The organism is Pectobacterium wasabiae CFBP 3304 (assembly GCF_001742185.1).
Lineage (GTDB): Bacteria > Pseudomonadota > Gammaproteobacteria > Enterobacterales > Enterobacteriaceae > Pectobacterium > Pectobacterium wasabiae.
On sequence record NZ_CP015750.1, the window covers coordinates 115343 to 173013 of the forward strand.

General features: G+C 51.6%; 48 protein-coding genes and 1 pseudogene (1 of these 49 cut by a window edge). 25 read left to right on the forward strand and 24 right to left on the reverse strand.

The features are described from left to right. The first annotated feature begins 99 nt into the window (after window positions 1–99). A complete protein-coding gene (locus tag A7983_RS00600) occupies window positions 100–2154 on the forward strand; it encodes a toxin-antitoxin system YwqK family antitoxin (RefSeq protein ID WP_005969759.1) in 2055 nt (684 codons plus the stop codon). A 19-nt stretch (window positions 2155–2173) separates the two neighbouring features. Further along, window positions 2174–2506 (forward strand): EmrE family multidrug efflux SMR transporter, encoded by a 333-nt coding sequence (locus A7983_RS00605; RefSeq protein ID WP_005969762.1) that lies wholly within the window; start codon window positions 2174–2176, stop codon window positions 2504–2506. Window positions 2507–2768: 262 nt separating this feature from the next. Here the strand turns inward: A7983_RS00605 and A7983_RS00610 are convergent, their stop codons facing one another. Continuing rightward, entirely contained in the window at window positions 2769–3401 is a 633-nt protein-coding gene (locus A7983_RS00610) for a TetR/AcrR family transcriptional regulator (RefSeq protein ID WP_005969764.1), read from the reverse strand. A gap of 87 nt (window positions 3402–3488) precedes the next feature. Between A7983_RS00610 and A7983_RS00615 the strand changes: the two genes are divergently transcribed. Continuing rightward, entirely contained in the window at window positions 3489–4142 is a 654-nt protein-coding gene (locus A7983_RS00615; RefSeq protein WP_005969765.1) for an HXXEE domain-containing protein, read from the forward strand. Window positions 4143–4381: 239 nt separating this feature from the next. On the opposite strand, the gene A7983_RS00620 is transcribed toward A7983_RS00615, so the two are convergent. Further along, the gene (locus tag A7983_RS00620; protein WP_005969767.1) at window positions 4382–5047 is read right to left on the reverse strand and encodes an HXXEE domain-containing protein; all 666 of its coding nucleotides are present in this window, start codon (window positions 5045–5047) and stop codon (window positions 4382–4384) included. 107 nt (window positions 5048–5154) lie between these two features. Next, window positions 5155–5916: an SDR family oxidoreductase gene (locus A7983_RS00625; RefSeq protein ID WP_005969768.1), complete on the reverse strand. Its 762-nt coding sequence runs from the start codon at window positions 5914–5916 to the stop codon at window positions 5155–5157. Window positions 5917–6053: 137 nt separating this feature from the next. Here A7983_RS00625 and A7983_RS00630 point away from each other — a divergent pair, with 137 nt between their 5' ends. Continuing rightward, a complete protein-coding gene (locus tag A7983_RS00630) occupies window positions 6054–6737 on the forward strand; it encodes a TetR/AcrR family transcriptional regulator (RefSeq protein ID WP_005969769.1) in 684 nt (227 codons plus the stop codon). A gap of 295 nt (window positions 6738–7032) precedes the next feature. Here the strand turns inward: A7983_RS00630 and A7983_RS00635 are convergent, their stop codons facing one another. After that, the gene (locus tag A7983_RS00635) at window positions 7033–8121 is read right to left on the reverse strand and encodes an NADH:flavin oxidoreductase/NADH oxidase (RefSeq protein ID WP_005969770.1); all 1089 of its coding nucleotides are present in this window, start codon (window positions 8119–8121) and stop codon (window positions 7033–7035) included. A gap of 51 nt (window positions 8122–8172) precedes the next feature. On the opposite strand from A7983_RS00635, the gene A7983_RS00640 reads away from it, so the two are divergent. From A7983_RS00640 to A7983_RS00660, 5 genes are all read left to right on the forward strand, one after another. Beyond that, on the forward strand, window positions 8173–8514 hold the full coding sequence (locus A7983_RS00640) for an ArsR/SmtB family transcription factor (RefSeq protein WP_005969772.1): 342 nt from the start codon (window positions 8173–8175) through the stop codon (window positions 8512–8514). 80 nt (window positions 8515–8594) lie between these two features. Beyond that, a complete protein-coding gene (locus A7983_RS00645; RefSeq protein ID WP_005969773.1) occupies window positions 8595–9116 on the forward strand; it encodes a 1,2-dihydroxy-3-keto-5-methylthiopentene dioxygenase in 522 nt (173 codons plus the stop codon). 214 nt (window positions 9117–9330) lie between these two features. Continuing rightward, window positions 9331–9891: a hypothetical protein gene (locus tag A7983_RS00650; RefSeq protein WP_005969774.1), complete on the forward strand. Its 561-nt coding sequence runs from the start codon at window positions 9331–9333 to the stop codon at window positions 9889–9891. Window position 9892: 1 nt separating this feature from the next. Then, window positions 9893–10183: a hypothetical protein gene (locus tag A7983_RS00655; protein WP_005969775.1), complete on the forward strand. Its 291-nt coding sequence runs from the start codon at window positions 9893–9895 to the stop codon at window positions 10181–10183. Between the two features lie 166 nt (window positions 10184–10349). Next, entirely contained in the window at window positions 10350–10811 is a 462-nt protein-coding gene (locus A7983_RS00660; protein ID WP_005969776.1) for a YehS family protein, read from the forward strand. A gap of 87 nt (window positions 10812–10898) precedes the next feature. Here the strand turns inward: A7983_RS00660 and A7983_RS00665 are convergent, their stop codons facing one another. The 8 genes and pseudogenes from A7983_RS00665 to A7983_RS00705 all read right to left on the reverse strand — a co-directional run bounded on the left by A7983_RS00665 (window position 10899) and on the right by A7983_RS00705 (window position 24696). Next, window positions 10899–11831, reverse strand: a complete 933-nt coding sequence (locus tag A7983_RS00665; RefSeq protein WP_005969778.1) for an Rpn family recombination-promoting nuclease/putative transposase — start codon at window positions 11829–11831, stop codon at window positions 10899–10901. A 155-nt stretch (window positions 11832–11986) separates the two neighbouring features. Then, window positions 11987–12820, reverse strand: a complete 834-nt coding sequence (cobA, locus tag A7983_RS00670; RefSeq protein WP_005969780.1) for a uroporphyrinogen-III C-methyltransferase — start codon at window positions 12818–12820, stop codon at window positions 11987–11989. Between the two features lie 25 nt (window positions 12821–12845). Next, window positions 12846–15554, reverse strand: coding sequence for a nitrate reductase (locus tag A7983_RS00675; protein ID WP_005969782.1), 2709 nt, complete (start codon window positions 15552–15554; stop codon window positions 12846–12848). Then, a complete protein-coding gene (gene nirB / locus A7983_RS00680; RefSeq protein WP_081503808.1) occupies window positions 15551–19738 on the reverse strand; it encodes a nitrite reductase large subunit NirB in 4188 nt (1395 codons plus the stop codon). The genes A7983_RS00675 and nirB overlap by 4 nt, the downstream gene beginning before the upstream one ends. 19 nt (window positions 19739–19757) lie before the next feature. Beyond that, complete coding sequence (locus A7983_RS00685; protein ID WP_005969786.1) at window positions 19758–20552, reverse strand: ABC transporter ATP-binding protein; 795 nt, start codon at window positions 20550–20552, stop codon at window positions 19758–19760. A 10-nt stretch (window positions 20553–20562) separates the two neighbouring features. After that, the gene (ntrB, locus tag A7983_RS00690) at window positions 20563–21477 is read right to left on the reverse strand and encodes a nitrate ABC transporter permease (protein WP_005969787.1); all 915 of its coding nucleotides are present in this window, start codon (window positions 21475–21477) and stop codon (window positions 20563–20565) included. Between the two features lie 12 nt (window positions 21478–21489). Continuing rightward, window positions 21490–22748: pseudogene (locus tag A7983_RS00695) on the reverse strand (ABC transporter substrate-binding protein). Between the two features lie 658 nt (window positions 22749–23406). Beyond that, a complete protein-coding gene (locus A7983_RS00705; RefSeq protein ID WP_005969791.1) occupies window positions 23407–24696 on the reverse strand; it encodes a nitrate regulatory protein in 1290 nt (429 codons plus the stop codon). A 251-nt stretch (window positions 24697–24947) separates the two neighbouring features. Here A7983_RS00705 and A7983_RS00710 point away from each other — a divergent pair, with 251 nt between their 5' ends. The 4 genes from A7983_RS00710 to A7983_RS00725 all read left to right on the forward strand — a co-directional run bounded on the left by A7983_RS00710 (window position 24948) and on the right by A7983_RS00725 (window position 28089). Next, complete coding sequence (locus tag A7983_RS00710) at window positions 24948–26519, forward strand: phage tail protein (RefSeq protein WP_005969793.1); 1572 nt, start codon at window positions 24948–24950, stop codon at window positions 26517–26519. Next, a complete protein-coding gene (locus A7983_RS00715; protein WP_005969795.1) occupies window positions 26519–27136 on the forward strand; it encodes a tail fiber assembly protein in 618 nt (205 codons plus the stop codon). Before A7983_RS00710 ends, A7983_RS00715 begins: the two co-directional genes overlap by 1 nt. Window positions 27137–27393: 257 nt before the next feature. Then, the gene (locus tag A7983_RS00720) at window positions 27394–27759 is read left to right on the forward strand and encodes a YidH family protein (RefSeq protein ID WP_005969796.1); all 366 of its coding nucleotides are present in this window, start codon (window positions 27394–27396) and stop codon (window positions 27757–27759) included. 3 nt (window positions 27760–27762) lie between these two features. Beyond that, window positions 27763–28089 (forward strand): DUF202 domain-containing protein, encoded by a 327-nt coding sequence (locus tag A7983_RS00725; RefSeq protein WP_005969797.1) that lies wholly within the window; start codon window positions 27763–27765, stop codon window positions 28087–28089. A gap of 53 nt (window positions 28090–28142) precedes the next feature. Here A7983_RS00725 and fdhE read toward each other — a convergent pair whose 3' ends face one another. From fdhE to hutW, 7 genes are all read right to left on the reverse strand, one after another. Further along, entirely contained in the window at window positions 28143–29072 is a 930-nt protein-coding gene (gene fdhE / locus A7983_RS00730) for a formate dehydrogenase accessory protein FdhE (RefSeq protein WP_005969798.1), read from the reverse strand. 253 nt (window positions 29073–29325) lie between these two features. Then, window positions 29326–30771, reverse strand: a complete 1446-nt coding sequence (locus tag A7983_RS00735) for an aminotransferase-like domain-containing protein (RefSeq protein WP_005969800.1) — start codon at window positions 30769–30771, stop codon at window positions 29326–29328. A 108-nt stretch (window positions 30772–30879) separates the two neighbouring features. Further along, entirely contained in the window at window positions 30880–31602 is a 723-nt protein-coding gene (locus A7983_RS00740; protein ID WP_005969801.1) for a glutamine amidotransferase, read from the reverse strand. 221 nt (window positions 31603–31823) lie between these two features. Next, window positions 31824–32300 carry a YlaC family protein gene (locus tag A7983_RS00745; protein ID WP_235778010.1) on the reverse strand — a complete coding sequence of 159 codons (477 nt, stop codon included), beginning with the start codon at window positions 32298–32300 and terminating at the stop codon, window positions 31824–31826. A gap of 181 nt (window positions 32301–32481) precedes the next feature. Continuing rightward, window positions 32482–33111 (reverse strand): NAD(P)H-binding protein, encoded by a 630-nt coding sequence (locus tag A7983_RS00750; RefSeq protein ID WP_005969805.1) that lies wholly within the window; start codon window positions 33109–33111, stop codon window positions 32482–32484. Further along, a complete protein-coding gene (gene hutX, locus A7983_RS00755) occupies window positions 33108–33608 on the reverse strand; it encodes a heme utilization cystosolic carrier protein HutX (RefSeq protein ID WP_005969806.1) in 501 nt (166 codons plus the stop codon). Before hutX ends, A7983_RS00750 begins: the two co-directional genes overlap by 4 nt. Window positions 33609–33622: 14 nt before the next feature. Beyond that, window positions 33623–34936: a heme anaerobic degradation radical SAM methyltransferase ChuW/HutW gene (hutW, locus tag A7983_RS00760; protein WP_005969807.1), complete on the reverse strand. Its 1314-nt coding sequence runs from the start codon at window positions 34934–34936 to the stop codon at window positions 33623–33625. Between the two features lie 408 nt (window positions 34937–35344). Here hutW and A7983_RS00765 point away from each other — a divergent pair, with 408 nt between their 5' ends. Further along, entirely contained in the window at window positions 35345–37528 is a 2184-nt protein-coding gene (locus A7983_RS00765) for a TonB-dependent receptor plug domain-containing protein (protein ID WP_005969808.1), read from the forward strand. Between the two features lie 11 nt (window positions 37529–37539). Then, window positions 37540–38361, forward strand: coding sequence for a heme/hemin ABC transporter substrate-binding protein (locus A7983_RS00770; RefSeq protein WP_039478202.1), 822 nt, complete (start codon window positions 37540–37542; stop codon window positions 38359–38361). A 166-nt stretch (window positions 38362–38527) separates the two neighbouring features. On the opposite strand, the gene A7983_RS00775 is transcribed toward A7983_RS00770, so the two are convergent. Then, window positions 38528–40120 carry an ABC-F family ATPase gene (locus A7983_RS00775; protein ID WP_005969812.1) on the reverse strand — a complete coding sequence of 531 codons (1593 nt, stop codon included), beginning with the start codon at window positions 40118–40120 and terminating at the stop codon, window positions 38528–38530. Between the two features lie 117 nt (window positions 40121–40237). On the opposite strand from A7983_RS00775, the gene A7983_RS00780 reads away from it, so the two are divergent. The 10 genes from A7983_RS00780 (at window position 40238) to treC (ending at window position 53154) form a co-directional block, all read left to right on the forward strand. Next, window positions 40238–41134, forward strand: a complete 897-nt coding sequence (locus A7983_RS00780) for a PhzF family phenazine biosynthesis protein (protein ID WP_005969813.1) — start codon at window positions 40238–40240, stop codon at window positions 41132–41134. Between the two features lie 19 nt (window positions 41135–41153). Next, window positions 41154–41699 carry a GNAT family N-acetyltransferase gene (locus tag A7983_RS00785; protein WP_005969815.1) on the forward strand — a complete coding sequence of 182 codons (546 nt, stop codon included), beginning with the start codon at window positions 41154–41156 and terminating at the stop codon, window positions 41697–41699. Window positions 41700–42730: 1031 nt separating this feature from the next. Beyond that, window positions 42731–44122, forward strand: coding sequence for a glycosyltransferase (locus tag A7983_RS24215; protein WP_005969817.1), 1392 nt, complete (start codon window positions 42731–42733; stop codon window positions 44120–44122). Further along, the gene (locus A7983_RS24220; protein WP_005969819.1) at window positions 44115–45392 is read left to right on the forward strand and encodes a glycosyltransferase family 2 protein; all 1278 of its coding nucleotides are present in this window, start codon (window positions 44115–44117) and stop codon (window positions 45390–45392) included. Before A7983_RS24215 ends, A7983_RS24220 begins: the two co-directional genes overlap by 8 nt. Continuing rightward, window positions 45392–46837 carry a radical SAM protein gene (locus A7983_RS00800; protein ID WP_005969821.1) on the forward strand — a complete coding sequence of 482 codons (1446 nt, stop codon included), beginning with the start codon at window positions 45392–45394 and terminating at the stop codon, window positions 46835–46837. The genes A7983_RS24220 and A7983_RS00800 overlap by 1 nt, the downstream gene beginning before the upstream one ends. Window positions 46838–46842: 5 nt before the next feature. After that, a complete protein-coding gene (locus tag A7983_RS00805) occupies window positions 46843–47649 on the forward strand; it encodes a hypothetical protein (RefSeq protein WP_005969823.1) in 807 nt (268 codons plus the stop codon). Between the two features lie 105 nt (window positions 47650–47754). Then, window positions 47755–48918 carry an MFS transporter gene (locus A7983_RS00810; protein WP_005969824.1) on the forward strand — a complete coding sequence of 388 codons (1164 nt, stop codon included), beginning with the start codon at window positions 47755–47757 and terminating at the stop codon, window positions 48916–48918. Window positions 48919–49006: 88 nt separating this feature from the next. Then, window positions 49007–49804 carry a hypothetical protein gene (locus tag A7983_RS00815; RefSeq protein ID WP_005969825.1) on the forward strand — a complete coding sequence of 266 codons (798 nt, stop codon included), beginning with the start codon at window positions 49007–49009 and terminating at the stop codon, window positions 49802–49804. Window positions 49805–49984: 180 nt separating this feature from the next. Then, window positions 49985–51403, forward strand: a complete 1419-nt coding sequence (gene treB / locus A7983_RS00820; protein ID WP_005969826.1) for a PTS trehalose transporter subunit IIBC — start codon at window positions 49985–49987, stop codon at window positions 51401–51403. A 65-nt stretch (window positions 51404–51468) separates the two neighbouring features. Beyond that, entirely contained in the window at window positions 51469–53154 is a 1686-nt protein-coding gene (gene treC / locus A7983_RS00825; protein WP_005969827.1) for an alpha,alpha-phosphotrehalase, read from the forward strand. A gap of 162 nt (window positions 53155–53316) precedes the next feature. On the opposite strand, the gene elaB is transcribed toward treC, so the two are convergent. The 4 genes from elaB to nuoL all read right to left on the reverse strand — a co-directional run. Next, entirely contained in the window at window positions 53317–53628 is a 312-nt protein-coding gene (gene elaB, locus A7983_RS00830) for a stress response protein ElaB (RefSeq protein WP_005969828.1), read from the reverse strand. A 223-nt stretch (window positions 53629–53851) separates the two neighbouring features. Continuing rightward, entirely contained in the window at window positions 53852–55309 is a 1458-nt protein-coding gene (nuoN, locus tag A7983_RS00835; RefSeq protein ID WP_005969829.1) for an NADH-quinone oxidoreductase subunit NuoN, read from the reverse strand. Between the two features lie 6 nt (window positions 55310–55315). Then, on the reverse strand, window positions 55316–56851 hold the full coding sequence (nuoM, locus tag A7983_RS00840; protein WP_005969830.1) for an NADH-quinone oxidoreductase subunit M: 1536 nt from the start codon (window positions 56849–56851) through the stop codon (window positions 55316–55318). 100 nt (window positions 56852–56951) lie between these two features. Beyond that, window positions 56952–57671, reverse strand: the 3' portion of a protein-coding gene (gene nuoL, locus A7983_RS00845) for an NADH-quinone oxidoreductase subunit L (protein WP_005969831.1). 1131 nt of this gene lie beyond the right edge of the window; the window shows 720 of its 1851 coding nt (coding positions 1132–1851); its start codon lies off the right edge, out of view — the gene reads right to left on this strand; its stop codon occupies window positions 56952–56954.

Below are 57671 nucleotides of genomic sequence, written 5' to 3' on the forward strand. Positions count from 1 at the left end.
TTGATAAACAACCCACACAGAATAGATTCAACGAAATATTAACCGTTAGAAACATTTCATGTAACCTAAGCGCTCTTTTTCAAAGGAGCAGGTCAGGGAATGAACGTCGTAAAGTTACTGTTTGGCATCCTACTATTGAATATGGCTATAGGGACCAGCACGGCTATCGCAGCACCAGACGACACTCCTCCCCCTTTTTACGCAGGTAAAACGTTGGCGCATCCGATCATTTCGGGCGCACGCAACAGCAGTGCCCTTCTGGTTTTCATTCAGGAAAACCAGGGGGTCAATGGCTATTACTGTTTCTGTAGCGAAGAGGATCACAGTGTCGATCACCTTCCCCACCTGCTCGGTACTTTCCCCGATTCCACCATAGAATCCGTGTTTTATGCAGACGTGGACAAGGCTGGTCAAATCACGCTGGTATTGAGTAAAAGTCACGGTAAGTTCGCCCTGCACAGTTGGCGTTATCTTGAAGACGGCAGCTATATTCCGCTGCTGAGTTTACAACCGGTTCTGGATAAGCTGGTGCGCGAGAATAAAGATCTCAATTCAACGCTGGTAAAACGCGCGCTCAGCCAGCTTCCGCCTTATGACTACAGCGCGCAGTACCCGACGTTCGATAATCACGATTTCGATAACATCGACTTTACCCAAGGTAAACTTGTCGGCTGGTATTTTGAGGATGGCATACCGTCCCATGCGGCGAAACAGCCCGCAGACAACGTCTACGCCTATAAAAAGACCTTCGCGGAAAAAGACGGTTTATTTCTCACCGCAACATTCAGCCGTGAGTCAGACAGCGCCACAGCCGGATTTCGCGTAACCGCCATCAGTTGGCAAGCTGACCCGACTAAACTCCGCGGCAGCGAGAATGGGCCTTATGTCTATTACTCGGAGCAATATGGCTTAGTTAAAGGTTTTTTCCAACATGGTATTCCTGACGGGAAATGGGTCACCATCGGTGAAGGCTTCGGCAGTTCAGGGAGCTATATAGCGGGACAACAGCAAGGCCAGTGGACCATCAGTGACGAGCAAGAAACGGCCACTGGCTTGATGAAAAACGATAAGCGTGAAGGCCGCTGGGAGATAACCGATGGTGTGAATGGCAATACACCAGAGCTAAGTGGCTTCGATACTTACCTCAATGGTCAGCGTCATGGCCCCAGCGAGCGCCGCTTGGCGGGTGTGCTGCGCACGAAAGGCGATTATATTGATGACCAGCCTGAAGGCATGTGGATCACCGAAAACGGCGAAGGCCCGTTTGTGAAAGGCGTGGCTAACGGGATGTGGAAGCTAAACACGGCTAACGGCGAGATCCAACAGGTCGAACTGATCGCTGGCGTAAAGCAGGGAGAACTGCGCTGGAGTGATAAAAAAGGCAATCTGACACAAATCATTCATTATAAAGATAATCTTCCTCACGGTGTGTATCAGAAGTTCAACGCTGCCGGAAAAATGGTTTATCAGGCTGACTATGTGATGGGAACGCTGAACGGCCGCGAAATCGAATATTACGACGATGGCACCACTTTGCGCGCCGATCGCGGCTACCGCAATGGCGAACTCGACGGCTTGTATCTCTATAATTTCCCTGACGGAAAACCAAAGTCCATATCGACCTATGACCACGGTGATGAAGTTGGGCTAATGCAGGAATTCACCGCTGCTGGTGTCAAAATTATCGAGCGTAATTACTGCCCTCTGTCGATGGGTCGTCGCGGCTACTGCGGCAAACAGCAAACCTTCAACCCTGACGGCACGCCGCTCACCGAAGCCGATTATCTGTTTAACCACCAGCAAACCAATAATACCTGGTATGCCAACGGCCAGCGTCAGGATGAAACGCGTATCGGCACCGATGACAGCTACACCCAAATCAGCTATTACCCTAACGGTCAGATGCAATGCATTAGCCGCGCTCAGGGTTTCAAACCGTTGGTGGTCGATGGTAAAGAGTACAAAGATTATCAGGGCGCGTTGCGTCAGGGCGAAAGCGCCTGTTATTACCCCGATGGCAAAGTCAAAAGCAGCGGGGTCTGGAAAGACGGCAGGCTGACCACAAAATGTGAAACACGTTTCGATGAGAACGGAAAACAGACCGCCCCCGGCCCTAACGGTTGTGTATTTCCAAAATGGGAATATGAACGCTGATCTTTATGGATAGACTGCTATGAATACTTATATTCTTCTTGGCTTGGCCATCGTTGCAGAAGTGATTGGTACAACGATGATGAAATACTCTGAAGGGTTTAGCCGCTTATGGCCCTCCGTGGGGACAATCTCCTGCTACGCCGCCGCGTTCTATCTGCTTTCGCAGACACTGGCACACATCCCTACTGGCGTGGCGTATGCCATCTGGTCAGGCGCAGGAATTGTGCTGATCAGTTTGCTGGGCTGGTTAGTCAGCGGACAGAAACTGGATCTGCCAGCCATACTGGGTATGGGGCTGATTTGCGCGGGTGTGCTGGTGATTAATATCTTTTCAAAAGTGGCGCCGCATTGAGTGAGGTTATAGGGAGGCTGGTGCTTCCCATTACGCACTGGCCGGATAAAGATAAGCCCCAACGCCTGCTCGTGGAGATGTAGTCGCCGGGGTTGATCGATAGCTCAGAAGTCTTGTTCAGCGGCACCTCAGATTTAAGATCTCGTCAGGGATTGTCTGGTTTGAGCGAGGGGTGGAAGTCAAAGAGCAACGCCGGCAAGTAATAAAAACCTGGGGGTATTTAGCCCAAATTAGTTTACTATTTGGGCTTAGTAACATTCGGCTATTGATGCAGATACAGACCGTTCAGTACCGTTTTAAGATGCTCGTGAGCTAATGTTTCACGATTAATCATTTTATGTTCCACATCAGCTACCATCTCCCCAATCATGGCAACGGTGAACATTGGCCCCAGTATTGAGAGTGCGTGAGCACGAGAATCTCCTGGCCTGACTTCCCCCCGGTTCTGCGCCTTTTCGATAACACTTTGCACCGAACCAAGGGTTGGCGATAGCACCTCATCGAACCAAATCTGCCCAATATCCGGGAATCGCTTACTTTCTCTGAGAATCATTACGGCCATTGCTGGTGCGGGACTGGTGCTGACAGAGGACACAATACTTGAAAGCAAAAGCTTTAAAAAATCGGGAAAAGCTCCCTCGTAATCATCAATAGTTTTACGCAGTTTCTGGAAATTTGATTCTGTCACCTTCTGCACCACAGCTCGGAAAAGCTTTTCTTTCGTACCGAAGTAAAGAAAAACCGTTCCTTTCGCTACACCAGCCTGTCGTGCAACAGCATCGAGCTTTGTTGCTTCATAGCCCTTGCTCAGAAAGCTTTCAATAGCAACATCAATGATTTCACCGGGTCTTGCCTCTTTACGGCGAGCTCTGACTGGTTTAGTAATTTTTTCCATTTTTACCCTTTTTACGGTGTTCGAATTGACAATAGGTTCATTATACCCATAATTAATGACCCAGAAGTCATTAATTATGGTGTCCTTATGGATTTCTATCGTCGTCATTGGTATCAGCTTGGTTTGGTGTTTAGTCTGGTCGTCCTGGTCTGGCTTGTTGCATCATGGAACGAGATTGGGTGGTTACACCGACTCTCCGCTCTGAATTTTATTGCACTTATGCTACATCAATTTGAAGAATACAGGTGGCCGGGGGGCTTCCCGGCAGTAATGAATATTGGATTATCCAATAGTGAATACCCGGACCGATACCCTCTGAATCAGCACAATACACTGGTCACTAACGTGTTTCTTGCATATCCATTCTATCTACTGCCTATTTTCTTCCCAGAGTATGCATGGATTGGTATTCCACCGATTCTATTTGGCCTGAGCCAGTTTGGTATACACGGCATCCGGGTAAATCGGGCAATGAAAACGCTATATAATCCAGGTCTTGCGGCCGTCATTCTGGGCCATATTCCCTTTGGGCTCGCCTATATATGGTACGGGCAAACGCATGGACTTATCTCTGGTTTTGATTGGATATGGGGTCTTATGTATACCGCTGCATTTGCTCTTCTATTCAGGAAATATACTTTCCAATGGTCACCGGATATAAACTCTAAATATCCATTCTCAGAGATAGAATTAAAACGTTCTGGTATCTATGACAGGTTGATTTCACGTAAAAAAATCTAGCCTTTTAGCCGTTAATTCTGAGGTCGCATTTGCGGCTTCAGAATTTTTATCATTTTTCTTGTCAATTTAGTATCTAACCTGCTCGGACTCCCCTCGGTAAGTCACGGCATATCAAGATGATGATGTCGCAGATAGCGACATCCGGCAAATCAGAAGGCCTGAATTCCTTTTCAAGTCCGTCGAATCAGTCATGGGCAAGTAGCCCATGACTGGATTTTTTACTCGCTATTGCTCGGCTGTCATCTATCAGCCTTACGTATGGAATCTGCCTTACGTTTCGCGTTGCCGTTGAAACCGTAGAGCATCGAATCAGAAAAGGCATAATTGGTGTTTCTATTCTTCAAAAGAAAAACCGGGATCAGCCAGAGAACAAAGATGGATAGAAAGCTTCCGAAGAAGCCTATGATATAATCACTCGTGTGGGCCAGATGGTTAGTGTGTACATACCAAATGTAATACAGCCCAACAGGCCAGGCGATGAAGATAACAGACGCCATTCCCGGATTGTAAATACTCTTAAGCTTGATGTTGTTGGTAAATACGTGATTAATGGTCTGCACCATTGCTTGCCCTATCTGGATTAGCCCCAGCCAGATCAAGTCAGGGAAAAAGATTGGAATGATGTAGAACGGATACGTTATGAAAACGTTGTCGATCATGACCAGGTTCGCATTCAATGGATAACGGTCAAAATCCTTCTTTTCACCGAAAGTGACATTTCCGAGTGATGGGAAGCCTCCGGGAATACCATATTCTTCGAACTGGTGTACGAGGAACCCCATGTAGCTGAGAGTCAGGATAACTTGTATGGGGCTCAGAATATCTTTTTGCAGTGCAAGGAAATAAGCGAGTCCAACAAATATGATCCCACCAAAAAAACACCAGTATTTGCGATAAAATTCCATTCCTATCCTCCTTCAAGACACTATGCCTTCTTTCGAACGTGCGTCACCGCTCACTGGTGAACGCATGCAAGCCGTTGCAACTGTTAGCTACGGCTCACAGTTCGATATCAGTGATTCAGGTTATTAAAGATCGCAAAACGTTGATTAAAATCGCCGTTTTGTTCCGCAAAGCGTGTTCCTTGAACGCGTTCAACCAATATTTCTCCATTAGGAGCATCACCCGCTGTTAGAAGCGCCATGACTTCTTCAACGAAGTCATCAAGGGGCATCGCGTGCGGATCGGCGAGCTGATGTTCACTAATCAGTTCCGTTTGAACATAGGGAGGAACGAGCTCAAGCACCTCTATAGGGTAATTCTTCAACTGGACGCGCAGCGATTGCAGCCAGGAATGCAGGAACGCTTTACTCGCACAGTAAGTCGGGAAGTTTGAGCGCGGAACAAATCCCAGCCCAGACGTCGTGGTGATAATCGTACTTTGCTGCTGCCCGGCGAGCTGCGGCAAGAAAACAGCAGTAGCGTTTATCACGCTAACAACGTTGGTATCTATAATTTCACGCGTCACAGAGAGACTGGCTTTACCGGGTACAAGCGATTGCTCACGAGAAATACCGGCATTGTTGATCAAAACATTTAGGCCCGGCTCCTCTTCGCGAAGTCGCAGGGCTAGATCCTCAATTGCATCAACGTCACGAACGTCGAGTGCAATGCCACGCATGTTTGAATGGGCCGCGGTGATTTCGTCGAGCTTGTCTTGCCGTCTCCCCAAGATAATTACACGGTTGCCACGGTCGTGAAAAGCTTCTGCCAGGCCTCGACCGATGCCGCTGGTGCCTCCAGTAATCAGAATAGTGTTACCACTCATGTTCATATTCAATATCTCCTATAGTGCTATGTGCATTGCGTAATTAAAGGTAGGCTGCTGAATATCATAACCTACAATAAGTACTGGCAGTACTTATGATATGTTTCAATGCTGTTTATAGTCAATCTATCGTGGGATCACTAATGGATGATAAGAAAGTCAGCCGCCGCTCAATCGGTGCTAAACAGAACCCCCAAGCCGCTGCCGCTATTCTTGACACGGCTGCGCAAATTTTGTTGGAGGAAGGTATAAAGGGACTTACGACCGATGCCATTGCTCGCAAAGCTCGGTCAAGCAAAGCAACCCTCTATCGCTGGTGGCCAACGCGTGGGACGCTATTGCTTGCTATTTACATGCGTATGAAAGGTGACCACAGTTACTCTGACACGGGGTCTTTAATTGGTGACGTCGTGTCAGCGCTTCAACGGCTATTCACCTTTTGGCAAGGCGATGGCAGGGTTTTTGCTCTACTTATTGCTGAAGCGCAAACCGACAAATCGCTCATACCCGCTCTCCATACCTTTCGTGAGCAGAAGGTAGAAGAGTGGTGGCCTGCGATCGAGCGCGCTCTTGCTCGCGGAGAGTTGAGAGAAGGATTAAATCCTCGTGCCTTACCTGAATCCATCATTGCCCATGCTTGGTTTCATTTAATGAGCGGTCGTCTTGATACTGACACAAATCAGTTGGCCGCAGACATTGTGCACCCATTCGTTTATCCGCACTTCTACGAGAATCAAACCCAGATCCAGGGCTGCGAATCCTCCCTCGTTGACAGCAGCAACGTCGAATCTGATGCTTCCGCTGCCTCTGGCAGCGACGCAACGTAGAGCGGTAGTGAACCAAATTCAATGTTGTCGAACGCGTGCCCTGCTCCAAGAACGATACAATAAAGAGTACACGGGCACGCTACACGCTTAGAAATAGTTCTGAAAAACAAATGTATTAGCTCAAATTTGAGCTGATACATCAGGAACACGTCATTGATGGTTCGGAAGGCAGGTATGGCAACGAAGGAACTGCGTTAGCGGCGTAATTCCCACTAAAACCAGAGTGATGAGGGTGCCAACGATTGGGCACCCTCAGTCAGACATACATCAATGTCACAAAGATATTGATCGGTGATTAATAACGTTCCAGCCAGTGAGCATACGGCGTTGGCAGCGTCCACGAGGCGCGATCGATGCCCAGTTCGCGTGCGGCCTGATAGCTCCAGTGCGGGTTCGCCAAATGCGCTTTCCCCACCATCACTAAATCCAACTGACCCGATGCCACGGCCTGCTCAGCCAATTCCGGTGTCCCGAAGCCCCAAGCGGAGGACACAGGAAGATCGGCCTGCTCACGCACCTGCTGAGCAATCGGCCCCATAAAGGCCGGTCCCCACGGAATAGTCGCTTCCGGCGTAGAGAAGCCGATGCTGACACTCAGCATATCCAACCCTGCGGCTTTGAAACGGCGCGTCAGTTCGATGGATTCTTGCAGCGTTTCTTCATCGCGTCCGTCAAATTCAATCACGCCGAAACGGGCAGTCAGCGGCAGGTGCTGTGGCCAAACGTCGCGAACCGCAGCCAGCGTTTCCAGCAGGAAACGGCTACGGTTGTCAAAACTGCCGCCGTACTGATCGTTGCGTTTGTTAGAGTGAACAGAGAAGAAACTCTGCGCCAGATAGCCGTGTGCAAAGTGCAGTTCCAGCCATTCAAACCCGGCTTCCAGCGCACGGCGAGCGGCAGCGACAAAGTCATCACGAACGCGGGCGATATCTTCCAGCGTCATTTCCTGCGGCTGCTTGGGCAAATTCGCACCGAAAGGCGTAGCAGAAGGGGCAATCGTCTGCCAACCGCGCGAGTCACCCGCAGGGATATGATCATCGCCTTCCCAAGGAACGTTGGCACTGGCTTTACGTCCGGCGTGCGCAATCTGAATACCCGGCACAGAGCCCGCATCCTTAATAGATTTGGCGACCTTGGCAAACGCTTGTGCCTGCTCATCATTCCAAATTCCGGTACAGCGCGGAGAAATGCGGCCTTCAGGTGCCACAGCCGTCGCTTCCACGATAACCAACCCCGCACCACCACGTGCCAGCGATGCATAATGCACCTGATGCCATTCGTTGATCAGGCCATCGTTCGCGGAATAAGTACACATTGGCGGAACGGCGATACGGTTACGTAGCGTAATGTCTTTCAGTTTGAAGGGTTGAAACAGTGCGGACATAACATTTCCTACCTTGTCTGGTTACTTCGATAATTCGATATTAATCGAACAATGGATTTTAGACAACCCTATCGCTATAATTCATCTATGAGACCTTTTAAGCACCCGTCCCCTGAAGAATTTACTCTTGAGCGCGTCCTGTACGCCTTGAGCGATCCGTTGCGCCTAGCCATTGTGCGTTGTCTATCCGTACAAGAAGAAGCAACGTGTAGCGAACTCGACGGCGGTCGCCCGAAATCCAGCGTGTCGCACCATTTTCGCGTGTTGCGCGATTCGGGTCTGCTGCATACCAGCAACAGCGGCACCACGCACATCAACCGGCTGCGCCGCAGTGAAATGCAACAGCGCTTCCCCGGCCTGCTTGACGCGATCCTGGCTCAATCGGCGGAATAAGTTATAAAAAAAAGCATCTTGCTTTTTATCCCTATAAAAGGAATGGTTAAGACTCTTCTATACCTAAGGGAAAAGCAGACATGACAACACTCTCGATTTACCACCGTCCGCACATCACACAGCCTACTCAGCAACTCACCGCGTTTAATGACATTGCCGCACTGCTTGCCAGCGCCGGAATTCAGCTAGAACACTGGCAAACCGAAGCGCCTCCACTCGATGCCAGCAGCGAAACCATTTTGACGCAGTATCATGCCGATATTGAGCGGCTTAAACAGCAAGAAGGCTACACCTCCGCCGATGTGATCAGCCTGACGCCAGACCACGCAGAGAGAAAGGCACTACGGGATAAATTCCTTCAGGAACATACCCATAGCGAAGATGAAGTGCGCTTTTTTGTACGTGGTAGCGGTGCGTTCTTCGTGCCGATTGGCGAGCAGGTTTTCCAACTGACCTGTGAAGCAGGCGATCTCTTACGCGTCCCCGCCAACACACCGCACTGGTTTGACTGTGGTGAATTTCCTGATTTTGTTGCGATCCGTATTTTTACCAATCCAGAAGGCTGGGTTGGGCACTTTACCGGGCGAGAGACGTTTCACTAATCAGCGGAAATATCTTCTACCATCAGATTACCTCGTGGCTCAGAGCAGGAAAAACCGGGGCGCGCCATCGCAAAATGGCCGTCGGCATCATCGCGCCGAATGATCTATATCCAGATTATTCTCATGTACCAATAATCCCATTTTATCTAGAAAAGAAGAATAATTCTGATTTGCTGTTTTTCCTTTCCCTTTACTGAGAAAAGGAGTTCTTCCAATGCTGAGACGCAGCGGCCCAGATTGGGTCAGACTTTATCCGGGTAGTGCCTCTATCCAAGATCTTCGTTCACCTTTTCGCACATCGGTGGAGAGATTTATTGCTGCACTTCAAGCTTCTAACGCACAGGTGACGATATCCGCCACTCTTCGTCCTCCCGAACGCGCCTATCTGATGCACTGGTCCTGGATGATTGCACAAGGAAGGGCACAAGCAGAAAGCGCTACACCTATGGTTGGCGTAAATATTCAGTGGGTTCATCCAACTCCTGCCGAGAGTGTCCGAGCCGCCGCCGCAATGGTCAATGCTTACGGCATGAGCAGACTGAATGTGGCACCGGCGCTACGCAGCCGCCACACGGAAGGGCATGCAATTGATATGGACATCAGTTGGCGAGGTGAACTCACAATCCAAGACAGCGGAGGCAACAACATCAACATCAGAACACAGCCTGCCACAGGTATGAATACGGAATTACATCGTGTTGGAGCAAGCTACGGCGTCATAAAGTTTCATGGCGGAGAGAGAGATAGGCCCCATTGGTCAATTGATGGAAGGTAAAATGAAAAAATTAGTGTTTGCGTGGACAACAGCGTTGCTTCTTTCTGGCTGTGTACTGGCGAAACACGCCGATACTTTACCCGATGACGTTAAAATATTTCTGGATAATGCTGACACCTGCCAACACTTTGCTGGTGAATGGGACAGTTCACTATCGGAAGAGCGACAGAAGGAAATAGAACGCTCCGTGGATCAATATTGCGGTACCGCGCAGAAACAACAGTCGGTATTGCAGAAAAAATACAAGGGCAACAAAACCATCGAGAAGAAACTCGCAGCCTATCAATTCTAAGCGACAGATTCTCTGCCTCTAACAACGTCAATGACGACGGCAAGGCATGATACCCACTTTCGGAACAAAAATTCATCATAACGGTAGCGATCGCATCTGCATTTCTCCGTAGTTCCCTTTATACTGTGCGTTTTGTACCAAGACGAACGGCGAGACCCTATCAGTAATGATGAACAACGATGTCCTGCGCAGCGTGCGCTATATGCTGAATTTCAATAATGACCACCTGCTGAAGATTCTGACGCTGGTGGAGATGACCGTTCCTCCCCAGCAGTTGGCGAGCTACGTCAAAAAAGAGGGAGAAGAAGGCTATCAGCCTTGCCCGGACATCGTGATGAGCTATTTCCTGAACGGGTTGATTCTGCAAAAACGCGGTCAAGATGAGAACCAGCCTGCACCACAGTTTGAACGCAAGATGACGAATAACATTATCCTGAAAAAGCTGCGTGTCGCCTTTTCACTAAAAACGGATGATATTCAGGCGATCCTAATGGCACAAAATTTTCGCATTTCAGTGCCGGAAGTCACCGCGATGATGCGCGCCCCTGACCACAAAAATTATCGCACCTGCGGCGATCAGGTGATCCGCTACTTTCTGAAAGGGCTGACCGCGCGAGTCAAAGGCTAAAAGTGCCCCGTTAACAAAAGACGTGAGCGTTGCCTATCGACCTTTTCTCGTAAAAGCCACTGACAACGCTCCGTTTTTAGTACGGTATCAATGTTGAGTTTCATGCAGGACAGCAGTTACCAGTTGCTCCAACTCTTCTGTCTCAAGCTGAGTAACCTGTTGCACGCTGTTCTTATCCATCCCCGTTAGCAATAAATTACGGGCAATCTGTTTGGCGCTATTTTTCATGCCTTGTGCTAATCCTTGCTGAATACCGCGTTGGACTCCCTCATCGAATCCCATTTTTTTCAATTGTTCTGCAATCGTCATAATGTCCTCCTGACCGGTTGATAGCGGTGCAGCTAGTGCGTCAATGAAATCTACGGGTTTGGATGTGTTTCCCGCTTGTGCAATATAAAATAACAGCGCTCGACGCTGGGTCAGCGGCACCGACCAGCGTTCAAATAGTAACCCAATCTCACGCGCCAACTCCAGCATATCACGGGTACGAATGTGCTTCTGTACCAGTTCCAGTAACGCCATACGCCGGTGCGTGCGAATCTCATCGTCCAGCATGACGGTTAAATCCACCAGTGGGAAGGGTTGTTCATACAGCGTTTGTGCCAATACAGGATCGGCAAAACTGTCCAACCACCGCAGACTATAAGGATAAGGCTTCGACCTACCATGGTAAAACAGCAGCGGCACCACCAATGGTAAGCGATCGTGTCCCTGATCCAGATGTTGCTGCATGGCGGCCAGGCAATAGCGCAGCAGCCGGAAAGCCATCTGCTTTTCTGGGCGACTTTGGTGTTCAATCACACAGTAAATATACCCTTTGCCTGCGGTCGTACGCAGTGAGTACAACACGTCCGATATCCGCGCACGCAGCTTTTCATCGATAAACGACGCCGACTCCAGTTGCAGCGTGCTGAAATCACATCGCTCACGGATTTCATTCGGCAGATGAATGGTCAGAAAATCCCGTGCGACGGCGATGTCGCTTAGAAACTGTTTGAAAATCGCATCATGCGATGGCATCTCGTCCCCTTCCCTGTCAGACACTGGATAAAAATTCAGTGGGAGAGTAACGGGGACGCGATAAGAAAGCAGAAAAGAGCGTAGAAAGTGGAAAGCGCCCCGAAGAAAAATCTGTTTATGTCGAGGCGCTGAGTGCAGACAGGGGGCCGTTTCCGTCAGGCGGCCTCATGCTTTTCCATCGTCAGCAGCGCAGGCGTCGCTTCAACATGCAGCGCCGGGTGACGACAGAAGCGGACGACATCGCCGACCACCAGCAGGCTCGGCGACTGTGGCTGATAGCGCGCCAATAATGCCGGTAAGGTCGCCAGCGTCGCGGTTAGTAATCGCTGATCGGGTTGAGTACCGCGTTCGATAATCGCAACAGGCGTCTGTGCTGACAGCCCGTGTTCAATCAAGCGCTGGCACAGTCGACTGCTGTGGCTCAGCCCCATATAAAACACCAGCGTTTGCTGGCTGTCCGCCAACGTCGACCAGTCCAGTTGCGGCTCGCCGTCGCGCGAATGACCGGTCACGAAACGCACCGACTGTGCACAAGCACGGTGCGTTAGCGGAAGTCCCACGGCCGCCGCACAACCTGTCGCGGCGGTAATGCCCGGCACCACATGACAGACGATCCCCGCCTGCTGGGCATAATCCATCTCTTCGCCGCCGCGCCCAAAAATAAACGGGTCGCCGCCTTTAAGACGGATCACCCGCTGCCCAGCCTGCGCCAGCTCAACCAACAGTTGATTAATTTTTTCCTGTGACAGTCGATGACAGCCGCGCGTTTTACCCACGTCGATACACAGCGCCAACTCTGGCACCAGATCCATAATCTCCGCCGATACCAGCCGATCGTAGACCACTACATCCGCCTGCTGGATTGCCCGCAGCGCCTTCAGCGTCAGCAGTTCTGCATCACCCGGCCCTGCGCCCACCAGCCAGATTTCACCGCCGAGTACGGGCTGACGCCGCTGACCTTGTGCCAATATTGATTGTGTTGTCATCATGTCACACCTCATTACGCCGTGGCGCTCAACCTGCTTTTTTCAATTCATTGACCGTTATCGGCACATGCTGACTCAATAACGCCTTCAGTTCGGGGATACAGGAACCGCAGTTAGTGCCGCATTTCAGCGTGCCGCCTAATGCCGCCACGCTGTGGCACCCTTTGCGAATCGCGCCAACAATGATCGCCTCGCCAACGCTATAGCAACTGCAAATCGTTGCGCCTTGCTTCACTTGTCCCTGCGGTGCCTGACCCGCTAGCAGCGCGTGACGCTCGTGCGCTAGCTGCGGTGGCGTGATAAACGCCTGACGCACCGCATCGCTGTCGATGCGCAGCGCCTGTGCACTGACATAGCAGGCCAGCACTACGTGCCCCTCTCGCCAGCCAACCAGATGAAATACGCCGTTACCCTGCGCGATCTGGCACTGCATGTTTTCCAATCCATAATGCTCAATCAGCCATGCCTGCCAGTCGTTTACCGGCGTGTGGTCGGCAAACAGATACTGCGTCACGCCCTCATGAGGGATCTTGCTCCAATAGGTCGCAGGTGGCGGCAAAACATCATGTTCTGTGGGTAATGTTAATAGCGATGAAACGGGTTCATCGGCAAAAAACAGCGTGGCCTGCCAGGCGGTATGCCACGGCTGGATACGTACCCGACTGTGCTTGCTTTCCGGCTGGCCGGAATAGGGATCGGTAATCGGGGCAACTAAACTGTCGGCTCGTGCCTGAGCGCTGAACTGTTGATTCCAGTGCATCGGCACGAACACGCTGCCGCGCACCTGCCCGACGTCGAGACGCGCCCGCGCCAGCATCCAGCCGTGCACCGACGACAGACGCACCAGATCGCCCGCCTGAATATCATGCGTCTGCGCATCCTGTGGGTGCAGCTCGCAATAAGGTTCGCTGATATGACGCATCAGACGGACGGCTTTACCAGTACGCGTCATGGTGTGCCACTGATCGCGAATGCGCCCGGTGTTCAATACCAGTGGATACGCTGCGCTCCACGAGCTTTGTGGCAGCGACGGCGTTACCGCCACCAGACGCGCTTTTCCGTCCACATGCCAGAATCGTCCATCGTCACCCAGTCGCGCACGCCCGTGCGGGAACGCGGCATTCACCGGCCACTGTATCGGTTCCAACTGCTGCCACTGCTGATTGCTGAGCGTTGCCAGCCCGCTGATATCAAACGCACGGCTGCCGTTATTTTCAAACCCCGACAGAGCCGCATGTTCGCGGAAAATCTCTGCGGGATGCTGATAAGTGAACGCGTCGGCAAATCCCATGCGCTGTGCCACCTGACTCAACATCCACCAGTCGGCTTTGGCTTCTCCCGGCGCAGGCAGAAAGGCACGCTGGCGAGACAACCGGCGTTCGGAATTGGTCACCGTACCGTCTTTTTCCCCCCAGCCTAACGCAGGGAGTAAGATATCGGCGGTTTCTGCGGTATCGGTATGACGCATCACCTCGGAGACAATTACCAGCGGGCAGCGCTCCAGCGCCTGTTTCACGCGGTCGGCATCCGGCATCGATACCACCGGATTGGTGCCCATAATCCACACGGCTTTAATGTCGCCGCGTTCAACCGCACGGAACAGATCCACCGCATTCAGACCGGGCTGTGTCGCTACGTTATCGCTCCGCCAAAAACGTCCCACGCGATCGATATCCTGCGGCGTAAACCCCATATGGCTGGCAAGCTGATTAGCCAGTCCGCCGACTTCCCGACCGCCCATAGCATTTGGCTGTCCGGTTATCGAAAAGGGACCACTACCAGGTAAACCGATTTTGCCGCTCAGCAGATGAACATTGATAATCGCATTACATTTATCGCTGCCGGAAGACGACTGATTGACGCCCTGAGAATAGAGCGTAACCACCTTCTCGCTGGTGCTGAATAAGTGATAGAAACACGCGATATCGGCCTCATCCAATTGACAGAAATCTGCCACCTGCGCCACCGACCATGCTTGCGCTGACAGTAGTGCTTCCTGCACGCCGGAAAAGCGTCCAGCCAATGCGGCGAGATCGATACGCGAGTCCTGTGCAATCCAATGCAGCAGGCCGTTAAACAGCCCGGCATCGCTGCCGGGTTGCAGCGGCAAATGCAGATCGGCAATATCACAGGTTGCGGTGCGTCGCGGGTCGATCACCACCACCTGCATCTGCGGCCGCTGCCGTTTCGCCTGCACCAACCGCTGATACACCACCGGATGTGCCCAGGCAGTATTCGAGCCCACCAGCACCACCACATCCGCCTGTTCAATATCTTCATAATTACAGGGAACGGCATCCGCCCCTAATCCGCGCTTGTAGCCAACCACCGCCGACGCCATACACAGGCGTGAGTTGGTGTCCATATTGGCGATGCCAATAAAACCCTTCATCAGCTTATTAGCGACGTAATAATCCTCCGTCAACAACTGGCCTGAACCGTAAAAAGCCACCGACTGCGGGCCGTGCTGCTGCATGGTCGCCAGCAGCCGTTCGGCTACCGTATCGAGCGCCAGCTCCCAGCTAACGCGACGCCCTTCCACTAGCGGCCACAGCAATCGGCCTTTTAAATCCAGCGTATCTCCCAGCGCGGAACCTTTGACGCACAGGCGACCAAAGTTCGCCGGGTGTACGGGATCGCCGCTGATCTTTACCGCACCTTGCCCATCGTGTTCTGCCAGCACGCCACAGCCGACGCCACAATACGGGCAGGTTGTCCGACAGACGCGCGCGTTCATGATGCTTTCGCCATAGCATTGTCTACCAGACCGACGCTTTCCGGCACAGCCAGCGGTTGACGGCATACCCAAATTTCGTCGTCTTCCACGCGCACCGGCCAGGCGCGAACATACAACGCACTGTCATCCGTGCTGACGCCATCTCGTAGCTTGAAGCGTTTTTTGTACAGCGGAGAAATCACCACCGGCTCACCCGCGACATCACCGATCAACCCACGCGACAGCACATTCGCCCCGCTGCCCGGTTCGTGGTTTTCTAACGCGTACACCTGCTGCTCGCTGCCCGGCAGGTGGAACAGCGCGATCTGCTGCTGCCCGAGGCGGGCCGCCATGCCGGCATGACGCGGAATGTCACCCAGCGTCGCGACCTGTACCCATTCGGCTTCATGCGCGGCGGGTTTCAGAGCTACCGGTTCTGGCGATATCGCTTTTTCATGCTCCTGCGCTGGACGGATCTGCCCGCGCTCCGGCACCATCACCACCGCTTCATCCGGACTATCGCTGTTCAGGAAGCCACGGAACAACGCCAGACGTTCCGGGCTTTCGAGCGTGGTTTGCCATTCGCACTGGTAGGCCTCCACCACGCGCTGCATCTCTTTATCTAACTCTTCGCCGATATTCAGACTGTCTTCCAGAATCACCTGACGCAGATAGTCGATACCGCCTTCCAGATTGTCCATCCAGGTGCTGGTTCGCTGGAGACGATCGCCAGTGCGGATATAAAACATCAAGACCCGATCAATGGTGCGCAACAGGGTTTCGGTATCCAGATCGCTGGCAAACAGATCCGCATGACGCGGTTTCATGCCGCCGTTGCCACACACGTAGAGATTCCAGCCTTTGTCTGTGGCAATCACACCGATATCTTTGCTTTGTGCCTCCGCACATTCGCGGGTACAGCCGGAAACCGCCATTTTGACTTTATGCGGTGAGCGTAGCCCTTTGTAGCGCTGCTCCAGTTGGATTGCCAGCCCGGTGGAATCCTGCACGCCGTAGCGGCACCAGGTCGATCCCACGCAGGATTTCACGGTACGCAGCGATTTACCGTAGGCATGACCGGTTTCAAATCCAGCGTCGATCAGTTCACGCCAGATCGCCGGAAGCTGTTCCAATCGTGCACCAAATAAATCCACCCGCTGCCCGCCAGTGATCTTGGTGTACAGGTTATAGCGCTGCGCCACCTGACCGATAGCGATCAGTCCTGCCGGGGTGATCTCCCCCGCCGGAACACGCGGCACGACGGAATAGGTGCCATCTTTCTGGATGTTGGCAAAGAAACGGTCGTTGGTATCCTGCAACGGCAGATGCTGCGGTTGCAGCAGATAGTCATTCCAGCAGGACGCCAGCATAGAACCCACCAGCGGCTTACACACTTCACAACCTAAACCGTGGCCGTAACGCTCAAGAAGGATGTCGAACGAGCGGATCTCATGCACGCGGATCAGGTGATATAGTTCCTGACGTGAGTAGGCGAAGTGCTCGCAAATATCCTTTTTCACTTCGACGCCCAGTTGCGTCAGTTCGTACTCCATCACCTGCTTAAGCAGTGGCACACAGCCACCGCAGCCCGTTCCCGCTTTGGTGCAGGTTTTCAACGCGCCCAGTTCGCCGCAGCCGCCCGCTACCGCAGCGGAGATATCGCCTTTGCTGACGTTATGACAGGAACAGATCTGTGCAGTGGCCGGTAAGGCCGCCACGCCCAGCCCTTTCGGTGCATCGCCAGAACGCGCAGGTAAAATCAGCCCTTCCGGCTGTGCAGGCAACGGCATATCGTTAAGCATCATTTGCAACAGCGTACTGTAATCACTGCTGTCGCCAATCAGTACCGCCCCCAGTAAATGCTTACCGTCGGCAGAAACGACGATTTTCTTGTAGACTTCGTTCGGGCCATCCGTCCACTGGTAGCTTTGGCTCCCCGCGGTGCGCCCGTGCGCATCGCCAATCGAAGCCACTTCCACACCCAGCAGCTTCAATTTGGTACTCATATCTGCGCCGGTAAACGGCGTATCACGCTGCGCTAACGTATCCGCCACGCTGCGTGCCATCTGGTAGCCCGGTGCCACCAGCCCGAAAATCTGGCCTTTCCACAGCGCACATTCACCAATAGCGAAAATCGCATCGTCTGAGGTCTGGCAACGGTCATCGATCACGATACCGCCGCGCGGCCCTTTCTCTAAATCACAGCTATCCGCCAGTTTGTCGCGCGGACGAATGCCTGCGGAAAATAGCACCAGATCGGTTTCCAACACGCTGCCGTCAGCAAAGCAGAGACGATGCAATGCCTGCTCGCCGTCAGTAATTTCACGTGTTTCTTTGCTGACATGAATCTGTACGCCCAGCGCCTCGATCTTGCGACGCAGCATGGCGGCACCGCCGTCATCCAACTGCACCGCCATCAGGCGCGGTGCAAATTCCACCACATGAGTATCTAGCCCCAATTGACGCAGGGCGTTGGCGGCTTCCAGCCCCAGTAAACCGCCACCAATCACCACACCGGATGTGGCCTTTTTCGCCTGCACCGCAATCGCATCCAGATCGTCCAGCGTGCGATAAACCAAACAACCAGGGCGCGTATTGCCGGGGATTGGCGGAACAAACGCGTAAGATCCCGTCGCCAACACCAGTTTGTCGTAGGCGGTTTCTCGGCCCTGCGCATCACATACGCACTGACGTTCACGATCGATCGCCACAATCTCGCTGCTGCTGCGCAATTCAATGCCGCTCTCGGCAAAAAAGCCGTCTTTTACCAGCGACAGCGACGCGGCGCTACGCCCGGAAAAATATTCAGAAAGATGGACACGATCGTAGGCTTCATGGCGTTCTTCGCCAAATACCACGATGTGGTAATGCTGGTGCAGGTCACGCTCAACCAATTGTTCAAGAAAATAGTGGCCGACCATACCGTGGCCGACGACCACCAAAATAGGTTTGCTCATGACAGGAATCCTTACAGCTTCAGGCTGTGAGTCAGAATCAGGGGAAGAAAGACCGAAAAGCAGTGAGGCAGGCGGTATCATCTCGCCTTCAGTGGTGCTATCCATTGCAGCTAGCAGGCGCGGGCTGTCGTCAGTGTCGCCATACAGTAGGACGCCGCTCAGCCGACCGTCGCGCAGGAGCAGACGGCGATAGTGCTGCGTCTGCGGATCAAACGTGGTGTACACCTCATCATTCGGTGCCACGTTAATATCGCCGCCGCTGACCACGCCAATTCCCGTGACTTTCAGTCGCGTCGTCGCCTGCTCACGCTGATAGTCTTGCGGTGCATGTCCAGCAAGGCGCTGCGCCACCAGCGTGGCATGGGCGAAACACGGAGCCACCAGCCCAAAGGTTTCGCCATTAAGTTCGCAGCATTCACCAATCGCGCTGATATGCGGATCGGCGGTTTGCAGTTGTCCGTCCACCAGTACACCGCGATTGCAGGGCAAGCCACACTCGCGAGCCAGTTGGCTGGCGGGAATCACGCCAGCGGTCACCACCACCAGTCCGGCGGGGATCGTGCGACCATCTGCCAGCGCGACCGCCGTTACGCCGTGCTCATCACCATGCAGCGCCGCAACCTGCACATCCGTCTCGCAGGCAATACCGCGCGCACGCAGACTGTCGCACAGCAAGTCGCTCGCCGTGGCATCCAGTTGACGTTCCATTAAAATGGGAGCGCGATGCAACAACGTAACGTCAGCACCACGCAGTCTCAGCGCCGCTGCCGCTTCAATACCGAGCAGACCACCGCCAATCACTACCGCAGGAACGGACTGAGCAATTGTCGCTAACATCAGCTCAACATCATCCAGCGTGCGGAAACCACATACCCCCGCCAGATCGATACCGGGCATCGGCGGCATAAACGGCGTAGATCCTGTCGCCAGCACCAAATGATCGTAATGCAACTGCCGTTGCGTCGTTGTCACCTCACGCGCTTGGCGGTCGACACGGGTGACCCGCTCACCCAGCAGAGTGTTCACCGGCAGCGCCGCATCGTTGTCGATAGCCGCAGGCGTCAGCAGCGTATCCGTAAACGCTTTTTCACCGCTCAATACCGGCGACAGTAGGATGCGGTTATAGCTGACGCGTGGCTCATCACCAATTACGGTGATTCGGTAGCGCGTCGCGGCCAGTTGCCGCAGCACATCGACGAATCGTGCGCTCGCCATCCCGTTACCAATCACTATAAGATGCGGTTTCATCATCGTTCTGGCCTCGCTATCAGGCTGCTTTAGGCTGTTTTTCATAGAGGAAATGCAACACCTGCTGACGGTAGTGGTGGTAGCGTGGATCGTCAGCCAGCGCGACGCGTGAACGCGGGCGTTCCAGCTCGACCGTCATGATCTCACCGACCGTCGCCGCCGGGCCGTTGGTCATCATCAGTACGCGATCCGACAACAGCACCGCCTCGTCGACGTCGTGCGTAATCAGCACAATCGTGGTTTTCAAGCGCTGCTGAATCTCCATCACCGCATCCTGAAGATGCGCACGGGTCAGCGCATCCAGCGCACCGAATGGTTCATCCATCAGCAGTACTTTCGGTTTCATTGCCAGCGCACGGGCAATCCCCACACGCTGCTTCATCCCACCGGAGATCTCATTCGGTCGCTTGTTCAATGCATGCCCCATGTGTACCAGTTCCAGATTGTGGGCAATCCATTCGTGCATTTCGTGCTTGTTCATCTGCCCGCGGAATACCTGACGTACCGCCAGCGCCACGTTTTCGTAGGTAGTTAGCCACGGCAGCAGCGAGTGATTCTGAAAGACCACGCCGCGCTCCGGCCCCGGCCCGTCGATTTCACGGTTGTCACACAGCAGGCCACCGCTGCTCGGCAACGTCAGGCCAGCAATCAGGTTCAATAACGTGGACTTACCACAGCCGGAGTGGCCGATCAGGCTGATCGTCTCTCCGGTGTGAATATCAAAGCTCACCTGATCCAGCGCCAGAAACTCACCGCTGGCGGTATTGAAACGCTGGCTCACCTTTTGCACTTGGATAATCGGGGTTGTACGCATCGTCGGCTCCTTAGCGGTTGTCATAGCTGAAACGGTTAGCAATCCACACCAGTCCCTGCTCAAGCAGCAGACCGATAACGCCAATCACCACGATGGCAATGATGATGTTTTCCACATTCAGGTTGTTCCACTCATTCCAAATCCAGAAGCCGATACCGACGCCGCCGGTCAGCATCTCTGCCGCCACAATCACCAACCAGGCGATGCCAATCGACAGGCGCACGCCGGTCAATACGTTAGGCAATACCGCAGGCAGCAGAATTTTGTGCATGATGGCGAATTCAGAAAGCTTCAGTACGCGCGCCACGTTCAGGTAATCCTGCGGGATACGGCGCACGCCTTCGGCGGTATTGAGGATCATCGGCCAAATGGAACAGATGAAAATAGTCCAACTGGATGCCGGTTCAGCACGTTGGAACAGCAGCAGACCGATAGGCAACCATGCCAGCGGGCTGACCGGACGCAACAGCGAAATGATCGGGTTAAACATGTTGGCCAGAAAGGTAAAGCGGCCAATCAGGAAACCAGCGGGAATACCCACCAGCGCCGCCAGACCGAAACCGATACCCACGCGTTGCAGCGAGGCCAATACGTTCCAGCCAATGCCTTGATCGTTCGGCCCTGCGATATAAAACGGATCGGCAAAGAGGCTGAGCGCCGCAAGCCAGGTCGTCCACGGCGTTGGGAAATTTTCGCTGTTGAGCGCAGCAATCTGCCAGACGGCAACCAGCAACCCGAGCCCGAGTAAGGCAGGGAAAAGGTGTTGAAACAGCTTACGCAGCAACGGACGGTAGGAAAAAGCGGGAGCCGTCGGCGCGTTCTCAGCCATTGCTGGCTTGGTTGGCAGCGGCATAATGTCGGCGCTGTGTATGGTTTCCGGGGCGTTATCCGCAGTAATTGGAATGACCTTGGCCTGGTTTTTCATCATCAACCTCACTTATTTCTTCACGCTAAAACTGTTGGCATAACCCGCCGGATCGCTACCGTCCCAGCGGCGACCGTCGATGAGCACGCTGCTGCGCATGTCGCTACCGGGCAACGGCACATTGCCTACGGCATCGGCTGCCTGTTTGTAGATATCAATGCGGTTAACCTGCTTCGCGACGGCCAGATAGTCCGGGTCTTCAGTGAGTAAGCCCCAGCGTTTATGCTGGGTGAGGAACCACATCCCGTCGGACAGATACGGGTAGTTCACCGAACCGTCGTGGTAGAAACGCATTGCGTGTTCGTCTTTCCAGCTTTTCCCCAGCCCATTTTCGTACTGGCCCAGCATGCGTCCGACGATGGTTTCTTCTTTGGCATTGATGTACGCACGTCCGGCAACCACACCAGCCGTCTCGCGACGGTTGTCATCTGAGGCATCAATCCAACGCGACGCATCGAGGATCGCAGCAGTCAATGCGCGGGCGCTGTTCGGATTGGCGCTCACCCAGTCAGCGCGGGTACCGAGCACTTTTTCCGGGTGATCCGGCCAAATATCTTGTGAGGTGGCCGCGGTAAAGCCGATTTTTTCGCTGATGGCACGCTGGTTCCACGGCTCGCCGACACAATAGCCGACCATGTTGCCAATCTTCATGTTCATCACCATCTGCGGTGGCGGCACCACCACGGTGCGCACGTCGTTCAACGGATGAATCCCGCGGAGGCCAGCCAGTAGTAGAGCCACATCGCATGCGTTCCCGTCGGGAAGGTTTGTGCGAAGGTGTAAGTACCCGCCGGGCTGGCAGCGACATATTTTTGCAGCGCGGCAAGGTCAGTGACGTTGGCTTCTCGCAGTTGGTTCGCCAGCGTAATCCCTTGTCCGTTCTGGTTGAGCGTCATCAGTGCCGCCATGTTGCTCTGCGCCCCGGACAGCCCCATTTGCAAGCCGTACAGTTGGCCATACAGAATATGCGCAGCATCTAGCTCGCCCGATACCAGCTTGTCACGGACCGCTGCCCAACTGGCTTCTTTGCTGGGAACGAGAGTGATGCCGTATTTCTTATCGAAACCTTTCACTGCCGCCATCACGACCGAGGCGCAGTCCGTTAACGGGATGAACCCCACCCGAATTTCCTTTTTCTCCGGCGCGTCGGAACCCGCAGCCCAAGCGCTATTCATCAACCCTGGCAGCATCAGGCTGCCTCCCAGTGCGGCGCTCCCCAACAGAAATTGGCGGCGAGAGACGGTCATGCTTTTGGTTTTGGAATCACTCATCAACGACACCCTTGCGCAAAACACCCTTTCAGGTGGTAAAAACAAAAACGGCGTCCACAAGCCCATGCAGAATCTGCACGCTTATGGACGCCGTTGTCCGATTAACACTTTCCGCACCGCCGTTGGCCCGAAACGCATTATGAATGTTTGGTTGTTGCTAATGAGTTAAAGCAAGGTTTGTGCCAGCTATCACAGTTTTACATCTTTCCAAGGGGATGGTTTAATCGAGAGGTGAATTGAAATTTCGATAACAACATGTAATTTAAGGTTATTATTTCGTGCGCTAGAATATTGCCATTTCTATGCTATGTCGTAGCACGCGCCCAACACGGGGCGCTCAGTCGCCGCCGCCCCGTGACCCATGGCTTTTTCGCGAGAAATAACGTCGCTACGCGATACCTTCAGAAAAAACAGCCTCTTAACGGACCGCCGTTGACGCGTTCCCGACGCGGCAACGGCTTTCGCGGCTTCCCTGCCGCTCATCCTAAGCCTGTTTTTCCTTCAGCGTTATTTACGCTCATCACAACACAACGACAGCGAGAACCAGCTACGCGCGAAACTACCACCCACAACCATTAACTCCGCGATTTGTTCTTCACAAGACAGAGTTTTGCACCGCCAACTGGCAGAACACGCACAGTTCATGTGCATACACCCCTTAAGAGGTAGCCCCGAATACATCTGCCACCGCGAGCATCGCTGTCGCAATTTCAATCAGCTTTTTATTCTGGCTCATCGCCATGCGCCTGAGGGTTTTGTAAGCTTCTTCTTCGCTTAATCCGCGATGCTGCATCAGCAATCCCTTCGCACGATCGATCTGTTTTCTTTCATTCAATGTGGCACGCAGCGCGGCCAATTCATGATCCTGTGCCTGCAAGCGCCGCGACTGTTGCTGCACCAGTGAGAGCAGCGAGCGCCCCAACTGTGGGCTGACGCCGTCGCTATGTAGCCAGCCGGGCTGTGCGTTTTGCCCTTCCACGTCGTGACTGGCGATAAATATCGAATAACCTGAATCATCGCTTTCCTGCTGTGCCATCAACGCTTCAAAATCCGCCTGCTGATCGCTGCACGCCTTCTCCGCCGCCGCAATACGCGTTCGACAGCGCTGCATCAGCGTCAGCTCCAGTTCATCTTCCATTTTTTTCATTTCATCGATGCGCCGCGTGGCAATCGAAAACCAGTGCAGGCTATCGACTTCCGACAGTTTTTCTATCGGGCTACGAGTGCACACAATGCGCCGCAGACGTTCAAATTCGCTGTCTACCGCGATGGCACGCCAGCGCTGCTGGCTTTCTTCATCACTAAAATCTAAAAAGGTATCGAAACAGCGCTCCTGCCGCTCGATCAAGTCCAGCAGCTTTTGTCGGGTATCTTCATCAACGTAGCCCCTTGCATAGGCTGCCGCGCCGACAGCACGCTCCTGCCCCGCCAGCTCTTTTCCTTGCATAAAGCTGAACATGGCAATCAGCGCACGAGAAATCCCCGGATCGGCCGCCGTGTCCGACACCTCAAAAACCAGCGCCAATAGGTTACGAATAATGTCGTTGAAAAACGTCATCGCCTGCGGCTGGGGCAGCAAACGCTGGCGAGTCTGCTGACGCAGCGCAGGCAGCAGGCTCAGCGCATAGACTACGCTGGCGACGCGGCTAAATAGGCGGCTCGCCTGCGGTAATTCCGCCGTCATTTTCTCCAACCCAGCCAGATGCATCATCAAATGCCCCAGCGCCGCCTGCACGTCTTTTTCACGTAGCACCAGCTCGTCGGCAAAGAACCGTCCATCGGAGCAAAGAAACAGGTTTGCCGTTCCCCGTTCACGCTGCAATAGATGCACAAGCTGACTGATTTTTCCCACCAGTTCACCACTTTGCAACAGATAGCGCAGGCTGTTGAGCTCACACTGGCGCGAGGCGAGTAAAAATCGAATTGTTGTTGAAGGCTCCGCTACCATCGCTGTCTCTCCTGAAAAAACCACTCACTGGAATATGCAATTAGTGCGCCAGTTACATCAGCCCACAACGGACAAGTAGCAAGAGCATGCTGTCCACACGATGGCTGCTACTTTCATGCACTTTTCACCTTAATTTTTAAACTCCGTTGCTAAACCTTCCCTACCCCAAAAGGTACTCTCCTCACCGTTACTAAAACGGTTTTATAGCCATAGCACGGCAGCTATGCCACAGCCCATAGGAGCGTATGAACATGGCGAATTTATCTGAACAAGAAAGCTGGATTGATGGGATTTATCAGCTTGAAACATCGGACCCGGTTGTCGCGGGCCCTGGGGGAATTTCCAACCGTCAGGCTGAACAGTTAGCCAGCCGCACGGCTTACCTGAAAAAAGCGCAGGAAACGACGGGCGATAGTTTGCAAAAGCATCTCGCCGCCAGCGATCCGCATGCGCAATATGCCCCCAAAAATAGCCCGGCGCTAACGGGAACGCCCACCGCGCCAACCACAGTGCAAACGGCAAATAACACGCAAATTGCCACCACGGCCTTTGTGAAATCGGCCATTGCCGCACTGATCAATGGTTCTCCGGCTGCGCTCGATACACTGCAAGAGCTGGCGAATGCGTTAGGTAACGATCCACATTTCAGCACAACCATATTGAATGCGATTGCTGATGTAAAAACGGATGCGGCCAATAAGCTGAATGCCCATGCTTCCATTATCGATGCACACCCCCAGTATGCGCCGAAAGCCAGCCCTGTATTCACGGGAACACCCACAGCGCCAACGGCAGCCTCCGGTGCGAATGACACGCAACTGGCGACCACGGCCTTTGTGAAAGCGGCTGTGACGGCGTTGGTTAATGGTTCCCCGGCAGCGCTCGATACGCTGCAGGAGCTGGCGAACGCATTAGGTAATGATCCGAACTTCAGCACAACGGTGCTGAATGCACTGGCGGGGAAGCTGGCGAAAGACCAGAACGGGGCAGATATTCCGAATAAAGCAGAGTTTCGTAAAAATATGGGACTCGAAAAACAAACGGGGATGGATGATACAACTACTGGACGCATGATTATCAACGGCGGCCATGGACTGGGCGCAAATGCACGTCCGCGGCCTAATGGCTCAACTGGTGGCGAAATGGGATGTGGATTTTTCTCATATAGCGCGAACCAAGCTGACAACCCGTTTCCAGGCACAGGCGCATCAGGTATTCACGTTCAGGAAGCCGCAACATATGGATGGGATTTACTAGGTAGAGACAGTGTCAGTCTATCATTTAAATTACGTCAGTTTTCATATAACTCAGTTAGTCAGTGGGTTGACATTTGGCATTCAGAAAATCTGAATCCAGCGGCGATTGGCGCTATGCCAACATCTGAACTCACTGGCATCCCCCTGCCATTCCCTGGCGCTGTCGCCCCCCTAGGTTGGCTGAAATGTAACGGTCAGCAGTTCGACACCGCGCAATTTCCTGTTTTAGCATCCCACTATCCGAACGGTTTCTTGCCCGATTTACGTGGAGAATTTATCCGTGGCTGGGATGACGGACGCGGGGCTGATGCTGGCCGTGCGCTACTGTCAGCACAAACTGATGCAATAAGAAATATTACCGCATCGCGAATTGGTGTTGCGGAATGGACCAGTGGTGAAGATTCGGGAGCATTTTCAACAACATTTAACAATAGTGCACAATTAGGTTCTGGTACAGGCTCTTGTCGGTGGGGAAACTTAACTTTTGACGCATCCCGAACTGTCCCAACAGCAAACGAAAACCGTCCCCGTAATATCGCCTTTAACTACATCGTGAGAGCAGCATAATGAGCACCTATTCAACACAAATTAAAAACGCAGAACTGAATGAACGTGGGTTGGCTATCAACGAAGGCTGGATCACGGTTTATCACGTTAATCCGGCTACGCGGGAATACCAAACCGCCAGCTATGAATATGTGATGCAAGGTGTCGGCCTGCCTGCTGACAGTTACACCGACGAACCACAATTGCCGCCAGTTGGACAAGCCCTGCGCCGTTCCGCTGATGGTACATTGTGGGAATCGGTGCCGGACTATCGCGGCCAGACGGTTTACAACACGGAAACCCGTCAAGCTCAGACTGTTACGCAGTTAGGAGAGTTGTCTGATGACTTCACGTTGCTGCAACCAGAAACCGAATTTGATAAATGGAACGGTAAGCAGTGGGGGCTCGATCAAGCCGCACAAGCCGCCGCCGCTATCAAAAATGCACAGCAGGAGCTTGCTACACGCAAAGTCGCAGCCACGTCTCGCATTAATGAATTGACGTATGCCGTTAACCTCAATATTGCGACAGATGCGGAGAAAGACGCGCTTGCAGAATGGCAGAAATACGCGGTGCTGCTGAGCCGTGTAGCGGTAAATACTGATGAGTTCGACTGGCCAAACTCGCCGAATTCATAACGGGAATTTGTCATTTTCTTACGATCTGCGAGATAGTTAACACGATACATTTATCATACGGCACATCGTAAAGTGGTGCTCTGTCTGGTAGAACATCACACTGGGAAAGATACTGCGTAACAACCGTGTTTGGCAGGCCATTTCATTCTTACGGAAATGGCCTGTCGTGTTACCCTCTTACACGATGCCAACTCCGCCGCGGTAACGGTAACCAAAGCGCGCGTTAAACAACATTCAACCTGAAATCAGACGACAACATGACAACACCCAGACAGGAAAAGACCCCGTGGTGGAGTCAGGGGAAAACCCCGGACTACCGTTTTTCATTAGCGAATGAGCGCACCTTTCTGGCGTGGATTCGTACTGCGCTGGCGTTTCTCGCAGGTGCGGTCGGTATCGATCAATTTACCGTGCACATCGATCCGTTGGTGCGTCAGGGGTTGGCTCTGTTGCTGGTCGTCTGCGCGGCGCTGCTTGGCGGTTTGGCTTATCGCCGCTGGGTCAGCAATGAAAAGGCCATGCGGCAGGAAAATGATATGCCGTACACGCCGATGTTGCTGATCGTGACGCTGTTTATCACCCTCATTGCCCTCGCGCTTGCCGCCATGATTCTGTTCGGGTAACGCATGGAAACCCCTCGCGATCCGGGATTGCAGCCACAGCGAACCGGCATGGCCTGGTCCCGCACGCTGTTTGTAATGTTGATCAACAGCCTGCTGTGTTTTCGCCTCAGCATGGTAGACGACAGCCGCGCAGTGTTTGCCTGCGCCATGCTGTTGTTATGCGTTTCCGCGCTGATGTCGGTGCTAGCGATTGTGCGTTATCGTTTTAATGCCAGTTGCCAGTTGGTGCTATCGCGCATTAGTCACGGGCTGATCGTGATGACATCAGCGTCCATTGTGATCACTGCGCTAGTATTGCTGCTGCATTTCAGTGGCGTGTGGCAGAGGTAGGTTTTCTGAAAGAAAGGCGGTGAAGCCCAAATGTGCTTCACCGAGTAAACCGATTATTCGATCGAACTTTCCGGGAACAGGAACGGGTTGATGCTACTGCGAGAAAAGCCCTCTTCCTCCATCTTCACATCCAGCACCAGCGACGCCAGATCGTCGGCGACGGCTTCCACACGGTGATCTTTTTCCTGATATAACAGCTTCAGGTACGTGCCGCAGTGACCACAGCTTTCCGCTTTGATTGCGGAGTTTTCACTATCCAGCGACCAGTAATTAAGCTCGCTCGATTCTTCGCAGTTGCTGCATTTCACCCGCACCATGTGCCATTCGCTTTCACACAGATTACAGTGCAGATAGCGCAGTCCGCTGGACGTGCCTAACTGCACCACACCCGATACCGGAATACTGCCGCACACCGGGCAGAACTGGCGATGTTCACCGGGTACGGCACGTGCTTTACCGGGCAACAGACCAGCCATCTGCGCCCAGAACAGCGACAATGCCGCCCAGATGAACGGAGCTTTATCGTTATTTTCGGCTCTAAACTCGTGTTGCAGCAGCGCCGTTGCCTGTTCTTCCAACTCCTGCTCTGAGGCTTTTTCCAGATTCTCCAGCGTGGCTAACACCTGCCCGCTGGCATCCGGTTTCAATTCTTCAATCAACGCACGCAGCAGCGTATGCCAGTGCGCATCACGCGGGAACACCGCGATATCGAGCGGCGGGCGTTCGCCGGACTGTTTCAGCACGTCACTCAGGTCAAGCTGCAACGGATGATCGTGCAACACCTTCTGCTGAGCCTCCACTACGCCTGCGGCGAAGATGAGATAATCCCCCAGCGGGTGATCTTCAGCTAGCTGACGCAGACGCTCCGCACGGCTGCTGTACAGACTCTTCAGATTGGCGAAAAGCAACGGAGGAATATTTCCTTCCGGCATCGATTTTTCATTCTGTTCTAACTGTTCCTGAGGAACAATACGAATACTCATCAGGGGGATTTTTCCTGTTATTTACGTTGTCTATCCGATAGATTTCGGGGTGCAGGAAGGCCGCCAGCGCGGTCCGAAAGATAGCGGGTATAGCTCACCTTTGGCCGAGATTATACTCATCATGCCTATCGACTTCCTGATTTCCGGCAAGGTTATGGCTGTTTTTCGCCATCAACGATTCTTTGCCATCAATAGGGTTACCTTCCGTCATGACGTAGACAGTAGCAGAAAAGCGGCAAACCTCTCCACACCTCTAAAGAGGTGTTCGCGTCAGACATTCGTTTATCTGTGCCCGAATCAGCGCCGCTAATACGGTCACGCTTTGTTCACAACGTTCATCCCATTCGTAGGAAGCGTTAAAACGGAAATAGCGATCGAATTGGTCACCGGTCGTAAACATTTTCCCCGGCGCAATGCTAATGCCCCGCTCCAGCGCACGACGGTAAAGCACCGTACTGCTGACGCCTTCCGGCAATTCCAGCCAGAGAAAATAGCCGCCTTGCGAAGGATGAATACGAACTTCACCCGGCACATGTCGGCGTAACGACTGTAACGCCGCCTGTTTACGCTGCTCCAGCGCCCGCCGCAGGCGACGCAGATGGCTGTCATAGCTGCTGGTCGCCAGATAGTCCGCAATCGCCAGTTGCATTGGTGCGCTGGTTGATAATGTACTCATTAGCTGTAAACGTTGAAGATTTCCCGCATAGCGCCCCGCAGCCACCCAGCCGATACGAAATCCTGCCACCAGATTTTTAGAAAACGAGGAACAGTGCAGAACCGTCCCTTTTTTATCCAACGCCTTAGCGGGTAGCGGCCGTTGCAGACCGGCGTATAGCTCGCTATAGACGTCGTCCTCGACCAGCCCGACATCGTGTTTTTCCAGCATCGCCACCAGCCGCTGCTTCTTCTCCCAGGACAACGTATAGCCGAGCGGGTTATGGAAATTGGTCATCAGCCAGCAGGCTTTGATCGGGTAGTCATTCAACGCCTGCTGCAACGCATCAAGATCGATGCCCTGCTGCGGATCGGTCGCAATCGCAATGGCCTTGAGCTTAAGGCGTTCAATCGCCTGTAGCGCACCGTAAAAAGCCGGAGACTCGATCACCACGTAATCACCCGGCTCCGTCAATACCTGAAGGCTGAGGTTGAGGGACTCCATCGCCCCTGCTGTAATCACAATTTCATCGGGCGAGACGGCTATTCCCTGCAATGCATAGCGCTGGGCGATGCTCTTCCTCAGATTCTCGTTACCCGGCGGTAAATTATCCAGTGCACTTTGTGGTTGCATATGGCGTGCTACCGAGGCCAGTGAACGCGTTAACTGGCGCTGCGGAAAGAGCTGTGGATCGGGAAATGCCGATCCGAACGGCATCACCGCTGGATCTTTGCTGGCTTGAAGCACGTCAAAAATGAACGCGTTAACATCTACATCTTCGGTAATCTGAACGCGATTCTGCCCGACTGGCGAATGTGAACTGTCTGTTAGCGATAATTGCGGGGCCACGTAGTAACCAGACTGCGGGCGCGACACAATCAGCCCTTGGCTTTCCAGCAGTTGATACGCGTGCAGTACCGTCATTAGGCTCATACCCGCATGCAGCGATTTTTCCCGCAGCGAGGGTAATTTGTCGCCCGGCCGCCAGATGCCTTCCTGAAGCTGCTCACGGATCTGGTGGGCAAGCTGTTCAAACTTTGCCATAGCACTACGGTTTCGCTGGATGAGTATGTCATTATTTTGGGTTCGATCATCACCAATAGATGGCGATCGAACAGGACGTGTTATCGCAAACCACACTTCAAGCGAGGGCTATTTCGCCGCGTAGCACGCGACAAAATCCAGCAGGATCTTACGCGCCCAGACAGGTTCTTGTTGAATATCCATCATCCGATCCACATCCCAACCGCCCTGTCGCAGCGCCGTTTCATTATGGCGCAAGCACGTCAGCATGATATCCGCGCTGAATTCCGGGTGAAATTGTACCGTTAAGACTTTCTCGCTGTAGCGGATAATCTGACAGCCATCCATCTCTGAGCTCGCCAGCACCTGCGCGCCTTCCGGCGCTTCCAGCACGGATTGCTGGTGGGTCAGGTAAGCGCCAAACTGCGGCGGATAGTCACGCAGTAAGGGATCTTGTGCCGCAACATCATTGGTTGTAACCATCTGAACGCCGACTTCCTTGCCGTTCGGGTTATCGCCTACTTTGCCGCCCAGCGCATCGGCCAGCAGTTGATGCCCATAACACACGCCTAGCAGCGGAACATCCGCGTAATACGCCTCGCGCAGCCAGCCAGCGGTGTATTCGCTCCAGTCCAGCCGATCTGTGACCATCGACCACGAGCCGGAGATAATCGCCGCCGCCAGCGTATCGAACGGCGGCAATGGTTCCCCAAGATCGGGGCGAACCACCCGCACCGGCTGCGTTTTACCTTGTACCGCATCGGCAAACCACTTCCCTTGTTGCCCAATCTGAGACGCAATGCCTTCCGGCGGTTGACCCAACTGAATCACCAGCAATACCTTTTCGCTCATCGTCCTGTTCTACCTGTATTCGAAAAACCATCAGTCTGGAAAATCAAAAGAAATGCAACATTCGTCGCTTACAACGAACGTAGCACTCTGTCTTCATGAAAACCAGTCCTTATGAAAACGAATCCCTGAGCAAACCAAACACCATGCAAACCTCAGCATAGTGAAAACGACGGGATTATCTGGTCATTAGGAAGGTGGATAACCGGAGGGGAGATCTGGGCTTATGCAGAGGGTTGTTGCCGATAGGCCAGCGAGAAAATATCGTAGAAATCAACATCACCTTTCGTGCGTTGAATCTTCTCTATCCCCGCTTTCACAGCGGACGGGACCTGCTCGTTGCGTAGCAGTTTATCCAGCGTGTCCTGCGATACATGGCGGATCGTAAACCACTCGCCATTGTAGCAAACGCGTAAATCCAGCGTATCAATGTCTTCAAAGCGATAAGTCGGGTTGATATCTATCGAGAGTGCCAGCGACATCACCAACAGGAAAACGGTAAAGCCAATCAGGTACGGCAAACCAAAATAAGGGGCGTAATATAAGATCATCGCAACCGGCACGTAACTTACCAGCATCGCGCCAAACAGATAGGGATGTGACTGCATGAATTTGCGGCTAAAACGTATTTTATTATCGCGTTTTTCTTCCCGATTAATACGTTCAATCTCTTCAGTCAGAAGGCGTTTTACTTCATCCATCGTCATCACCATCATACGTATAAAAACTGTCATGCTTTAACAAAAACACAACACGGTTGGCGCTGATTAGAACATAGGCATACAAGAGATAACAGATACAGTTTTCGACAGATTGACTATAACAGTTCGTTTGATGCCGGGATGAACGATCCCGGCAGCATGGATGACGCAATCGCGAGGATTACGGAATGGCGGGCATCGTGAGATCGGGATCGATCAGATTGTAAATGTGATTACCGAACACAGGCTGTTGCAGCAGTTGATCAACCGCCAACGCCACATCCCAACGAGAGACTAACCCCAGCGTAGCCGCACCTTGTGTGAGTTGCGCATTGTGCGTCGCGACCACATCCAGCAGGCCACCGGGACGAACAATACAGTGATCCAACGTACTGCTTTGCAACCAACTTTCTGCCAGCGATTTCTCACGTACCGCGAAACCAAACGCAGCTCTGGCGCGTGGCGACAACTGCGGCCAAGTGTCGCCACAGCCCAGCGAGGTCACCAACAGCATACGCTTGATGCCAGCCTGTTCTGCACCATCGATCACCGTCCGGTGCCCTTGATAATTTACCGTACCGCCGCCCATCGTCGATACCACAATGGCCGAGGGGCCAGCCACGCGACAGGCCTCTGCTACCGTTTCCGGGTCACAGGCATCGCCTTCCACCACGGTCATACCCTGTTCGCGCCAGTGTTTGGCCTGTTCAGGGTTGCGTAATACCAGTACTACCGCCTGCTCGCACTCAATAGCTCGCTGTAATAAGCAGGCGCCGACCCCATTGCCTGCGCCAAAAAGTAACCATGTCATACCTGCTCCGGTTGTAATTCACTCGCCAGCGCATGGAACGCCTCAACCTGAGCGCTCAGCAGTTGGCGGTGGCTGTCTCGTCCAAGGAAGATTTTAAACATCGCCGCACCACTGGCATTAAAGAACACCACGGAGGCTGTGTCCATCCCCATGAACTTGCGTTCAATAAACGCAATATGCTGACAGCTCGTCGCACGGATATGTCCGCTCAGGCCATTTTTGCCACGCAAATTAAAATAACCGTGGCGATGCGTACCGGTTGGCAGCTCGCTCTTAAACTCCAGAATCGCATCCGCTGTGTGGCTAATGAGCGTCACTTCACCCCAGGTCGCAATCGTGTCCCACACCTGATCGAAACGATCGCCCGTCACCAGCGCACGCTGATCCGCAGGCAACGCCTCAACGACAGCAAACAGCGAGGTATTGTATTTTCCAGCAATCTCTTCCAATGTGCCATCAGGGTTGGTTGCCAGTAATTCATTCAGTGTCATGGTCATGGTTGCGTCTCCGGTTAGTGCGCATGCTCTTCGGCATTAAGTTGAGGGATAATTTGTTGTAGTGCCTGCATCAGGTTATTCGCCCAGAAGCGGCCATCGTTAGTCAAGCGCAGGCAGGTGGAATCGTCACAGGTTAACCCTGCCTGATGCCACTGACTCAGCAAAGGCTGAAGTTCACGGGCATGTTGGGTAAGCTGAGGCAGCTTGATGCGACCAACCTCAATGCCCGCCTGAAGCTGATGCTGCCACGGCCCAGTCGGGCTGGCTGGCGTCATCATCATGATCGGTTTTTGCCCCTGATCGATCTGCTGGTAATAGCGCTCCAGACTGCGCTCCATCATGTAGGCTTGCCCGTTTATATTGCCGCCCGCGCCGCTGCCCATGGCGAAGCAGTCCGCGCCTTGTTTAATCAGCAGGTTGTACAGATTGCGTTCACGCGTAGTGCGCGCCCAGTGGCTGTTGCTAAGCTGGTGCCAGCCCGCATCGGCCAAAAATGCTGCACCCGTCCGGTAAAAATCACGTCGGGCGACCACATCAGGCAGCGCAACACGCTGGTTCTCTGCCGCTTTCGCCAGCGGTGTTGTCGGTAACAGGTTAAGCGCATACAGATCGACGCCGTCTAGCGGTAAATCGCTGACGATCGCCAGATCTTCGCGCCAGATTTCCGGCGTTTGTTCCGGCAAGCCGAACATCAGATCGCATACAACTGCGGCCCTGTCGCGCTCACACAACCGCTCAAGAAAGCGAATTGATTGCTGTTTATCCGAGGTGCGAGCCATACGCTGACGAATACGAGTATCAAACGTTTGAATCCCGATGGAGAAGCGGTTCGCTCCCGCATCCAGACAGGCATCGATCCGTTCATCGTCAAAATCCATCGCCCGCCCTTCTACTGTGATTTCACAGTCAGGTGCCAGCGGCAGAGAGGTGCGGATCGCACGAATGATTTGCGACAGCTCATCGGCCGCCAGTGCCGTTGGCGTACCACCGCCAAAATAAACCGCATGAATGGGCGCAGACTGATGCAGCGGACTCTCCGCTTCCATCGCCAATTCCTGTAATAGGTAACGGGTATAGGTCGCGGTGCTGTCATCACGCAGTTTATTTTGGTAAAAACCGCAGAACGTGCAGTGCGTAGCACAAAAAGGGATGTGCAGGTAGAGCAGACGCTTACGTGCAGGCACTATCTGCTGTTTCAACGCCTGCCAACCGGCCGGAATTTGTTCTGGTGAAAGTGGCACATGGTTGCGCCAAGGCATTGCCATACGTCGGGCGCCAAAAGGCTGCTCACCGGGCTCGGCATAATACGGCGTCAAATCGATGTTCATTAACGGCCCCCAAATAATCAATAAAATAAATTAAATGATAATTATTTTTATTTAGCAACCAGCCCAACAGGCAGAAGGGAGAGCGATAATTTTTTTGGCGTCGTTTTCTCTTTAAATTAACCGATTTGCTTATTTTGTTTAAAATTCCCCAAGTCAATAAAGACAGTTATTTCTTATTATTTTCATAGCATTAATCCACTGCATCGTTTTTAAATGTTAAATAAATGAAAACAAAAGCCACTACATTAAAGTTCGTTAATTTAACAACCAATGAAATATTGCAAGTCCTTATTTAATAACAAGTGAGATGACAGTCACATTTTTAGATATTCATTTAAATTTAATTATCGCCACTTACGCCCAAATGATAACGTTAATGAGAATCATTAACCTTTCAGAGAAGAAGCCATGAATAAAAAGGCCACACGCTGGGCACTCTTTATGCTGCCTGCTATTTATAGCGGTGCAATTAATGCAGCCACAAACGATTTATCCACAACACATTCATCCACAAGCCATTCAACGACAAACAGTGATGAAATAACCGTTATTAGCGCAGGGAGAACGGAACAGAATTTATGGGAAAGCCCCGTCACTATGCAGGTTGTCGATAATGAAAAGCTGAGTAAATATACCAGCGATTCTATTGCCGAAGCGCTACGTGATATTCCCGGCGTCGATATTACCGATACCGCATTGGCAGGTCGTAAACAAATACGTATTCGCGGTGAAGAAGCCTCACGCGTATTGGTGTTAATTGACGGACAGGAAGTCACTTATCAACGTGCCGGGCCCAATTACAGTCTCGGATTATTAATTGATCCTTCTTATATCGAGCGCATCGAGGTGGTAAAAGGCCCGCACTCGGTATTATATGGTTCACAGGCTATCGGCGGCGTCATTAACTTTATTACCCGCAAAGGCGGAGACAAGCCGCTGAGTGGCAAAATCAAAGCCGTTTACGACAGCGCCACCGCAGGCTGGCAGGAATCCGGCTTAGCCTACGGGTCCATCGGTAACTTTGACTACCGCCTCAGCGGCAGCTATAGCGACCAAGGCAACCGCAGCACGCCGGATGGTCGTCTGCCGGATACCCATTTTCGTAACAGCGGCCAGTCAGCTTGGCTCGGCTATCGCCTGGGCGATCATAAGTTCGGCCTGTCGCTGGATAGCTTCAAACTCAGTACGCAGACCTATACCGATTCGGATGAATACGACAGTTTTAGCGTGCGAATTCCTGAACTGGAAAGAAAGAAGGTCGGCCTGTTTTATGACTGGCAGCTCGGCGGCAAGGTGCTGAAAAACCTGCATCTGGACGCCTACCAGCAAAATATTAAGCGCGAATTCCGTAACGATTTGTCGCAGAGCGGTAACCCGCTGCGTTATAACGGCATGTCGCTTTATCAGGGCAAAATGGCGATGAGTACAGGAACCGACGACAAGCAGACCAGTCGAGGGTTGACCTTACAGGCAGATATCACACCATTAGCCGATCATACGCTGATTGCCGGGGGACAGTGGCTCTCCGATGTGGTGAAGCAAAACGCCTTCTCCGATGTTCATGCAGACGGTTTTCTCTCTCCTGTCGCACCTTTCCCTATCTCGGTTAACCCTAGTTCGGTATCCAACAACCACTGGCGGCAGAATAGCTGGGCACTGTTCGCACAGGATGCATGGAAAATAACGCCGGACTGGACGTGGACGCTAGGCGCTCGTCAGTATTGGGTTGAGTCGCTCTCATACGGCGGACAAAAGACCGGCACAATAAGAATGAACGGTATGGTGATGCCGAACAACAGCACGTTCGCCACCAAGAAGGAAAATGACAGTACCTTAGTCACCGCCAGCAGTCTGCGCTATTCCGGTTTCGACAATATCCAACTGCGCGCCTCCTTTGCGCAAGGTTATGTCTACCCTACCCTAACGCATAAATTTTACGACACGGCAGCGGGCGGGAATACCACTTATGGTAACGCCGGTCTACAAGCAGAAACGTCGGATAATTATGAAGTCGGCATGCGCTATAAAGATGAGAGCTGGCTGCTGGATAGCGCCGTTTACCATTCACGCGCTAAAGATTACATCACCACGCTTAACTGCGCCGGTAACGCCATCTGTTCCGGCAGTACGGCTGAAGGTAGCCGTTACTACGCTAACGCCAACCGTGCGACCACATACGGGATGGAAATGTATGCGGAATACCTCGGCTGGACGCTGTCTCCTTACGTTAACGGCAACATCATCCGCCGTGAGCTGGAACTGCCGACTCGCAGCACCTATCGCACCGGTGAACCCACCTTTACTGGCAAAATAGGACTCAAAAACATCACGTTATTCGAGCGCATGGAGCTGGAATCAGATCTCTACTTCCGAGCAGCCTCACGTGCGAAGGATGAAACGGCAGATACCGCCGTTCAGCATAGCGGCTGGGCAACGGCCAATCTGGAATTCACCAGCACTTTCGGCAACGAGAATCAGTATCAAGTCACGCTGGCATTGAACAACCTGCTGGATAAACGCTACACCACCGCGCACGAAAGTATTCCGGCATCCGGTTTCAGCACCGCGATTGGCGCAGCGTTCTCATTCTGAGATTCATGATGATGAAGGCGATAATCGCGTTAATGCTCTTTGGGCTGTCTTCCTTCACCTGCGCGACCACGCCGCGCGTGGTGATTGCTGGCGGCTCACTGGTAGAAATTGTTTATGCACTCGGCGCAGGCAATACGGTGGTGGGCATCGATCAAACCACCACCTATCCGCCAGAGACGTCAACACTGCCACAAATCAGCAACTGGCAGCAGTTAACGAGCGAAGGTATTTTGTCGCTCCACCCAACGTTGTTGATGACCTGGCAGGATGCCAACCCACCGCAGGTGCTTAATCAGCTTGAGCAGTCTGGTGTAACGGTGGCACGTTTTACCCGCACGCCCAGTACGCCAGCGCAGTTGCTTAGCAATATTCGGCAAGCGGGTGTATTGCTCAATCGCGCTGATGCCGCCGAGAAGTTGGCCACTCGTCTCTCTCAGCAGTTGAATGCCGTAGCAGAGCGACTGACAACGCAGAAGAATCACGTCAACGTCGTGTTTCTGCTGAGTGTCGGCGGCGGCGCGGCGCAGGTTGCGGGGAAAAATACCGTCGTAGATAGCCTGATCACACTGGCGGGTGGTAAGAATGTCGCCACGCATAGTCAGTACCGAACTTACGGCGGTGAGGCGATGATTGCGGCGAATCCTGACGTGATTGTAGTGACCACGCAAAATATCGCAAACGGTGTGGAAGCGCTGGAGGTAATACCGGGGATAGTGCAAACCGCAGCTTGGAAAAATCAACGCATTATCGCGCTCGATCAGGCAATTTTGCTGGGAATGGGGCCGCGCGTTGCCGAGGCGGTCGAAGCATTAAACCGCGGATTTTATCCTTAACAAAACGAAAACATCCCCTAAATAATTCGAGTTGCAGGAAGGCAGCGACACAGTGAATCCTCAGGAGCTTACACCAGTAAGTGACTGAGGCGAGTATTGCCAACGCACATGCAGCTTGAAGTATGACGGGGATTAACGGCCTCAATAATGAGGCCGTATCACACGCTTACTGAATACCCTGACTACGCAGGTAATCTTCATAGTTACCGGTGAAATCGTTCACTTTATTTGGCGTCATTTCCAAAATACGGGTTGCCAACGAGCTAACAAATTCACGGTCATGAGAAACGAACAGCAGCGTCCCTTCATACATTTCCAGCGCCATGTTCAGCGATTCAATAGATTCCATATCAAGGTGGTTGGTTGGTTCATCCATTACCAGAATATTCGGACGCTGCATCATCAGTTTACCGAACAGCATGCGACCTTTTTCACCACCGGATAACACCTTCACTTTCTTCTTGATATCATCTTGACTGAACAGCAAACGACCAAGTACGCTGCGCACCGCCTGTTCGTCGTCTTTTTCCTGTTTCCACTGGCTCATCCAGTCAAACACCGTCAGCGTCTCATCGAATTCGTATTCGTGATCCTGCGCGTAGTAGCCAATTTTGGCATTCTCTGACCACTTCACCGTACCGCTATCCGGCTCGAAATCACCGACCAGCGTTTTCAACAGCGTCGATTTACCAATACCGTTAGGACCCAAAATGGCGACTTTTTCACCCACTTCGATCATAAGACCCAGCTTGCTAAACAGCAGGCCGTTATCAAAACCTTTACTCAACGCTTCCACTTCCAGCGCATTACGGAACAGTTTCTTATCCTGATCAAAACGGATAAACGGGTTTTGACGGCTGGAGGCTTTCACTTCATCCAGTTGGATTTTATCGATCTGGCGCGCGCGCGATGTCGCCTGCTTGGATTTAGAGGCGTTGGCGCTAAAACGACTGACGAACGATTGCAGTTCAGAAATCTGTGCTTTCTTCTTCGCGTTATCAGACAGTAAACGCTCACGCGCCTGCGTCGCGGCCGTCATGTATTCATCATAGTTGCCCGGATAAACACGCAGTTCACCGTAGTCCAGATCCGCCATGTGCGTACAGACCATATTCAGAAAGTGACGGTCATGCGAGATGATGATCATGGTGCTGTTACGCTCGTTAAGCACCTGCTCCAACCAGCGGATAGTATCGATATCCAGGTTGTTGGTCGGTTCGTCGAGCAGCAGGATATCGGGATCGGCAAACAGTGCCTGCGCCAACAGAACACGCAGCTTCCAGCCGGGAGCAATTTCACTCATCAAGCCATAGTGCTGCTCAACAGGGATCCCCACGCCCAGCAACAGTTCACCCGCGCGTGATTCTGCGCTGTAGCCATCCATCTCACCGTATTCTACTTCCAGATCGGCCACTTTATAGCCGTCGGCTTCGCTCATTTCAGCCAATGAGTAGATACGGTCGCGCTCTTCTTTTACCGCCCATAGCTCGCCATGCCCCATGATGACGGTATCCAGCACGCTATATTTTTCAAACGCGAACTGATCCTGACGCAGTTTACCCAGACGTTCATTAGGATCGAGGAAGACGTTACCACCGCTCGGCACCAGATCGCCGCCGAGGATCTTCATAAAGGTGGATTTGCCGCAGCCATTGGCGCCAATCAAACCGTAACGGTTGCCGCCGCCAAATTTAACGGAAATGTTTTCAAACAACGGCTTGCTGCCGAACTGCATGGTAATATTGTTGGTACTTAACACAGCACTTATACTCGAGTCGGAATGTGATTTGGCGCGCATTATGCCATAAGCGCGCGCCAGGATCGCGGTTAGTTTTGAGTAATATTTAAGCGATAGCGCATACAGGAGAGAAATGCGATGCCTATAGTACGTCGTTTCAAACAGGTCGACGTTTTCACCCAGCAGCCTTTCAAAGGCAATCCGCTTGCCGTGGTTATGGAGGCGAGTGGGTTGACCGATGCGCAGATGCAGGATATCGCGCGTTGGACAAACCTGTCGGAAACCACGTTTGTCCTGCCTGCTACCGATCCCGTTGCGGATTATCATGTCCGTATTTTTACGCCAGAAGCGGAGATGCCCTTTGCCGGACACCCCACGCTAGGCACGGCACATGCCCTGCTGGAAGACGGATTACGTCCTAAATCCCCGGGCCAGTTGGTGCAACAGTGCGGTATTGGCTTAGTGCCAATCAACATCGGTGATGACAAGAGTCTGGCGTTTCACGCACCGCAGGCTACCATCGTGCCGTTTGATGATGAACACACGCCGCTGCTGGAAAAAGCGCTGGGCATAACCGGTCTTGGTAGTGCTCACATCGATAAGCGCTATCCGCCTACCGCCGTACATATGGGCATTCGCTGGCTGGTGGTTCGTGTAGACAGCGCGGACACCTGTCTGAGCATTATACCGGATGCAGACGCGCTCACCGCCGTGCAGAGCCTCAGCCAGACCAATGGCATTGCTATCTACGGCCCACACGATGACGCGACGCCGGCCGATTATGAAGTCCGCACGTTCTACATTGAATGCGGCTACCTTAAAGAAGATCCTGTCACTGGCAGCGCCAATGCCTGTCTGGCAGCACTGCTTCGCCAGCAGCATTCCACGAATAATGTTACCGCGCCACTCAGTTATCTTGCACGACAAGGGACGATGCTGCACTGCGATGGTCGTATTACCGTGACTTACCTGGACGATGAACCTTGGATCGGCGGACACAGTGTCACAATCATTGACGGTACGTTGCTACGTTAAAAAATAAGGAATCTCGCTTATGGAAGCGCTATTTGCAGATAAATTGTATGAACTACGCCATCAGCCCCACTTGCGCCTAACGGTACAGGAAGAGAACGACGCCGATGTGCTCTTTACTCTAATTCAGCAAGAAAAGCCACGCCTGCGGCGAACGTTACCTTGGCCGGATTCCGTCAAGAGCGTCGATGACACACGTGAAACCATTCGCGGTAATAGACAGGAATTCTTCGCCAAAACGGCCGCCGTGTACGTCATTCGCTGGGATGACACGCTGGCTGGCATCGTTTCCTTCAACACGATTCAGGATAAAGAAGGCGTCATCGGCTATTGGATCGCCGAAGAATTCGAAGGGAAAGGCATTGTTTCTCAGGCCGTCAGTACGCTGATAGCAGCGTATACCGATGCAAACCTCATTGAGCGCTGCGTCATCAAAGCCTCAACGGCTAACATACGTAGTAATGCCGTCGCCCAACGGCTTGGTTTCCGTTTTCATCACACGGCAAAAAATGCCGAGCAGATTGGCGAGCAGTGGTTCGATCACAATATTTATCACTATCCCGCCTGACGCGCCCCACGGATTATATTCCCTCACCTGATTCGCTGCTCTATCGGGCGCGCATCAGGTCCTTTTCGCACAACGGTACAGGCCATTTGCCCACTCGTTATATTTTTGTGACTAACATCACAAAAATGTTGAAATCCAATTTCATCTCCGCTACCATTAAAAACGTGATGAACATCACATTTAATTAACCCGTAAGAGGAGTCTGAAAATGACTATGTTTCGTAAAATCAGCAAATTCTTCAAAAGAGTGGGAGATGTTTATGTCAGCTATTGTGAACGTATTGGATCAATCATCAGCCCATTCTGATTGTGATGTAAACAATCTCTAAAGCCGCCTTCTATCAGGCGGCTTTTGTTTTTCCTTTTAGCCTCTCTTTTATCCTCTTCTCACTGTAACGCAAATTCAAATCTGCTCATTCTAGCAACATCATAACCGCTGGCTGACACATCAACCGATACCATCAAGTGTTACGGTTTTAATGTACAAAAAAACTAACGTTACATTCCGTTAACAAAAAGCAAAAAAATAATAAGCATCAAAAAATGCTATCAAAGTTGATTAATTAGGTTAAGAAATTGAGGGTAATTGATTTATTTACGTGACAATAGTCGCATAAATACAGATTACCCTCTAAAAAACTTTATCTCAGAATGAATTTATGCATAACTTAAAAACAAGTAACGCAACTGAACAATTAATAATTACAAGTAAATTTACTGATACAGTGCAAACTGAGCGCTTACAGAAAATACAGCCCACGGATTAGAGTGAGGCTATATAGTGACTACGCCTACGCACCTATTTACCGTAGCTGAATCTGATACCTAAAATATATCGAGGTGGCAGCAACCGGACACATTAATACACAACCCCACAACTTATCCCTTCTGCGATAGTTTTATCGCCCTGCCGCAGAAGTTTTATCGCCCTGTCCCAGAAGCGATAAGAGCAGCAAGCAAGATAGCCAGTGAATTTATTAAGTGACTGAAAAAATTATTTTAATCAACTTTTGATAAAAATGGACATACGGATGAATACAGACACCGGAGCTATATTTATATCATTCGATGCGGTTGCCGTATCAGGAATTACCGTTGAAGCACTTAAGATAGCTAAGCTTCTCTCTCAGAAAGGACTAAATGCTTACCTTGACCTAGGCTATGATATAAAAATAGACAAAGGGATGATGAATAAGCCATACAGTTGGGAAAAAGAAATTTATGAAAATAATGTGACTCTTGTTCGCCTGGATGATATTCAGAGTATTCCTAATTACACATCCAACTTTATAGAATACTCACACCGTGTTCTTATCAACCAGAAATCTACTGTTTCCTCAAAAGAAGAAAAAAGAATTTTATGCACTATCGATGAAATTTCTCAACGACTGGCTGAAAAAATCATTCAGCAGTGGGAAAACCTGAATATAGGTTATGTAATCGTCGAGAATGGCACCCTACCGGAAAATATCATTTATACCAAAGCACTATATCAAGCTATTGAAGATTACGGAAAGCGCCACCACCTGGGCATGTTTGCTATCTGGCGCGATCATGACCTCATGTGGAACAGTGAAAAAACCACAATGAAGTATGGTCGCCCACCTTACCCCTACGCAGTCAAGCCAGTTAAATCCCCCCATATCACCTATGTTACGCTCAATAACAATCTGAAAAAAAACCTTGAAATCTGGTGCGATAACGAGATAGAAGTCAACGTTAAAAGAAACACCTATGAGTTCAATGACCAGATAAATTATACAAACATAAGAGAGCACTTATCCATACGTGATGACGATATCCTTATCGTTCGGACAACCCGAATTATTCCGCAGAAACGTATAGATAGAGATTTTCATCTGGTACATGGTCTAAACCAGAGGTTCGCCGAGAACAATATAGATCGTAAAATTTATCTCGTTATTTCTGGAGAACCTAGCGAAAATCGAGATTATTATCAGGTGTTACTCAACTTATCTGAAGAATTAGCGATAAAGCCAGCCATTAAATTTATCGGTTTGCTGCAACACCGATGCCTTTCAACCCAAAAGCAAGCGTACACCATAGAGGATTTATACTACTCCTGCGATTTGGTTTCTTTTCTTACCTCTTGGGATTATGACAGCTATGGCAACCCGATTGGCGAGGCTATTAGCTGCCAGCGCTGTTACATCACTACCGACTACGAATATTATCAAGAGGTTTACGGGCAATACGGTTTTATTTCCCCCGTGCTCAACATATCAGAGCAGCAAGACAATCTACCCGATGATGCATTTATCGATGAGGTCTATAACCTCCTCATTAATAAATCGTTAATGACAGAGATAGCCAACCACAATTATGACATTGGAAAAAAAGTACTCACTAACAATGTCATTGACATTTTTGACTTAGATTTCTCCGGAGAAACATATGCGTAATGATATTTTTGTTTCCGTTGTACTCCCAGTTTACAACGAAAGTGATAGTATTGATCAGGCTCTTCTTTCACTACTCTATCAAAAAACACATAACAACCTGATTACGCCTGACACCTATGAGTTAATCATTGTCGACAACAATTCCACAGATGATTCCATTAATAAAATTAATGATTTTAAAGTGCACCACCCATATCTTGATATACATGTCATCAAAGAAACAATTCAGGGTGTTTCATCTGCTAGAAAACGAGGTATGGACTACGCCTCTCTACGCTCAAAAGCCAGAGATGCTCGTTTAGGCGTGAACAAGAAGCACTATATTGCTTCGGCTGACGCCGATTGCATCGTAGATCCTTACTGGTTGCATGCATTAATAGAAAAAATGGTGCAAGAAAATGGGGATTTAGGAACGTGTAATTACTATTACAACGAGGACGCTTTCCTCAATCGCCCGAATCTCTTACGAGAAATACAAAAAACATTACGCTGTCGTGATATGTCTTTCTCGCTATTTGGCGGCTTTCCTGACGGCAAAGGCTTTGCGGTCGAACGCACGCTCTATGACAACGTAGGCGGGATAGAGATTTTTTATCAGCTCGATAATAGGCGATTTGTGGAACACCTTTCCGATGACTGGGACTTTGGGATCCGCGTCATCGCTTGGGGTGGAAAGCCGGTTTACGCCAGAGATTCCAAAGTAGAAATTAACAGCCGCCGCGTGGATACCATTCTCGAGGATGTGATCACCGGTATTGCCTACGGACAGGATGGCATCATCGTCATGAAAGACGTGCGGCCAGAAACAAAAAAGCAAAAGGCTATGCTGAGAGATACCACGCCTCAACAATCACAACAGGCTTGGGACTACTCGATTAAAGATTATGTTCCTAAAAATATCGTACTGCCCGCGCTGCTAAACCCAACGATATTACTGGACAACCGCGCAGTACGTGAATTTTTTACCGAATCGGTAGCCGAGCGCCTCTACCAGAGGATTCATGAAATCAAGCATGACAGCCGTATTATCGATTTCAAACCCATTCATTCTTATAAAACACCCGCCTACCGACTTTACTTCGAATTCCGGGAAGAGATTTTCAGCGCCATGCGCCATGCTGTTGGCGAGGATATCGGCTTTCCACCACCACTCCCCGAGAGTTTTGACGTCATCGCTCCCGAAGACTTTGAACGATTTGTTTACTACTTCTGTGAAGATCGCGAATCCGGAGAGGCGCATAACTATTTCGCCAACGGAGGGGTGTTCTGATGAATCATGCCGCCTTAGCATCCTTAAACGAAATAGATCCGAACTATCCGATACCGCGCGTGTATGATTTTCTCTCTCGATCAGAGAATAGCGATTTTCTAGATTATGTGTTTAAAGATCCTTTTGGTTGTCACATTTTTCCCGGCGACATAACCGATCATCCTCTTGATACTTTTTTCCATAATATGGAAACTGAAATAAAGCAGGCTAAGCAGATCCATCTGTGGGCCTATATTCCCACTTGCCGTTACCGCTGCCATTTCTGCCAATTTCCTACCGTTTTGCTTAACCCAAAGGCAGCATCGGCAGAAGCAGTGTTCCGCGACATCGTTGATTACAATATTAAAGAAGCAACCATGTGGCTGCAGAATATCCCCAGCCTTGCACAGGCTGAAGTGGGTGAATTCAATATTTTCGGCGGTACCCCTTCGCTACTTCCTGCACCAGAACTGCGCCGCTTGATGGATTTTTACCAAAGCCATTTTAATTTTTCGGCAGCGTCGATGCGTTTCGAAGGTGAACCTGGCACGCTGACTAAAAATTATCTGCAGTTATTAAAAGAGCTTGGTTTTTCCAAAATCAGCTTCGGCGCACAATCGTTCAATGACCAAATTATCCATGCCTGTGGCCGTCAGCATTCCGCACAGGAGTGTGTGGAGACGCTCTACAACGCCAGAGACGTCGGCTTCGATTGGGTCAGTATGGATCTGATCTATGGCATGCTGGGGCAACACGTTGATGATGTGAAATACGACATGGAAAAAGCGCTGGAATTAGCACTTTCGCATGTCGTTTGTACCAAGCTACACATGGAAGAATTCATGAAAACGCGGACTGGCGTTTCGGGAGAACGCGAAAGTCTGTGGCAAAAGAAAGGGCTTATCGACATTAATAGCATGAGCTTCCCTGGGTTAGGGATGCAATATCAAATGCGCGAAGTGGTCGAAAAGTATCTCTCTCCCCGCTATCTCGAGCACCCCACCATGTACTTTCATCAGGTCAATCAGCCGCCAGAAAAATGGAAGGGATTAATCACCGATCTCACCCAACAGTACCCAGAAGTGGCGATAGGTCTTGGCGGCAGCTCGAAGTGTACCCGAGCAGAAGCGGTCAACATCACGGGATACAAAAAATATAAGGACGCGTTGGATCAGAACCGACTGCCCATTGAAGAAAGCCGAGGATTCACCCCACTGCAACGGGAAGTGAATGCTTTCAAGATGGCGCTCTCAACGCTCATTCCCGTCGATGACAACATCTTCAAACAGCGTTTTGCAGGACGTAGCTTTTTCGATAACGTCATTATCAATCGAACACTCAACATACTGGTTCAGAAGGAATTGGTCACCATTGATGCTGGTGTCATCACCCTGACGGCCAATGGCGTAACGCTGGTAGAAGCGATAATTAACACGCAGTTCGTTCACTCTCCGGAGAAGGAGTAAGCTTAATGATGCACTCTTCCCCCCCGCACGCTCCCGTTTTTAGTCTGTACTACATCGCGATCGATACTGAGGCTGGCGTATTACCGGAAAAATTTGAAGCATTTGTGCGCCAAAAAGGCGTACATATTCCCTGTTATCCCGGCTGGAACTGGACGCTGCTGCGCGGTTTGCGTGGCGAACGAACTGGGCAATATCTGATGCTGTTTGAAATCGACAGCGCTACGCAACGCGACCGCTATCTGTCCGCAGATGGCAACCAGACTGTGCTGGCACGTCAGTTCTGGCAAGAGAACGCAGATGCGTTGGATATCATTCGTGAATGGCGGAAATTCGGCACGTTTAGCGAACTGCCAACGTTATATACCGATTATCGCCTACTGGCAGAAAACAAAGACAGTACCGTGCCTTATGGACCACGTTATCAGGACGTATCTGGGCGCCCCCCTATCGCACGAGTTATTGGTATCCATAACCTTGCATTACGTCCCGATGTTCAAGCCGAGACGTTCGAAACCTTTATCGCGCAGAACCACCATCGCATTGTCGATTACCCCGATTGGAAATTCCGCCTGCTGAAAGGCGAGCGAGGGAACCGTCTGGATCAATATGTGGTGTTGATGGAGATAGCAAGTCTGGACGCGCTCAATACCTTCTACCCCGAGGCGGATATCGCAACCAAAGAAGCGGCCATGTTTGCTAAAGCACATCGGGATACTAAACAAATGTATGAAGAGTGGAAACAACTCGCTTCTTTCTCAGGTTCGCCACAGGTTTATACCGATTATCTGGCCATCGCGCAAAGCCTACGGTAGCGCGATGCATTGAACTTCACATTTCATTTTAAGGACGCTCACACAGCAACCGCTTAATAACGAGAAAAGGCAAATGGGGTTAAGCATGAGAAAAGGAACACCATTGTGAATACGGATTTATCCCGTCCCCATACAACATCAAATATCCGGGCGCAGCATTCAACCCGTGGGATCTTTTTTATGGCGGGTCTGGGGATGTCAGCATGGGCCCCGCTGATCCCTTTTGCCAAATCCCATCTCAATATTGATGACGGTACACTGGGGCTACTGTTATTTTGCATCGCCGCAGGGTCAATGGCGGTAATGCCATTGACCGGCCGCTTAATCGTAAAATTTGGCTGTAAGGCGTTAATTATCACCTCCGCAATCGTTTTTTGCATAGTGCTTCCCGTCATCGTATCCGCCACCACGCTCATGGGAATGGGAGCGGCGTTGTTCGTTTTTGGTGCGGTAAACGGCCTGCTTGATGTAACAATGAATGCACAAGCTGTCGTTGTTGAGCGAGAAAGCCAGCAGGCAAAAATGTCTGGCTTCCACGGTTTTTACAGCATTGGCAGCATCGCTGGCGCGGGGTGTATGAGCCTACTGTTATGGTTCGGTGCCACGCCAGAGCAGTCTATTTGGCTGATTATATTGTTTATTATTCTTATCATTGTCACAACATCGGCGCATTTGTTGGCGAAATTAACCCAGAGTGTGCCGTCATCCTATGGCACGCTACAAGCGCTTTCGCACCCCAAACTGCTAGTTATTGCGCTCATCTGTTTTTTCATCTTTTTAATCGAAGGAGCCATGCTCGACTGGTCTGCTGTTTTTCTACATACGGAACGCGGTATGGAAAAAAGCATGGCGGGTTTTGGTTATACATTTTATTCCATCGCCGTAGCTCTGGGCCGATTGTACGGCGATCGCCTCATCAATGTCGTTGGCAGGCTGCGCATACTGGCTCTGGGATGTCTATCCGCAGCCATCGGACTTGTGATCATTGTCTCCACGGATGTCACGTTTTTTTCTTTGGCTGGGTTTATGCTGGCAGGCATCGGCCTGTCCAACATTATTCCCCTCCTATTTACCTCTGCGGGAAATCAACCCAATGTGCCCACTCACGTGGCCATTCCAACCGTGACGTTTGTCGGGTATTCGGGATTATTAAGCGGGCCAGCGCTGATCGGGGGAATTTCTCACCACTTCAGCCTGACGGTAGCATTTAGTGCAGGGGTTGTGATCCTACTACTGATCGGCGTTTTTGCCCGCACGATTACACGTTGAGGTCCTACGGCTTTTTTCTTACCACTCGTTGATGACTCAAGAATTTTAATTTCTCACAACGTTATTTATTCATTACATGGAGCTATACATGCCTCAATTAGCCAATCCAGTTTTTAGCCTGTACTACACAGGCCTCAATTTGAAAAAAGGCATTACAGCCCAGCATTTCGAACATTTTGCCCGACAGCATGGCGTAAAGATCCCTGCGTATCCGAGGTGGCGCTGGTCGCTACTAAAAGGGCTGCGCGGGGAAAGAGAGAATCAGTACATGATGCTGTATGAAGCGCCTGATGCAGAGCAGTACGCACGTTATATCGATAGCCATGGCGAGAAGACCGATGAAGCGAATGCATTCTGGCAGCAACACCCCGAAGCGCTTATGCTGATTGACGAATGGAAAACATTCGCCACATACCCTGAGCCCCCAACTATCTTCTCGTACTTCTCACTGATCGCAGAAAATACTCATAGTTCATTACCCGAAGGGCCAAACTACCAGACCACATCTGGCCAGGAAAACGTTGCGCGCGTGGTAGGTATCCATAATCTGGCATTGCGATCAGGCGTAGCACCAGAAACCTTTGAAAAATTCATTAACGACAATATTCATCGCGTGGAGGACTACCCTGGTTGGAAATTCCATATGTTAAAAGGCCAGGGAGGTAACCGTCTCGATCAGTACGTCGTAATGTTGGAAATCGAAAGTCTGGCATCCCTCAATTCTTTTCATCCAGAACTCGATGTTTCGACAGAAAAAGCGCTGGCTTTTGTACGCGAACATGCCGACACAGAACGCATGTATGACGAATGGCGAACACTTGCCTCGTTCTCCGGCGCGCCACAAATCTACACCGACTATATTACGATTGCAGGCCACGGACTATGACTTAAACTAGTATCTGAACCTTCCGACTTTTTTGGAGGTATTCAGCCCCAGACTTTTAGACACGAGATCTTTTCCGATCATCCACTTCTCTCGGGAAATCAGTTGCAATCAAAAAATGTCGTTACTTGATCATTGCTGCTTGGTTAGGCTTCTTAAGCCTAAAGTAAAAAGGACATGGCTATGAGTAAAGTTAAGCAACAGGATATTGACCGTCTGATCGAGCTAGTCGGCGGGCGTGAGAACATTGCGGCGGTCACGCACTGCATCACTCGCCTGCGCTTCGTCTTGCACGATGCTTCTAAGGCGCATCCCAAAAACATTGAAGAAATGCGTATGGTGAAAGGCTGCTTCACGAATGCCGGACAATTTCAGGTCGTGATCGGCACTGACGTAGACGAGTATTATAAGGCGCTGCTTGCCACCACGGGCAAAGGCGAGATTAATAAGGAAGAAGCCAAAGTCGCCGCCCGCCAGAATATGAGTTGGTTTGAACGCAGTATTTCACATTTTGCCGAGATCTTTTTCCCACTGCTCCCTGCGCTCATCAGCGGAGGCTTGATCCTCGGGGCGCGTAACGTTATCGGCGACATCCCGATGCGCGACGGGCAAACGCTGGTACAACTCTACCCAACCTGGCAAACCGTCTATGATTTCCTCTGGTTATTGGGCGAAGCCATCTTCTTCTACCTCCCGGTTGCCGTTTGCTGGTCAACCGTGCGTAAAATAGGGGGTACGCCCATCCTCGGCATCGTACTGGGTATCACGCTGGTGTCGCCGCAGTTGATGAATGCCTACCTTATCGGCCAACAAACACCAGAAGTGTGGAATTTTGGCTGGTTCACAATTGAGAAGATAGGCTATCAGGCACAGGTTATCCCTTCCGTATTGGCTGGGATGGCGTTAGCACTGATCGAAACACGGCTGAAAAAAATCGTGCCGGATTACCTCTATCTGGTGGTTGTACCTGTAACATCGCTCATTCTGGCCGTTTTCCTGGCACATACATTGATTGGCCCGTTTGGTCGCATGATTGGCGATGGCGTCGCCTGGGCCGTTAAAGCGGTCATGACAGGCAGCTTCGCCCCCGTTGGGGCTGCGCTATTCGGATTTCTGTATGCGCCGTTGGTCATCACCGGCGTGCACCAAACCACGCTGGCGATTGATATGCAGATGATTCAGAGTATGGGAGGCACGCCCGTCTGGCCACTCATTGCGCTGTCCAACATTGCACAGGCTTCTGCCGTCGTCGGAGTCATTCTCGTCAGCCGGAAAGCAAACGAACGAGAGATTTCTGTCCCCGCGGCAATCTCAGCCTTTCTTGGCGTGACCGAACCGGCCATGTACGGGATTAACCTGAAATACCGCTTTCCAATGCTATGCGCCATGATCGGCTCCGCTGCCGCCGCACTTATTTGCGGCCTGTACGGCGTAACCGCAAATGGTATCGGCGTGGGAGGACTGCCGGGCATTCTCTCCATCAAGCCGCAGTTTTGGGGGATCTTCGCCATCGCTATGCTGGTTGCTGCCGTCATTCCAATTATGCTGACATCGCTGGTCTATAAGCGCAAAATCCGCAATGGCACGCTAGAATCCGTATAGCCGTCTCAATATCTATTCAGCCACGTCTGTTGAGCCGTGGCTATATCGCTACAGGAGGATTTTTCATGAGTACATCACTCCCCTGGTGGCAAAACGGCGTAATTTATCAAATCTACCCGAAGAGCTTTCAGGACAGTACCGGAAATGGCACTGGCGATATCGCCGGCATCACTTCTCGACTCGATTATCTGCAACAGTTGGGTGTCGATGCGATCTGGCTAACTCCGGTTTACCTCTCTCCTCAGGTTGATAACGGCTACGACGTCGCCGATTACTGTGCTATCGATCCCACCTACGGCACGATGGCCGATATGGAAATGTTGATCGCCGAAGCACACCGACGCCGTATCCATGTCGTTATGGATATGGTGTTCAATCATACTTCTACACAACACCACTGGTTCCAGAATGCGCAGGATCGCCGTAGCCCCTATCGACATTTTTATATCTGGCGTGATGGTAATGACGGCGCACAGCCCAATAACTGGCGTTCAAAATTTGGTGGCCCAGCCTGGCAGTGGCATGCGGAAAGCAAACAGTACTATCTACATCTGTTCGCCACCGAACAGGCTGACCTGAATTGGGAACACCCGCGCGTGCGGGATGAATTGAAACAGGTTTGTGAATTTTGGGCGGATAAAGGCGTGGACGGGCTGCGGCTGGATGTGATCAATCTGGTTTCCAAGCAGCAGGATTTACCATCAGACACACAGGGCGATGGACGCCGCTTCTATACTGATGGTCCCCTTATTCATGAGTACTTACAGGAGTTCAGTCAGGATGTTTTTCAGCCTCGCGGCCTGATGACCGTCGGCGAGATGTCATCGACCTCGTTAGATCACTGTCGCCGCTACGCGGCACTGGACGGCAATGAACTCTCCATGACGTTCAATTTCCACCACCTGAAAGTTGATTATCCGAATGGGGAAAAATGGACGCTGGCGGAACCTGATTTTATTCAGCTCAAGCAAATTTTTAATCACTGGCAGCAGGGTATGCACAATCACGCCTGGAATGCCTTGTTCTGGTGTAATCACGATCAGCCACGCATCGTATCGCGCTTTGGTGATGAAGGTGAATTTCGGGTGCAATCCGCCAAGATGTTGGCGATGGTGCTTCACGGTATGCAAGGCACACCCTATATCTATCAGGGCGAAGAACTGGGCATGACGAATCCCGGCTATACGCAAATTGAACAATATCGTGATATTGAAAGCCTGAATCAATTTGCCGAACAGCGCGATCGTGGTCAGACAGACGCACAAATCTTAGCGATCCTCGCCAGTAAATCACGCGATAACGGTCGCACGCCAATGCAATGGGATGACAGCAATCATGCTGGATTCACGACCGGCACACCGTGGCTAACACCATGCCAAAACTTCACCCACATCAACGTGGCGCAGGCGCTGGCGGATAAAGCGTCCGTCTTCTATACCTACCAACAGCTTATCGCTATGCGTAAAGCACTTCCTTTGCTGACGCACGGAGACTATCAGGATTTACTGCCTGACCATCCTACTATCTGGTGCTATCAGCGTGTCTGGGAAGGACAGCGACTTTTGGTTTTGGCAAACCTCAGCAAACAGCCTCAGCGCTGGCAGCCACCAACAGATACCCATGACCGCCGCTGGCGACTGTTATTCAGCAATTATTCTGATGCACAGCCCCAACCCGCCATTCTGGTACTACGCCCATTTGAAGCCATATATTGGGTACAAGGGATGCAGGAGAAAGAGGACAAGATCTAGAGGGATCGAGTATCAGGTGAGATGTAGCGGGTTATCCCGCTACATTGCTAACGATCCGACATGGACGATTACCGACATTACTCGCCATTGTTGAATCGAGCGACAGAGCGATGTTCTCAGAGAGATTCATTCTCAGAGACACTCCAACTCAGCGTGAAAAAATTAGCGCTTAGCTAACAGTAGCCCCAACACCAGACCAACGGTGGCACCGATGCCGATACCGTGCCAGGGTTTGTCATGCACGTACACATCAGCTTTGTCAGCCACCTGCTTTGCCCGGGCATAATAGCTGTCAGTCACGCCGATGCGGGCTTTAACTTCAAGTAGCGCCTTTTCCGCTCCCTTTTTCAAATCAAGATAGGCTTGGTCTGCCTGATCGCCCGTATAACGCAGCACCTCATCTAACGTCTCGGACAGAAGTTTTAAATCATCATCGACATGAATTTCTTCAGGCTGTTTTTTTGTCGCGACCATAAAGTGCTTCCTTCTGTTATGAAAAGTCATTAGCTATAAATTATTGTCTTCTTAACTATAGACAATTTTTCCTGACTTCTACGGCTTAAGCAGACCAGATCATTCCTAAAACGTACTTTGCTGACTCTCACCACCTCCCGAGTCGTCGTGATTTTGCTGACAAAAAAACGCCGTTGACTCTCATCAACGGCGCTTCATTATTCAACCTGACACTCGTCAGTGGTTACATCATTGGCTGCGCCAACTGCACCAGAGAGATAAGCGGTTGCGGGTACAAGCCAAAGAACAACACCGCGATGGAGGAGATCAGCACGACCACACCGCCAGCCGTTAAGGCCCAGTTATTTGGTGTATCACGCTGTAGCTGTTGAGGCGCATTCAGGAACAAGCTGACCATCACACGCAGGTAGTAGTACAAACCAATGGCGCTACCCAGCACAACAGCACCAGTCAACCACCACAGTTCAGCATTAACACCGACAGCCAACACGTAGAACTTACCGAAGAAGCCCAGTGTCATCGGGATACCCGCCAGAGACAGCATCATCACCGTCATCACCGCAGACAGAATCGGTTTATGCCAGAACAAACCACGGTAAGAGAACAGTGAATCGGCATCCGGGCCACGATACGGGCTGGACATCAGGCTAACCACACCGAACGCACCCAAGCTGCTGAACAGGTAACCCACCAGATAAACGCCAACGGTTTCCAGCGCCAACTGATGACTCTGAACCGCAATCAGGGCAACCAGCAAATAGCCCAGATGCGCAATGGAAGAGTAACCGAGCAGACGCTTGATGTTGGTTTGCGACACGGCCATCACGTTACCGAACAGGATCGACGCGAACGCGATGATACCCAGCACGATTCTGACGGATTCGCTGTCAGCCACCGGTGCGTACAGGAACAAACGCATTACCGCACCGAAAACCGCAATCTTACCGGCCGTCGCCAGAAACGTAGACACGGGTGCAGGTGCGCCCTGATACACATCAGGTGTCCACAGTTGGAACGGAACCAGCGATAGCTTGAAGCCCAGACCGACAATCATCATCCCCAAGCCAGCCAGCAGCAGCGGCTCATGGATTTGGTGATCGCTCAAGCTCTTACCGAGGCTGGCAAAGCTCATATCGCCCGATTCAGCATAAATCAGCGCCATCCCAAACAGCAGGAAGGAAGACGCTGCCGCCGACAGCAGCATGTATTTAATACTGGCTTCCAGCGAACGTTTCAGACGGAAGGCATAGCCGACCAGACCGAACAGAGGAAGTGAAAGCAGTTCAATACCGATGAACAACGAAGCCAGATGATTGGCGCTCGACAGCAGGATCCCACCTAACGCAGCGATCAAAACCAGCAGGTAGAACTCGTCACGGTTGTCTGGGTAGCCTTGCAGCCACGGGTAGGCAAACGTGCTGGTCGCCAGACTGGCAAGTAGAACCAGTCCGGTATAAAACATCGAGAAGCCATCAACACGCAGCAGCGGCGTCACGTCCGTTGGGCCAACCTGACCAACAAAGTACAGTGACAGCAACGCAATATTCAGGCCGATAACCGTCATCGTTGCGTTGACAAAATGGTTGCGTCGCCACGCAATGCACAGCATCACAACCACTACCGTCAATCCGACGATCAACAGCGGCGATAGCGCAATTAGTTGTTGAAGAGTTATTGTCATGGCGAATTACGGCCTTGTTGTTGAAATAATTGAATCTGGAGCAGACGACATAAACCACTGCTGGATATTTGACATCGCGGCACTGGAGGTATCCAGAATCGGTTGCGGGTAAACCCCTAACAACACCAGTAATACCACCAACAGCAGCACGATAGACAATTCGCGGATCGACATACCCTTCAATGGCTCATCAGATTTAGGCGTACCGTAATAAGCACGCTGGATCATGATCAGTGAGTAGACCGATGCAAATACCAGACCGAAGGTTGAGATCACCGTAATGACAGGCACAACCTGATAGCTGCCGAACAGAATCATGAATTCGCCAACAAAGTTGCCCGTTCCCGGCATACCCAAGGTTGCCACAGCAAAGAACAGAGACAGTGCAGGCAAGAACTTCAGACGCGACCACAGGCCACCCATTTCACGCATGTCACGGGTATGCAGACGCTCGTACAGTTGACCACACAGAATGAACAGACCCGCAGCGGACAACCCGTGCGCAATCATCTGAATCACCGCGCCCTGATAAGCCAGTTGATTACCGGAATAGATGGCAATCATCACGAAGCCCATGTGCGACACCGAGGTGTAAGCGATCAGACGCTTGATATCCGTCTGTTTGAACGCCAACCATGCGCCGTAGAAGATACCAATCACACCCAGCCACATGGCAATCGGTGCAAAAGCATGGGAGGCATTCGGGAACAGCGGCAGGCTAAAACGCAGCAGACCATAGGCCGCGGTTTTCAACAGGATACCGGCCAGGTCAACAGAACCTGCTGTCGGAGCCTGACTGTGTGCATCCGGCAACCAACCGTGCAACGGCACGACAGGCATTTTTACGGCAAAAGCGATAAAGAAGCCCAGCATCAGCAGATATTCAATGCCATATGACATCGGTGTCTTCAGCAGATCTTCGTAGTCGAATGTCCAAACGCCGGTAGCATTGTGATGCACAAAGACCAGCGACAGGATCGCGATCAACATGATCAAGCCGCTTGACTGGGTATAAATGAAGAACTTGGTCGCCGCCGTAATTCTGGTTTTACCGTCAGAGCCTTTATGCCCCCACAGTGCAATCAGGAAGTACATCGGCACCAACATCATTTCCCAGAAGAAGAAGAACAGGAACAGGTCAATGGCAAGGAACACACCAATAACGCCGCCCAGAATCCACAGCAGGTTCAGGTGGAAGAAACCCTGATAGCGCTGAATTTCATTCCAGGAACAGAGAATTGCCAACACACCCAGCAACCCCGTCAGCACGACCATCAGCAGTGACAAACCGTCCAGCGCGAGGTGAATACCGATGCCAAAGCGCGGTATCCACGACACAAAATATTCAGCCTGCCAGTCTGGAGCGCCTTTCGGTGCTACGAGTGAATAACCGCCTTGCAACCACAGTTGCAGAGACAGTGCGAGTGTCAGCCCCATTGCAATCAACGCTATCCAGCGCGGTACTTTCGTACCAAAACGCTCTAACTGCCAGCACAGCAGACCGCCGATAAAGGGGAGAAGAATTAGCCAAGGTAGTAGCATGGCGTTTTGTGTCCCTAAATTAAAGAAATCTGAAAACTTGCCGTGGCAGGCATTCCTTTATGTGGAATGCCCTGCCTTTCATACGTTACCGGATACTGCCTTACACCAGCAGTAACAAGCCCAGCACCAGCACGGCACCAAAGCCCATAGAAGCAACGTACCAGCGCAACTGACCATTCGCACTGAGCGCCAGCCCACGATTACCCCAACGGGTAATGATGGCAGGCAGGGTCATCAGTGTATTTAATGGATCACGCTGCAACAGCTTCGCGATAGCCAGATACGGCTTAACAAAGACATGGTCGTACAACCAGTCGAAGCCCCACGCATGGAACCACCAGGTCGAGAAGAAACGGCCTGGCGCACTGTTCGCAATGCTATTCACCGCCTGACGTTTGCCCAGCCACAGCATAGCGGCAAGCAGAATACCGGCAATCGCCACCACGCCAGAGGTAATTTCCAGCGTCAGCAACTGGCCGTGCTCAAGCACTGTCGTTGCCGGCAATACGCCATGCAACGGAGGAACAATCATCGCACCAATAAAGGTGGACAGAACCATCAGCACAACCAGCGGTAAGTGGTGCGAAATGCCTTTTCCTGCATGCGCCTTAATTTTCTCTTCACCGTGGAACACGATGAAAATCATACGGAACGTATACAGCGAGGTCATGAAGGCACCAGCCAATCCAGCCACCATCAGGTTGATGTGACCATTTGCCCAGGCGCCAGCCAAGATCTCGTCTTTACTGAAGAAGCCAGCGGTAACCAGCGGCAGTGCAGCCAGCGCCGCGCCTCCGACCAGGAAGCAGACATAAACCAG

Excerpts from the sequence above, each read along its gene's own strand:
- A7983_RS00705 (WP_005969791.1), bottom strand. The coding sequence starts at position 24,696 with ATGGTAGCGGAGCCTTCAACAACAATTCGATTTTTACTCGCCTCGCGC.
- fdhE (WP_005969798.1), bottom strand. The coding sequence starts at position 29,072 with ATGAGTATTCGTATTGTTCCTCAGGAACAGTTAGAACAGAATGAAAAA.
- A7983_RS00720 (WP_005969796.1), top strand. The coding sequence starts at position 27,394 with ATGACAACACCCAGACAGGAAAAGACCCCGTGGTGGAGTCAGGGGAAA.
- A7983_RS00740 (WP_005969801.1), bottom strand. The coding sequence starts at position 31,602 with ATGAGCGAAAAGGTATTGCTGGTGATTCAGTTGGGTCAACCGCCGGAA.
- A7983_RS00660 (WP_005969776.1), top strand. The coding sequence starts at position 10,350 with ATGATGAACAACGATGTCCTGCGCAGCGTGCGCTATATGCTGAATTTC.
- treB (WP_005969826.1), top strand. The coding sequence starts at position 49,985 with ATGAGTAAAGTTAAGCAACAGGATATTGACCGTCTGATCGAGCTAGTC.
- A7983_RS00750 (WP_005969805.1), bottom strand. The coding sequence starts at position 33,111 with ATGACATGGTTACTTTTTGGCGCAGGCAATGGGGTCGGCGCCTGCTTA.
- A7983_RS00710 (WP_005969793.1), top strand. The coding sequence starts at position 24,948 with ATGGCGAATTTATCTGAACAAGAAAGCTGGATTGATGGGATTTATCAG.
- A7983_RS00610 (WP_005969764.1), bottom strand. The coding sequence starts at position 3,401 with ATGGAAAAAATTACTAAACCAGTCAGAGCTCGCCGTAAAGAGGCAAGA.
- A7983_RS00620 (WP_005969767.1), bottom strand. The coding sequence starts at position 5,047 with ATGGAATTTTATCGCAAATACTGGTGTTTTTTTGGTGGGATCATATTT.
- A7983_RS00800 (WP_005969821.1), top strand. The coding sequence starts at position 45,392 with ATGAATCATGCCGCCTTAGCATCCTTAAACGAAATAGATCCGAACTAT.
- nirB (WP_081503808.1), bottom strand. The coding sequence starts at position 19,738 with ATGAAACCGCATCTTATAGTGATTGGTAACGGGATGGCGAGCGCACGA.
- hutW (WP_005969807.1), bottom strand. The coding sequence starts at position 34,936 with ATGAACATCGATTTGACGCCGTATTATGCCGAGCCCGGTGAGCAGCCT.
- A7983_RS00655 (WP_005969775.1), top strand. The coding sequence starts at position 9,893 with ATGAAAAAATTAGTGTTTGCGTGGACAACAGCGTTGCTTCTTTCTGGC.
- A7983_RS24220 (WP_005969819.1), top strand. The coding sequence starts at position 44,115 with ATGCGTAATGATATTTTTGTTTCCGTTGTACTCCCAGTTTACAACGAA.
- nuoN (WP_005969829.1), bottom strand. The coding sequence starts at position 55,309 with ATGACAATAACTCTTCAACAACTAATTGCGCTATCGCCGCTGTTGATC.
- A7983_RS00785 (WP_005969815.1), top strand. The coding sequence starts at position 41,154 with ATGGAAGCGCTATTTGCAGATAAATTGTATGAACTACGCCATCAGCCC.
- elaB (WP_005969828.1), bottom strand. The coding sequence starts at position 53,628 with ATGGTCGCGACAAAAAAACAGCCTGAAGAAATTCATGTCGATGATGAT.
- A7983_RS00650 (WP_005969774.1), top strand. The coding sequence starts at position 9,331 with ATGCTGAGACGCAGCGGCCCAGATTGGGTCAGACTTTATCCGGGTAGT.
- A7983_RS00635 (WP_005969770.1), bottom strand. The coding sequence starts at position 8,121 with ATGTCCGCACTGTTTCAACCCTTCAAACTGAAAGACATTACGCTACGT.
- A7983_RS00685 (WP_005969786.1), bottom strand. The coding sequence starts at position 20,552 with ATGCGTACAACCCCGATTATCCAAGTGCAAAAGGTGAGCCAGCGTTTC.
- A7983_RS00665 (WP_005969778.1), bottom strand. The coding sequence starts at position 11,831 with ATGCCATCGCATGATGCGATTTTCAAACAGTTTCTAAGCGACATCGCC.
- ntrB (WP_005969787.1), bottom strand. The coding sequence starts at position 21,477 with ATGAAAAACCAGGCCAAGGTCATTCCAATTACTGCGGATAACGCCCCG.
- A7983_RS24215 (WP_005969817.1), top strand. The coding sequence starts at position 42,731 with ATGAATACAGACACCGGAGCTATATTTATATCATTCGATGCGGTTGCC.
- A7983_RS00725 (WP_005969797.1), top strand. The coding sequence starts at position 27,763 with ATGGAAACCCCTCGCGATCCGGGATTGCAGCCACAGCGAACCGGCATG.
- A7983_RS00735 (WP_005969800.1), bottom strand. The coding sequence starts at position 30,771 with ATGGCAAAGTTTGAACAGCTTGCCCACCAGATCCGTGAGCAGCTTCAG.
- cobA (WP_005969780.1), bottom strand. The coding sequence starts at position 12,820 with ATGATGACAACACAATCAATATTGGCACAAGGTCAGCGGCGTCAGCCC.
- A7983_RS00675 (WP_005969782.1), bottom strand. The coding sequence starts at position 15,554 with ATGAACGCGCGCGTCTGTCGGACAACCTGCCCGTATTGTGGCGTCGGC.
- A7983_RS00615 (WP_005969765.1), top strand. The coding sequence starts at position 3,489 with ATGGATTTCTATCGTCGTCATTGGTATCAGCTTGGTTTGGTGTTTAGT.
- A7983_RS00815 (WP_005969825.1), top strand. The coding sequence starts at position 49,007 with ATGCCTCAATTAGCCAATCCAGTTTTTAGCCTGTACTACACAGGCCTC.
- A7983_RS00645 (WP_005969773.1), top strand. The coding sequence starts at position 8,595 with ATGACAACACTCTCGATTTACCACCGTCCGCACATCACACAGCCTACT.
- A7983_RS00745 (WP_235778010.1), bottom strand. The coding sequence starts at position 32,300 with ATGGATGAAGTAAAACGCCTTCTGACTGAAGAGATTGAACGTATTAAT.
- A7983_RS00625 (WP_005969768.1), bottom strand. The coding sequence starts at position 5,916 with ATGAACATGAGTGGTAACACTATTCTGATTACTGGAGGCACCAGCGGC.
- A7983_RS00715 (WP_005969795.1), top strand. The coding sequence starts at position 26,519 with ATGAGCACCTATTCAACACAAATTAAAAACGCAGAACTGAATGAACGT.
- A7983_RS00780 (WP_005969813.1), top strand. The coding sequence starts at position 40,238 with ATGCCTATAGTACGTCGTTTCAAACAGGTCGACGTTTTCACCCAGCAG.
- A7983_RS00765 (WP_005969808.1), top strand. The coding sequence starts at position 35,345 with ATGAATAAAAAGGCCACACGCTGGGCACTCTTTATGCTGCCTGCTATT.
- A7983_RS00770 (WP_039478202.1), top strand. The coding sequence starts at position 37,540 with ATGAAGGCGATAATCGCGTTAATGCTCTTTGGGCTGTCTTCCTTCACC.
- A7983_RS00640 (WP_005969772.1), top strand. The coding sequence starts at position 8,173 with ATGGATTTTAGACAACCCTATCGCTATAATTCATCTATGAGACCTTTT.
- A7983_RS00605 (WP_005969762.1), top strand. The coding sequence starts at position 2,174 with ATGAATACTTATATTCTTCTTGGCTTGGCCATCGTTGCAGAAGTGATT.
- A7983_RS00630 (WP_005969769.1), top strand. The coding sequence starts at position 6,054 with ATGGATGATAAGAAAGTCAGCCGCCGCTCAATCGGTGCTAAACAGAAC.
- A7983_RS00805 (WP_005969823.1), top strand. The coding sequence starts at position 46,843 with ATGATGCACTCTTCCCCCCCGCACGCTCCCGTTTTTAGTCTGTACTAC.
- treC (WP_005969827.1), top strand. The coding sequence starts at position 51,469 with ATGAGTACATCACTCCCCTGGTGGCAAAACGGCGTAATTTATCAAATC.
- A7983_RS00600 (WP_005969759.1), top strand. The coding sequence starts at position 100 with ATGAACGTCGTAAAGTTACTGTTTGGCATCCTACTATTGAATATGGCT.
- hutX (WP_005969806.1), bottom strand. The coding sequence starts at position 33,608 with ATGACCATGACACTGAATGAATTACTGGCAACCAACCCTGATGGCACA.
- nuoM (WP_005969830.1), bottom strand. The coding sequence starts at position 56,851 with ATGCTACTACCTTGGCTAATTCTTCTCCCCTTTATCGGCGGTCTGCTG.